Raw genomic sequence first — 57671 nt, 5'->3', positions numbered from 1 at the left:
CGACGTCTACGGGATGGGTTGGTTCCCCGACTTCCCCGACGCCGACAACTACCTGGCGCCGTTCCTCGACAAGGACAACTTCCTTGGCTCGCCGTACGTGAACAGCAAGATCAACAACAACCTGATCCCGGACTCCCGCCGCGAGGCCGACCGCCTCACCGCGTCCAAGAGCCTCACCGAGATCCAGAACATCGTGGCCGACGATGTCCCGATCATCCCGCTCTGGCAGGGCAAGCAGTACATCGCCGCGCGTGACGACATCACGGGCTCGGAGTGGGCGCTCAACTCCTCCTCCACCCTCCAGCTGTGGGAGCTGAGCCGCGGCGTCAGCGAGTGACCCAAGCATCCGACCCGGGGCTGTGAAGCCCCGGGCCCGACCCGGGACCCGACGGTCCCGGGTCTTTCGGCTTCGACGGCGCGGAACAGGCCCGTAGCCACGCCGCGGCACGTGCGGGCATCCACGCCGTGGCACATGCCCGCACGCACACCGCGGGACCGTCCGAGGTCCCGTCGGGCGCCGCACCTGACCGTCGCACGCGAAGGGCGCCCGTTCCCCAGGGGAACGGGCGCCCTTCGCGCTGCCTCGGACAGACCGGTACCGGCCGGCGCTACTGCGCCCCGGGACGCACCAGCCCGCTCTCGTACGCGTACACCGCGGCCTGCACCCGGTCGCGCAGCCCCAGCTTCGTCAGGACATGCCCCACATGCGTCTTGACCGTCGTCTCGCTGACGAACAGATCCGCCGCGATCTCCGCGTTCGACAGACCGCGCGCCACCAGCTTCAGCACCTCGACCTCACGGTCGGTCAGCGTGTGCAACGTGTCCGGAACCGGATCGTCCCCGGACGGCAGATGACCCGCGTACTTGTCCAGCAGACGACGCGTGATGCTCGGCGCGAGCATCGCCTCGCCCGCCGCGACCACCCGGATCGCCTGCACCAGCTCATTGGCCGGCGCGTCCTTGAGGAGGAAACCGCTGGCACCCGCCCGAAGCGCCTCCACCACGTACTCGTCGAGGTCGAACGTCGTCAGCACCAGAACCTTCGCCGGACCGTCCCGTCCCGGCCCGGTGATCTGCCGCGTCGCCTCCACACCGTCCATCCGCGGCATACGGATGTCCATCAGAACCACATCGGGCTGCAGGGCACGAACCTGATCGAGTGCCTGGAGACCGTCACCGGCCTCGCCGACGACCGCGAGATCCGGCTCCGCCTCCAGAATCATCCGGAAGCCGGTGCGCAGCAGCGGCTGGTCGTCGACCAGTAGGACGCGGATGGCCACGTAAGTCTCCTTCGCTAGTCCGGCCCCATTCTGCCCTGCTACCCGGTGCCCGACCCGGGCGCCCTGACCGGGAGCGGATACACCGGGGGAGTACCACCGAATTCCGGACACACCGCCTGGTGATCACACCAGCCGCAGAGCTTCGTGGGACGCGGCCGCCACTCACCCGTCTCCGTCGCCTCCCGGATCGCGTCCCACAGTGCGAGCAGCTTGCGCTCGACCCGCTCCAGATCCCCGATCTCGGGGTCGTACGTCAGCACGTCACCGCTGCCCAGATAGACCAGCTGCAGACGGCGCGGAACCACCCGCTTCAGCCGCCACACCACCAGCGCGTAGAACTTCATCTGGAACAGAGCACCCTCGGCGTACTCGGGCCGCGGCGCCTTCCCCGTCTTGTAGTCCACGATCCGGACCTCGCCCGACGGCGCCACATCGACCCGGTCGATGATCCCGCGCAACGTCAGCCCGGAATCCAGCCGCGCCTCCACGAACAGCTCCCGCTCGGCCGGCTCCAGCCGCGTCGGGTCCTCCAGCGTGAACCAGCGCTCCACCAGCCGCTCCGCCTCGGACAGCCAGCGCGCCAGCCGCTCGCCCTCAGGGTCGTCCGCGAACAGCTCCACGACCTCCGGCTTCGTCTCCCGCAACCGGTCCCACTGCGCGGGGATCAACGACTTGGCACGCGGTGCCGTCCGGTCCACGGCCGGCGCGTCGAACAGCCGCTCCAGGACCGCGTGCACCAGCGTCCCCCTGGTCGCCGCCTCACTCGGCTTCTCCGGCAGCTTGTCGATCACCCGGAACCGGTACAGCAACGGACACTGCATGAAGTCACTGGCACGCGAGGGCGACAGCGAGGCGGGCGCGCGCGCGACCACGGGAGCCGGACCGTCGGCGACGGCCCCGCCGGTCACGGCCGCTTCTTCGGGCACGGCGCCCTCGGTGCTGGTTTCCATGACAACAGACCATACGGCCCGCCACCGACAGCGAACCGGTCCCGGCGGGCACGACGGCACGCAAAACAGAAGGGGTGCCGGGGCGGAACGCACCGCGACGGCCGCATACCATCGACCCAGACCCTCCCGCTCCGCATGAACCGGGGGCGGGGGACGCTTCGAACGAGGGGACATCGTGGACGAGAGCGGCGGGAGCGGGCAGCCGCGGTCCGGCACCGGCGAGGCGACCGAGCGCCACGGGAGGCCCCCGGCCTCCACCGGTCCGGCCTCCGGCGCGCACCCCGGACCGGCAGGGCCCGAGACCACCGGGCCGGACCCCACGGCCCCCGATCACGACTCCCGGACCCGGACGCAGTCCGGCACGGACACCGGCACCCGGGCCGCGAGCGAGCCCCCCGCACGGTCCGATGACACCCCCCGGCCGGGCGACGAAGCCCCCGACCAGCCCGAGACCGGCCCCCACGACAGCACCACGGATCGCGGCCGGCCCGGACCCGAGGCGACCCCCGCATCCGCGCCCGAGACCGCGGCCCACCCCGAACCGGCCCGCGACCCCCTCGCGAAGGCACCCGCCTCCACCGAGCGCACCGAGGAGATCGCGGCCCACGGCGAACCCTCCCAGCCCTCCGAACCCTCCGAGCCGGCCTACGGCCGGGTCCAGGGCCAGGACCACGACGGACTCACCGGCGCCCGTCGCACCGGCACCACCAAAGGACGCCCCCCGCGCCGGCCCAAGGAACCCGGCGGCGGACTCCTCATGGGCCGGCCCTTCGGCGTACCCGTGTACGTCGCACCCAGCTGGTTCCTCGTAGCCGCCCTGATCACCTGGGTCTTCGGCGGCCAGCTCGACCGCGTCCTGCCCGAACTCGGCGCAGCCCGCTACCTCGTCTCCCTCTTCTTCGCCGTCGCCTTCTACGCCTCCGTACTCGTCCACGAACTCGCCCACACCGTCGCCGCCCTCCGCTTCGAACTCCCGGTCCGCCGCATCCAGCTCCAGTTCTTCGGCGGCGTCTCCGAAATCGAGAAGGAAGCCGAGACCCCCGGCCGCGAGTTCGTCCTCGCCTTCGTCGGCCCCCTCCTCTCCCTCGTCCTGTCCGGCCTCTTCTACCTCGCCACGCTGCCCGTCGAGCCCGGCACCGTCCCCGGCGTCCTGCTCGCCGGCCTGATGATCTCCAACCTCATCGTCGCCGCCTTCAACCTCCTCCCCGGCCTCCCCCTCGACGGCGGACGCATGCTCCGCGCCGTCGTCTGGAAGATCACCGGCAGAGCCATGAGCGGCACCGTCGCCGCCGCATGGGTCGGCCGCGCCCTCGCCGTCTCCGTACTCATCGGACTGCCCCTCCTCACCCAGTCCGGGACACTCGGCGCAGCCCCCGAGAACGTCGGCAGCATGGACACCATCACCGACGCCCTCCTCGCCGCCATCCTCGCGGCCATCATCTGGACCGGCGCCGGCAACAGCCTCCGCACGGCCCGCCTGCGCGAACACCTGCCGGAACTGCGTGCCCGCTCCCTCACCCGCCGCGCCGTCCCCGTCGAGACCGCCACCCCCCTCTCCGAGGCACTGCGCCGAGCCAACGACGTCGGCGCCCGCGCACTCGTCGTCGTCGACGCCGACGGCGAACCCCTCTCCCTGGTCCGCGAAGCCGCCATCGTCGGCGTCCCCGAACACCGCCGCCCCTGGGTCGCCGTCAGCGGCCTCGCCCAGGACCTCACCGACGGCATGCGGATCTCCGCCGAACTCGCCGGAGAGGACCTCCTCGACGTCCTGCGCGCCAGCCCCGCCACCGAATACCTCGTCGTCGAGGACTCCGGCGAGATCTACGGCGTCCTGTCCGCCGCCGACGTCGAACGCGCCTTCGTCAAAGCCATGGCCCGCCCCTCCTGACCGTGGTCGGCGGCCCCGCCGGGGACCGGTAGGCTGTTCACATGTCCGAACCGACCGGTGCCGCCCGCAGGCGCGGGCCCTTCAAGGTCGGGGACCAGGTTCAGCTGACCGACCCCAAGGGCCGCCACTACACGTTCACGCTCGAGGCCGGGAAGAACTTCCACACCCACAAGGGTTCCTTCCCCCACGACGAGCTGATCGGCGCTCCCGAGGGCAGCGTTGTCCGCACCACGGGAAACGTCGCCTATCTCGCGCTGCGCCCCCTGCTCCCCGACTACGTCCTGTCCATGCCCCGCGGTGCCGCCGTGGTCTACCCCAAGGACGCGGGGCAGATCCTGGCCTTCGCCGACATCTTCCCCGGCGCCCGCGTCGTGGAAGCGGGAGTCGGCTCCGGCTCGCTGAGCAGCTTCCTGCTGCGCGCCATCGGCGACCAGGGCATGCTGCACTCCTACGAGCGCCGCGAGGACTTCGCCGAGATCGCCCAGCAGAACGTGGAGCGCTACTTCGGCGGACCCCACCCCGCCTGGCAGCTCACCGTCGGCGACCTCCAGGACAACCTGAGCGACACCGACGTCGACCGGGTCATCCTCGACATGCTCGCTCCCTGGGAGTGCCTGGAGGCCGTCTCCAAGGCACTCGTCCCCGGCGGCATCCTCTGCTGCTACGTGGCGACGACCACCCAGCTCGCCCGGACCGTCGAATCCATCCGCGAGATCGGCTGCTTCAACGAGCCGACCGCCTGGGAATCGATGATCCGCAACTGGCACATCGAGGGCCTGGCCGTCCGCCCGGACCACCGCATGATCGGCCACACCGGCTTCCTGCTGACCGCCCGCCGCCTCGCGGACGGCGTCGAGCCGCCCATGCGCCGCCGCCGCCCCGCCAAGGGCGCGTACGGCGAGGACTACTCCGGTCCCAACGCCGACGGCGGCGCCGCCCGCTGACGGACCCAACGCATCACGCCTGTGGCCGAGTTCCCGGAACCCTCCGGGAACTCGGCCACAGCGCTTCCGCGTTGACACACCGGCTGACCCGCCACCAGAAACCGGTGGACGGCCCCGGGAAGCCGAGGCGACCAGCCTCCCGAGCCCGGCCGACGGACCGTTCACAAGGCCGTTCGCCAGGCAGCCGACGGGCCGTGAAGTCCACGGGCAAGGTCGGCCAAGAGGCAACCAGGTGCGCCGGGCGAAACCCCGGCGGTCTGCCGGCGGGCCGGGGGGCGGGGTGCCCGCGGAGCACGCCGACAGGCCTTCTGGAGTGCCTCCCGGAATGCCCACGGCACGTACCTGCCGCAGGGCCGCGGTGGAGCGACGCCGGAGCTCCTCCGGCACTGTCTCCGGCCGGGCATCGGGCCTGAGGCAGCGCCGCCGGCCCGCAGTCGCCGCCGGCCCGCAGCCCGTGAGCGGCCGACGCCGCCCCCGCCCGACGGGCAGCCCCGTACCCGCCCCTCACGCACGCGTCCCCGGACCGCATCGCACCCGAGCCCCGACCGGCCCTCCATGCCCCTGACCGCAGCGCCACGGTCCGCCGGGACCCGGCGGACAGCGCGCCCCTCCGGACCCCTCCCGGCGTCTCGGCCGGAGCCGTGCAGAGGCCCCGCCGAAGACCGCGCCGGAACGCCTCACAAGTCCGGACCCCGCCGTTCCACCAGCCTGTGACGTGTGGCACCATGCGGGACACCCACCCCACCGGCACAGCCCTCGCGGGAGAAACCCCAAGTGCAGCAATCCGTTGTCCCGGAACTGGCACACACACAGACCAGCCCCATCCAGTGGGTCGCCACGGCCACCGCCATCGCCGGAGTCGTGGCGCTGTCCTCCCTCGCCCAGCCCGACCCGGCGAGGGCGGCCCAGCCCGGCGCAGGACCCAGCACGGCGACGGCACCGGCGGCAGCCCCCGACCCGACCGGCGTCGACTTCCCGATCGTCTGCGGACCCGTCAAGGTCCTCGTCGAGAAGAAGGCCTCCGGAGACCTGGACGGCGACGGCCGCCCGGAGACCGTGGCCGTCGTCCGCTGCGACGCCGGCTCGGGCACCCCGCCCAGCGGCGTCTACGTCCTCACCCAGGCCGAGGGAGCACAGCGGCCCCGGGTCGTCGCGACCCTGATCGACCCCAAGGACCGCCTCAGCGTCACGGACTTCGCGGTCAGCGACGGAGACGTCACCGCCACACTGCTCGGCTACTCCTCGGCCGACGTACCGAGTTGCTGCCCCGACCTGAGGCAGAACGCCAAGTGGCAGTGGAAGAACGGCGCGTTCATCCGCTCGACACCGTCCGAAGCACGCGGTGCCTGAACGCGCCCCCGGCGCAAGACCCGAACAAAAGACAACACCCTCCGCGACGCGGAGGGTGCGAGGAACCGGTCACGCGATGACGCGGGGTGCCCTGACGGTCACTCCGCGTCGGGACCGAAGATCTCGACCTTGTCCGAAACGCGACGGACATGGATGCAGTCCCCCGGACACTCCTTCGCCGAGTCCGCCACATCGCGCAGAAGCGGCAGGGGCACGGGCGTTGTGGCCCCCACGGCCTGCAGAAGCTCGTCCTCGGCGCTCTTCACATAGGCCAGGCCGTCAATGTCCAGCTCAAAGACCTCGGGCGCGTACTGGACACAGATCCCGTCGCCGGTACAGAGATCCTGGTCGATCCAGACCTCAAGCGCCTCGCCGTCGACTCCGGCCTCCTGCTGCACGGTCATTTCTCCTGCCGTTTTCTGCGTCGAGCGGACCGAAGACTGGGGAATCGGGCCAGCTCTGACGGGTGTTGAACACTTCGACCCTACCTCCGTCCGCTTCCCAAGCATGTTCGGTGGGTATTCCCCTGGCGTGAGGGAGAGCGCAAGGGTGAAGATCGGACACACCCCGACAGTCTTTGTGATCTAGGGGTTTCAATCGACACCCACCCAGGTAGGGTCTGGAAGCGTCCAGCTCCCCTTGGAGGAGGTGAGGACCGTGGCAGCCCACGACGACGACATGAACCGCGGCATCCGCCCGGGAAGAGGGTCCGATGACCCCGCCGGGCAGATTGCCTACCTTGAGCAGGAGATCGCCGTCCTGCGACGCAAGCTCGCCGACTCTCCGCGACACACGAGGATTCTCGAAGAGCGGATCGTCGAGTTGCAGACCAACCTGGCAGGCGTGTCCGCACAGAACGAACGACTGGCGAACACACTCCGTGAGGCCCGCGACCAGATCGTGGCCCTCAAGGAGGAGGTCGACCGGCTCGCACAGCCGCCGGCCGGCTTCGGTGTCTTCCTCACGGCGAACGAGGACGGCACGGCCGACATCTTCACCGGGGGCCGCAAGCTCCGGGTGAACGTCAGCCCCAGCGTCGAGCTCGACGAGCTCAGGCGCGGCCAGGAAGTGATGCTCAACGAAGCCCTCAACGTGGTCGAGGCCATGGAGTACGAGAGCGTCGGCGAGATCGTCACCCTCAAGGAGATCCTGGAGGACGGCGAGCGCGCCCTCGTGCAGGGGCACACCGACGAGGAACGGGTGGTCCGGCTCGCCGAGCCGCTCCTGGACGTCAATATCCGTCCCGGGGACGCCCTGCTCCTCGAACCCCGTTCCGGCTACGTCTACGAGATCGTTCCCAAGAGCGAGGTCGAGGAACTCGTCCTCGAAGAGGTCCCGGACATCGGCTACGAGCAGATCGGCGGTCTGGGCGGCCAGATCGAGATGATCCGCGACGCGGTCGAGCTCCCGTACCTCTACCCCGACCTCTTCAAGGAGCACGAACTGCGGCCGCCCAAGGGCGTCCTGCTGTACGGGCCCCCCGGATGCGGAAAGACGCTCATCGCCAAGGCCGTGGCCAATTCGCTGGCCAAGAAGGTCGCCGAAGTGACCGGACAGGCCACCGGCAAGAGCTTCTTCCTCAACATCAAGGGCCCCGAGCTCCTGAACAAGTACGTCGGTGAGACCGAGCGGCAGATCCGGCTCATCTTCCAGCGTGCCCGGGAGAAGGCCAGCGAGGGCACACCCGTCATCGTCTTCTTCGACGAGATGGAGTCCCTCTTCCGCACCCGTGGATCAGGCGTCAGCTCGGACGTGGAGAACACCATCGTCCCGCAGCTCCTCGCCGAGATCGACGGCGTGGAGGGCCTGCAGAACGTGGTGGTGATCGGTGCCTCGAACCGTGAGGACATGATCGACCCCGCCATCCTGCGGCCCGGCCGGCTCGACGTGAAGATCAAGATCGAGCGCCCGGACGCCGAGGCGGCGAAGGACATCTTCCAGAAGTACCTCACCGAGCGTCTCCCGCTGCACCCCGAGGACGTGGGAGAGCACGGCGGCGACAGGGCGGCCACCGTCCACGGCATGATCCAGACAGCCGTGGAGCAGATGTACGCCGAATCGGAGGAGAACCGCTTCCTGGAGGTCACCTACGCCAACGGTGACAAGGAAGTCCTCTACTTCAAGGACTTCAATTCCGGCGCCATGATCGAGAACATCGTCGGCCGCGCCAAGAAGATGGCCATCAAGGACTTCTTGGAGCACAGCCAGAAGGGCCTCCGGGTCTCCCACCTCCTCCAGGCATGCGTGGACGAGTTCAAGGAGAACGAGGACCTGCCCAACACCACCAACCCGGACGACTGGGCCAGGATCTCCGGAAAGAAGGGCGAACGGATCGTCTATATCCGTACGCTCATCACCGGAAAGCAGGGCGCGGACACCGGACGCTCCATCGACACGGTGGCCAACACCGGTCAATACCTGTAAAAGACAGGGCGGCTGCGGGTGCCCTCGACGGGTATCCGCAGCCGACTGTTTTTCAGGACAAGGCCGGAGCACAGCAATGACGCAAATGATCTCCCCACCAGCGCAGTGGCGTTCTAGGCTCTTTCGTACCGCCGAGTCGCGCAGTGCGGGGACGGGCACCGCACACGCACCGGAGCGCCAGCGGTACTTGAGCAGCGCCCCCGACCGAGGGCGCCGCCGGGCAAGGAGGGCCGCATGACCGTACGGCGAGTAATGGGCATCGAGACGGAGTACGGGATCTCCGTCCCCGGTCACCCCAACGCCAATGCCATGCTCACCTCGTCCCAGATCGTCAACGCCTACGCGGCGGCGATGCACCGGGCGCGCCGCGCCCGCTGGGACTTCGAGGAGGAGAACCCGCTACGGGACGCGCGAGGCTTCGACCTCGCCCGGGAGGCCGCCGACACCAGCCAGCTCACCGACGAGGACATCGGCCTCGCCAATGTCATCCTCACCAACGGTGCACGGCTGTACGTCGACCACGCCCACCCGGAATACAGCTCCCCCGAAGTCACCAACCCGCGGGACGCGGTCCTGTGGGACAAGGCCGGCGAGCGCATCATGGCCGAGGCCGCGGAGCGCGCCGCCCAGCTTCCCGGCGCCCAGCCGATCCACCTCTACAAGAACAACACCGACAACAAGGGCGCCTCCTACGGCACGCACGAGAACTACCTGATGAAGCGGGAGACCCCCTTCTCGGACATCGTGCGGCACCTCACGCCGTTCTTCGTCTCACGCCAGGTCGTCACCGGAGCGGGCCGCGTCGGCATCGGCCAGGACGGACACGAGCACGGCTTCCAGCTCAGCCAGCGCGCCGACTACTTCGAGGTCGAGGTCGGCCTGGAGACGACCCTCAAGCGCCCCATCATCAACACCCGCGACGAACCGCACGCCGACGCCGAGAAGTACCGCCGGCTGCACGTGATCATCGGAGACGCCAACCTCTCCGAGATCTCGACCTACCTCAAGCTGGGCACGACGGCACTCGTCCTCTCCATGATCGAGGACGGCTTCATCGCCGTCGACCTGGCCGTCGACCAGCCCGTACGCACCCTCCACCAGGTCTCCCACGACCCGACCCTCAAGCGCCTGGTCACGCTCCGCAGCGGCCGCACGCTCACCGCCGTGCAACTGCAGATGGAGTACTTCGAGCTGTCGCGCAAATACGTGGAGGAGCGGTTCGGGGCGGACGCCGACGAACAGACCAAGGACGTCCTCCTGCGCTGGGAGGACACTCTGAACCGCCTGGAGAACGACCCGATGAGCCTCGCCGGAGAGCTCGACTGGGTCGCCAAGCGGGAGCTCATGGAGGGCTACCGGCGCCGCGACGACCTCGACTGGGACGCCGCCCGGCTGCACCTGGTCGACCTCCAGTACGCCGACGTACGGGCCGAGAAGGGCCTCTACAACCGTCTGGCGGCCCGGGGCAAGATCAAGCGCCTGCTGGACGAGAGCGAGGTCGAGCGGGCCCGCACGACACCGCCGGAGGACACCCGCGCCTACTTCCGCGGACGCTGCCTGGAACAGTACGCGGACGACGTTGCGGCGGCCTCCTGGGACTCGGTGATCTTCGACCTGCCCGGCCGGGACTCGCTCCAACGCGTCCCAACCCTGGAGCCGCTTCGCGGAACGCGTAATCACGTCAAGGCGCTCCTGGACCGCTGCCGTACGGCCGAGGACCTGGTCAGGGTGCTGTCGGGCAACTGAGCTTCCCCCGGGACGGCACCGGCCGGACAGGGTGGAATACCCGGCGTTACGGGAATCATCGAGATGGTCCCCGTACGTTGTGGCAACTGCGGGGCCGATGTCGGACCCTGCTTGTAGGGTCTGATCAAGAACGTCGAACCGAGCGGGGTGAGGGTTATGGCGACCAAGGACACCGGCGGCGGACAGCAGAAGGCGACGCGTTCCACCGAGGAGGCCGAGGAGCAGACACAGGACGCGCAAGCGACCGACGACCTCAAGGAACGCCAGGAAAAGCTGAGCGACGACGTCGACTCGGTTCTTGACGAAATTGACGATGTACTCGAAGAGAACGCCGAGGATTTCGTGAGGTCCTTCGTTCAGAAGGGCGGGCAGTAAAGCCACTTTTTCCATCGAATCGAAGGTTCGAGCCGAACGTGGCTGAAGAAGTGGAAGCGCGAAGCTGCTCGCGGTGTAAGCAGAACAAACCGCGGGCGGCCTTCGCGAGCAACAGGTCGATGCCCGACGGTCTCCAGGCGTACTGCCGGGAATGCTCCGCGGAGTACTACCGGCAGCGCCAGGAGGCCAAGGGCAGAACGGTACGGGTCAAGGTGCCTGTGCCGCGGGGCCACAAGCGCTGCCCGCAGTGCCAGGTCGTGAAGCCGCACTCCGCGTGGGAGCGCAACAAGTCCTCCTCGGACGGCTGGGCGAGCTACTGCCGTGAGTGCCGTGCGGAGCGGAACCGAATCAGCTATTTCCAGCGCAAGTACGGCCTCACACCAGCCGAGTTGGACGCGATGGTCGCGGAGCAGCGGGGAATCTGCTGTATCTGCCTAACCGCCCCTGCCGAACATGTGGATCACTGTCACCAGACGGGTAGGGTCCGAGGCGTACTGTGCTTCAGCTGCAACGCTGCACTGGGGCAGTTCAAGGATCGGCCCGACGTCATGAGACGGGCTGCGACATACCTGGAAGGAAACGCGTGGAAGCCAACACTCGTAGCACCGGGCGTCTACCGGCTGCCTTCCTGACGCCCGGGTCGTCGTCCTTCATGGACTTCCTGTCCGAGCACCAGCCGGAGATGCTCCCGGGCAAGCGGCAACTGCCGCCCGTCCAGGGTGTGATCGAGGCCCCGCACGGCACGACGATCGTCGCCGTCACGTTCCCCGGCGGAGTCGTGCTCGCCGGTGACCGGCGGGCCACGATGGGGAACGTCATCGCCCAGCGCGACATCGAGAAGGTCTTCCCGGCCGACGAGTACTCGGCGGTGGGCATCGCCGGCACGGCGGGCCTGGCCGTGGAGATGGTGAAGCTGTTCCAGCTGGAGCTGGAGCACTTCGAGAAGGTGGAGGGCGCGCAGCTCTCCCTGGAGGGCAAGGCGAACCGCCTGTCCACGATGATCCGTTCCAACCTCGGCATGGCCATGCAGGGTCTCGCCGTGGTCCCCCTGTTCGCGGGCTTCGACGTGGACCGCGGCAAGGGCCGCATCTTCTCCTACGACGTCACCGGCGGCCGCTCCGAGGAGCACGGCTACGCGGCCACGGGCTCCGGCTCGCTCTTCGCGCGCGGTGCCATGAAGAAGCTCTACGCCAGGGATCTGACGGAGGACCAGGCGACGACGCTGGTCATCCAGGCCCTGTACGACGCGGCCGACGACGACTCGGCGACCGGTGGTCCCGATGTCGCGCGCCGGATCTACCCGATCGTCACCGTGATCACCGAGAGCGGCTTCCGCCGGCTCACCGACGAGGAGTCCTCCGAGATCGCCCGCGCGATCCTGGAGCGGCGCCTGGAGCAGCCCGACGGCCCGCGCGCCGCGCTGCTCTGAGTCCGGCCTCTTTTCCCAGGTGATCCAGTGACTTCGACAGAAAGGGACGGATAGCCGGTGTCGACGCCGTTCTATGTCTCACCCCAGCAGGCGATGGCCGACCGGGCGGAGTACGCCCGCAAGGGCATCGCCCGTGGCCGCAGCCTGGTCGTGCTGCAGTACGCCGACGGCATCGTGTTCGTCGGCGAGAACCCGTCCCGCGCGCTGCACAAGTTCAGCGAGATCTACGACCGGATCGGCTTCGCGGCCGCCGGTAAGTACAACGAGTACGAGAACCTGCGGATCGGCGGTGTGCGTTACGCCGATCTGCGCGGCTACACGTACGACCGTGCCGATGTGACCGCTCGTGGTCTGGCCAATGTGTACGCCCAGACGCTGGGCACGATCTTCTCGTCGGCGGCGGAGAAGCCGTACGAGGTGGAGCTGGTGGTCGCCGAGGTCGGGGAGACGCCCGACGGTGACCAGATCTACCGGTTGCCGCACGACGGTTCGATCGTGGACGAGCACGGCTCGGTCGCTGTCGGCGGTAACGCCGAGCAGATCAGTACGTATCTGGATACGCAGCACCAGGACGGCATGTCGCTGGCCGGGGCGCTGAAGCTGGCTGTTCAGTCGCTGTCCCGGGAGCCGAACGGTGGCGAGCGGGAGATTCCGGCGGAGCGGCTGGAGGTCGCGGTGCTGGACCGGACGCGGCCGCAGCAGCGGAAGTTCAAGCGGATCGTGGGCCGTCAGCTGGACAGGTTGCTGGAGGCCGGGGGCGCGGAGACGGCGACGGAGGCCGAGGACGCCGACGACGACGAGTGAGGTCGTGGTCGGACCTCGTGTCCGTCCGGGTGTTCGTACGGAAGGGGCCGCCCCGGTGCAGACCGGTGCGGCCCCTTCCGTGTGCGGTGGGAGGCGGGGCTGTCCCGGACAGGTCCTACGCGCCAGGAGGGGCCGTGGAGCCCCGTACGACGAGTTCGACGGGGATGTCCTCCTGTGGGGGCGTGCGGCCGTCGAGGACGGCCAGGAGGGCTTTCATGCCCTGTTCGCCGAATCGTTCGGCGTCCAGGCGGACCGTGGTGAGTTCGGGGTCGAGGGCGCGGGCCAGGGCGAGGTCGTCGAGTCCGGTGACGGAGATGTCGTCGGGGATGCGCAGGCCGAGGCGGCGGGCGGCTTTGTAGGCGCCCGCGGCGAGTTTGTCGTCGTCGCAGACGATCGCGGTGGGGCGGGGTCCGGGGGTGGAGAGTGCGGTCTGGGCGGCGGCCAGGGCGTCTTCGAAGGAGATGGGGGCGCGGGCGACCCGCAGGCTGGTCCCGGGGACTTCGACGAGGCAGGAGGCCAGTTCGCGGGCGCGGACCTCGAAGGTCCAGGAGGGGATGTCGGCCGCGAGGTGCAGGAAGCGGCGGTGGCCGAGTGCCAGGAGGTGGTCGGTGACCTGGCGTACGCCGTCGGCGATGTCGAGGTTGACGGTGGCGGCGCCCTGGCTGCCGGCGGGGTCGCTGTCGAGCATGACGAGGGGGAGCTGGTCGCCGCGGATCGCGGTGAGGGCGTCGGCCGCCATGGAGGAGGCGATGACGCCGTCGAGGGCGGCCTGGGCGGAGCCGAAGGGGTCGCGGGCGGGGCCGATGCCTTCGGGGGAGGGGTAGAGGACGACGCCGAAGCCGTGCTGGGCGGCTACGCGGGCGGCGCCGGTGTAGACGCCCGCGAAGAATTCGGTGGTGAGGGCGGGGACGACCAGCAGGACGGTGCGGGTGCGGCCGAGGCGGAGGTTGCGGGCGGCCAGGTTGGGGCGGTAGCCGAGTTCCTGGGCCGCGTCGCGGACGCGGTCGGCGGTCGCGGCGGAGACGCGGCCGCGCCACTTGTCGCCCAGGACGAGGGAGACGGCTGCCTGGGAGACCCCGGCGGCCTCGGCGACGTCCCGGCTGGTGGGGCGCGTGCTACCTCTTGCCACCGTGGGCCTGCTCCTTCGTCTGGACTCCCGGTCAGCGCACATGGTACGTATTGAGGGAGGCGTTATACGTAACACTTGGACGTCACGCGCTACCGGAAGGGCATGCCATGGCCGCGGGATACCTGGAGATCCTCAGGGCGAGGCATGCCGCCAGGCTGCTCGCGGGGACGCTGGTGGGGCGGCTGCCGAACGCCACGGCGGCCATCGCCGTCGTGCTGTTCGTGCGGGCCGGGGGCGGTACGTACAGCCTGGCGGGCGCGCTCGCGGCGGTGTACGGGGTGGCCAACGCGGTCGGGCAGCCACTGCTCGGCCGGCTGGTGGACCTGTACGGCCAGCCCCGGGTGCAACTGCCCGCCGCGGTCGTCTCGGCGCTCGGCATGGGCGTCTTCGCCCTGGCCGGAACGGAGCCGGTGGGGCTCGCCTGCGCCGCGATGGCCGTGGCCGGCCTCTTCACGCCGCCTCTGGAGGGCGGCCTGCGGGCGCTGTGGCCCTCCGTGCTGGGCGAGGAGGAGCAGGTGCACACCGCGTACGCGATGGACGCGGTGGCGCAGGAAGTCATGTTCACCGTCGGGCCCTTGCTGGTGACGCTGTGCGTGTCGCTCTGGTCCGCGCAGGCCGCTCTGCTGATCCTGGCCGTCATCGGTGTCCTGGGTGCCCTCTCCGTGGTCGTCTCGGAGCCCTCGCGCACGTGGCGTTCGGCTCCGCGCGAGGCGCACTGGCTGGGCGCTCTGCGTTCGCCGGGGCTGCTGGCCCTGCTCGGGGCGTTCCTGTTCATCGGGATCGCGCTCGGTTCGATCACGGTGGCGGCGGTGCCGTACGCCGACGCGCACGGCGGGGACGTGGTGTACGGCTGGCTGATGGCGGGCATCGGGCTCGGGGCGCTGCTGGGCGGTGTGGTCTACGGCGCGCGTCGCTGGGGCGGGGCGCCGGAGCGGCGACTGCGGGTGCTGGTGGCCCTTCTGGCGGTGTGTTACGTCCCGCTGGTGCTGGTGCCGGGTCCGGTGGCCATGACGGGGCTTGCGACGCTTGCGGGGGTGTTCCTCGCGCCGAGCATCGCGTGTGCCTTCGTGCTGGTGGACCGGCACGCGCCCACCGGTACGGTCACCGAGGCTTTTTCCTGGCTCGTGACGACCTTCACCGTGGGTGCTTCGGTGGGAACGGGTGTCGCGGGGCCGGTCGTGGAGTGGGGCGGGGCGGGGCGGGGCTTCGCCGTTCCGGGGGTCGCGGGAGCTGCCGCGCTGGTGGTTCTGCTGGCCACGGGCCGGGTCCTCGCAGGTACCGGGAGGGGCGAGGTTGTTGCGGTCTCATCGGAAAATGATCCAAACCGAGCCGTCGAACCCCGTTTCAGCTCAGGGGATCGGGCGTAATGTTCAGTCATGGACCGCCGCATTTTCGGGCTGGAGAACGAGTACGGCGTCACGTGTACGTTCAGGGGACAGCGTCGGCTGTCTCCCGACGAGGTGGCGCGGTACCTCTTCCGCCGTGTCGTGTCATGGGGCCGCAGCAGCAATGTCTTTCTGCGGAACGGTGCCCGCCTTTATCTCGACGTGGGATCACATCCGGAATACGCGACACCCGAATGTGACAACGTGACGGAGCTCGTCACCCACGACAAGGCCGGCGAGCGCATTCTCGAAGGTCTCCTGGTAGACGCCGAACGACGCCTGCACGAGGAAGGGATCGCGGGCGACGTCTATCTGTTCAAGAACAACACCGACTCGGCAGGAAACTCCTACGGGTGCCACGAGAACTATCTGGTGGCCCGGCACGGGGAGTTCTCCCGGCTCGCGGACATTCTCATTCCGTTCCTGGTCACGAGGCAGTTGCTGTGCGGTGCGGGCAAGGTGCTGCAGACTCCGCGCGGTGCCGTGTACTGCGTCAGCCAGCGGGCGGAGCACATCTGGGAGGGCGTCAGCTCGGCGACGACCCGGTCCCGGCCCATCATCAACACGCGTGACGAGCCGCACGCGGACGCCGAGCGCTATCGCCGTCTGCATGTGATCGTCGGCGACTCGAACATGTCCGAGACGACGATGCTCCTCAAGGTCGGTGCCACGGACCTCGTGCTGCGCATGATCGAGGCGGGCACCGTCATGCGCGACCTGACTCTGGAGAACCCCATCCGGGCGATCCGTGAGGTCAGTCATGACATCACGGGCCGCCGGAAGGTGCGCCTGGCCAGTGGCCGTGAGGCCTCCGCGCTGGAGGTGCAGCGCGAGTACTACGAGAAGGCCGTGGACTTCTGTGAGCGCCGCGGTATCCGCACCGGGACCGTCGAACAGGTCCTCGAACTGTGGGGCCGTGTGCTCGACTCGATCGAGGCCGAGGACCTCGACCGGATCGGTACCGAGATCGACTGGGTGATGAAGTACCAGCTCATCGAGCGGTACCGGGCGAAGCACAACATGACCATGTCGCACCCCCGGGTCGCGCAGATAGACCTCGCCTACCACGACATCCACCGCCGTCGTGGCCTGTACTACCTGCTGGAGAGGAAGGGGCAAGCCGCGCGGATCTGCAACGACTTGAAGATCTTCGAGGGCAAGTCGGTGCCGCCGCAGACCACTCGGGCGCGTCTGCGCGGTGACTTCATCCGGCGGGCCCAGGAGCAGCGGCGGGACTTCACCGTCGACTGGGTGCACCTGAAGCTCAACGATCAGGCGCAGCGCACGGTGTTGTGCAAGGACCCGTTCCGTTCGGTGGACGACAGGGTGGAGAAGCTGATCGCCGGAATGTGAGCCGGGAGTTTCGTGGGTGACGCGGAACGCAACGCGGGGCGCCGTACGTTTTCCGTACGGCGCCCTGCTCACGTCGTAGAGTTGCGCGCACGCCATCCACCAAGATCGACCGATACGAGGCCCCCACCGTGCGCCGACGCTCACTCCTTCTCTCCGTACCCGCTGGACTGGTCACACTCGCCGGATGCGGTGACGACGGCAAGTCAGACACGGCGAAGTCCAGCAACAGCCCGTCGCCCTCGGCTTCCGCGGCGGCGTCCGCGCCGCCCCCGCCGAAGATCGTCGACGGTCCGCTGCCGGCGATCACGGCCGGTACGAAGTTCGGTGAGAAGCCGACCGTGGCCAAGGGCACGGGGGAGCCGTCGAAGGATCTCGCGGTCCGGACGGTGATCGCGGGCAACGGCAAGACGGTCGCGGAGAACGACTACATCCAGGCCAACTACCTGGGTCAGATCTGGGCCACGGCGAAGGTCTTCGACAACTCCTACGACCGGGGGGCGCCGCTGGTCATCCAGCTGGCGCAGGGCAGCATCATCGACGGCTGGCGTTATGGTCTGGTCGGCAAGAAGACCGGCAGCCGCGTCGAGATGGCGGTGCCGCCGACCTGGGGTTATGGCTCGGAGGGCAACGCGCAGGCGGGTATCAAGGGCACGGACACGCTGGTGTTCGTGGTGGACATCGTGGACACGTTCAACTCCAAGAGTTCCGCCAAGGGCAAGAACGTGCCGCAGGATGACGCCTCGCTGCCGACGGTCGGCACGAACACGGACGGCGCCGCTCCCAAGATCACGGTGCCGAAGAAGGCCGCTCCCACGAAGCTCGTGGCGAACTACGTGATCGAGGGCGACGGCGACGAGCTCAAGGCCGACAGCAGCGTCCTGGTGCAGTACGAGGGTGTGCTGTGGGACGGCGGCAAGGAGTTCGACTCGACGTACAAGCGGGGCCAGCTGACGCAGTTCTCGCTGCAGCAGGTCGTCAAGGGCTGGGCGCAGGGGCTGACCGGCAAGAAGGTGGGCAGCCGTGTCCTCATCGTGATTCCGCCGGCTCTGGGCTACGGCGACAACCCGCCGGCGGGCAGCGGTATCAAGAAGGACTCCACCCTGGTCTTCTCGGTCGACATCCTGGCGACGTTCTGACCCCTCCGGGGATGTAAGACTGTCCATGTTGTCCTTACGTACACAAAGCAGGAGCAAAGACGTGAGCATCGAGAAGCCCGAGATCGATTTCCCCGAGGGCCAGCCGCCGGCGGACCTTGAGATCAAGGACATCTGGGAGGGCGACGGCCCCGAGGCCAAGTCGGGTCAGAACGTCACGGTGCACTACGTGGGTGTGGCGTTCAGCACGGGCGAGGAGTTCGACGCGAGCTGGAACCGGGGCGAGCCGTTCCGCTTCCCGCTCGGTGGCGGCCGTGTCATCAAGGGCTGGGACAAGGGTGTGCAGGGCATGAAGGTCGGCGGCCGTCGCCGGCTGACGATCCCCGCCCACCTCGCCTACGGCGACCAGAGCCCGACCCCGGCGATCAAGCCCGGTGAGACGCTGATCTTCGTGGTCGACCTGATCGCGGTCTGATCCAGGCGGACCGGATCCGATCTGGATCCGATCATCTGGGGCCCATGTCCGTCCGGGCATGGGCCCTCGGCTTTTGCCGCGACACTCCGGAGCGGTACGGTCATCGGTCGGAAGCACCATAGGAAGGGCGTCGATGGCCATTGCCAAGGCCGAGCGGCTGATGAACCTCGCACTGTGTCTGCTCGGGACGCGGCGGCCGCTCAGCAAGCGGGAACTCCGCGGGTCCATCGAGGCCTACCTCGAAGCCGGATCGGATGACGCCTTCAACCGGATGTTCGAGCGGGACAAGGACGATCTGCGCGAACTCGGCCTGGTCATCGAGACGGTGGAGAACCTCGACGGCGACGTCGGCTACCTCGCCCGCCGCGACAGCAACCGCCTGCCGCCGATCACCCTCGACGCCGAGGAGGCCGCCGCCCTCGGTCTGGCCGCCAAGGTCTGGCAGCAGGCACGGCTGGCCGGGGCCGCGAGCGGCGCGCTCCAGAAGCTGCGCGCCGCGGGTCTGCCCGAGGACGTGGACCCGTACGGATCCCACGGCGCCCTCGAACCGCACATCCCCGTCCACGAGGCGGCCTTCGAGCCCCTGATGCTCGCCTGCCGCGACCGTCGCCCGGTCGTCTTCGACTACCGCAAGGGCAACGCGGCGCAGCCCGGGACCCGGCATGTCGAGCCCTGGGCCCTGGAGTGCTGGCGCGGCCACTGGTATCTCGCGGGCTGGGACCGGGACCGCGGCGCCGAGCGCGTCTTCAGGCTCTCCCGGATCACCGGCAAGGTCCGCGCGCGTGCGGGCCGCTACACCGCCGAGGTCCCCGACGTCGTGACTGTGCGCGAGACGGTGGCCGGCTGGGCGGGGGAGATCACCGACCGTTCGGCGCTGATCCGGCTGCGTTCCGGCGCCGGCTACCCGCTGCGTTCCAAGGCCGCCTCCGTACGGGAACTGGGCGACGGCTGGGACGAGTTGGAGATTCCGTACGGGCACGGTCTGGACGCCTGGCTCGTCGAGTTCGGGCCGGACGTGGTGGTCGTGGAGCCCGCCGAACTGCGGGCCGATGTGGTCGACCGGCTGCGCGCCGTGGCCAAGGGCTGAGGGGAAAGTAAGAAAGTGGCAGGAAAACCGGCCAGGCCCACGAACGCGATCGACCAGACCCGGCGGATGCTCTCGCTGGTGACGTATCTGCGCGAGCGCCCCGGCGCCCGGGTCGGTGATGTCGCCCGCGCCTTCGGAATCACCGAGGACGAGCTGATCTCCGACCTCGACGTGCTGCCGCTGTGCGGGACCAGTTTCCGCGGCGGGGATCTGCTCGACATCGACACCGACGGCGACCGGATCTGGTGGCACAACCCGGACGACGTCGCCGAGCCGCTGCGTATCGCCGCCGACGAGGCGACCGCGCTGCTGGTGGCCGCCCGCGCGGTGTCCACCCTGCCCGGCCTGCGCGAGGGCGACCGGCAGGCGCTGCTGCGGGCCACCGCCAAGGTGGAGGCCGCCTCGGGCGAGGCGGCGGGTGCCAGTTCCCGGCTGTCGGTGACCTTCGAGTCCGAGGGCGGCGTCTTCGCCGACGTGGACCGGGCGATCTCCGAGCGGCGCCGGCTGTGGATCCGCTACTACTCGCCCTCGCGGGACGAGCTGAGCGAACGCGAGATCGACCCGATCCGCCTGGTCAGCGTCGGGCACACCTATGTGGAGGCCTGGTGCCGCCGCTCCGAGGCGCGCCGGACCTTCCGGCTCGACCGGGTCGCCGAGATCCGCATCCTGGACGAGCCGTCCGCGCCGCCGGAGATCGAGCTGCGGGACCTGTCCGAGGGGCTGGTCCAGCCCGCGGCCGAGGATCCGGAGGTGGTCGTGGAGGTGGGTCCCGGCGGGCGCTGGGTCGCCGAGTACTACCCGCACGACAGCGCGGATGAGCTGCCGGACGGCGGGCTGCGTATCACCTTGCGGACCCCCGATCCCACGTCGCTGCGGCGGCTGGCCCTGCGTCTCGGCGGTGACGGCCGGATCGTCTCGCCGCAGGCTCTCGCGGACAGCGCCCGCAGCGCGGCCCGTGAGGCGCTCGCCGCCTACGACGGGCCGGACGGGCTCGGGGCGGTCCCGGACAGGCCGTACGAGGGGCGGGAGCAGGGGCTTTGAGGACGTCGTCGTCTGGTGCGCAGGGAAGGCCGGGGAGCCCGGAGAAGCCGGGTTCCGTGCGGCGGGCGGGGGCGCCGGGGCGCGCCGGGTCTGCCACGGGTACGGCGGGACGGGCCGGGTCGGCCCCGGGCGCGCCGGAGATGTCGGTGGGGACGGCCTTCGCCGGGATGCGCCGGGTGGTCGAGGTGATGTTCAAGGCCGCCTGCCCCGACTGCCGGGCCGGCTTCGAGCTCACGCCCGGTGCCCTGCGCCTGGCCATCGGCGCCAGCAGCCGCACGACGTTCTACTCGTTCACCTGCCCCGCCTGCGGGTCCGCCGTCCGCAAGCCCGCCGGAGAACGCATCGTCGAGCTCCTCACCGGGGGCGGGGTCCGCACGCTGCGGCTGCACTCCACTCTCTAGTGGGGTACTAGGGTCGTCGTCATGTTCTGGCCGATGTTTGCGATCGCCGCGGGTTTCCTGGGAATCACGGTTCTCGGGGTTCTCGCCGTCCGTGTCTTCCTGGAAGCGGAGCGTCTGGGCCGCCAGGTCGCCGATTCCGCCCGCCGTATCAGCTCAGCCTCCGAAGACCTGGAAAGAGCCGCGGTCGGGGCGGCACGCTCCATGGACGCGGTATGAGTCGTTCCATGGATGCGCAATGAGTCACGACAGCCTGTCGACTTGTTACGGCGGCCAGGTACGCTCAGGGGCGCAGCCCGGAGAATGAGGCGCGGGCCGCGAACTGGGAGTACGCACAGGGATTGCCCCGCGTTTACCCCTGAGCGTTACGATCGCTGACAGCACGATGATCGGACACACGTCCGATCGATCGGCCGGCACCCCGACCATGCAGCCTCGGTGAGAAGGTAAAGACTTATGTTCGGAAGGCTCGGAGCTCCCGAGATCATTCTCATCCTCGTCGTCATCATCCTGCTGTTCGGCGCGAAGAAGCTTCCGGACATGGCGCGCTCCCTCGGCAAGTCCGCCCGGATCCTCAAGAGCGAGGCGAAGGCGATGAAGGACGAGGGCAGCACCCCGGCCCCGGCCGGCCCGCCCAGCACCGACGAGCAGACCCCCGCTCAGCGCACCATCCAGGCCGCTCCCGGCGACGTGACCAGCTCGCGCCCGGTCAACGAGCCGACGGACACGACCCAGCGCTGACGCAGGGCCGGTGACATCCGGCCCGCCGCATGAGATGAGGATGTGGGTTGCTCAAGTCTGCCCGCAACACGGAGAGGGATCCCGAAGGGCGCATGCCTCTCGCGGACCATCTTCGCGAGCTCCGCAACCGGCTCGCGAAGGCGGTGCTGGCCATCGTCCTGGTGACGATCGTCGCGGCCTTCTACTACAACGACATCATCGACTTCTTCACGAAGCCGGTCCTGGACTCCGTCGGGTGTCCGGAGACCTTCGCCGAGCTGGCGAAGCAGCCCAAAGAACATCAGTGCGCGCAGATCACCATCAACGGTCTGCTCGCCCCGTTCACCCTGGCGCTGAAGGTCTCCCTGATGGCGGGCGTCGTGCTCGCCTCGCCGGTCTGGCTCTACCAGCTCTGGGCGTTCGTCGCACCGGGTCTGCACAAGAGCGAGAAGAAGTACGCGTACGCGTTCGTCGCATCGGGTGTTCCGCTGTTCTTCGGCGGTGCCTTCTTCGCCTACAAGGTGCTGCCCACCACGGCGAAGGTACTGATGGAGTTCACGCCGAACGGCGTCAACAACCTGCTGCCGCTGGACGACCTGCTCGACCTGGTCACGCGCATGGTGGTGGTCTTCGGCCTCTCCTTCGAGCTGCCGCTGCTCCTGGTGATGCTCAACCTCACGGGCATCCTCACCGGCCGGCGCATGCTCAGCTGGTGGCGCGGCATGATCATCGGCATCACGGTCTTCGCGGCGCTCGCCACCCCGAGCACCGACCCGCCGACCATGCTGGCGCTCGCCGGGCCGATCTGGATCCTGTACTTCGCCGCGACCGCGTTCTCGCTGCTCAACGACCGGCGCAAGCGCCGGCGCGATGAGTCCGGGCCGGCCGACGACGAGGCCTCCGACCTCGACCTCACGCCCGAGGACATCGGCGGCGTCGAGAACGTGACGACCGCCCCGACTCTTCCGGAGCAGACCAGTACGGACCGGGTCAACGGTTATGACGACGTGACCTGACGGAGTCCGTGACCTCGTAGGGTCAGCCTGTGACCAGCGAGATCACCCTCTTCGTCAACCCCACCGCGGGCCGCGGCCGGGGCGCCCGAGCGGCGCTGCCGGCCGCTTCCGCTTTGCGTGCCGCGGGATTCTCCGTCGAGACGGTCCAGGGCGAGGACCCGGTGGACGCCCTCGCGCGGGCGCGCGAGGCGGTCGCTTCCGGCACCGGTGCCCTCGTCGCGGTCGGCGGTGACGGCATGGCGAACCTGGCCCTCCAGGCCGTCGCCGGGACCCGTACCCCCTTCGGTCTGGTGGCCGCCGGGACGGGCAACGACTTCGCGCGCGCCCTCGGCCTGCCCGTGGGCGACCCCGCGGCGGCGGGACGGATGATCGCCGAGGCGCTGCGGGGCGAGCGGCTGCGCGAGGTCGACCTGGGCCGGGTGAACGGCACCTGGTTCGGCACCGTCCTCGCCTCCGGGTTCGACTCCCGGGTCAACGACCGCGGGAACCGGATGCGCCTGCCCGTCGGCCGTTTCAAGTACGACGTCGCCATGGTCGCCGAACTGGCCGCCTTCCGGCCCGTCGGGTACCGCATCACGCTGGACGGCGGCGAGACGCTGGAGACCGAGGCGACGCTGGTCGCCGTCGGCAACGGCTCGTCGTACGGCGGCGGCATGAGGATCTGTCCGGGTGCGAGCCTCGGCGACGGACTGTTCGACATCACGGTGGTCGGGGACTGCTCCCGCTCGACCCTGCTCAAGATCTTCCCGCGGGTCTACCGGGGTACCCACGTCAGCCATCCCGTGGTGAGCGTGCACCGGGCGGCGCGGGTCGAGCTCCTCGCCGAGGGCGTCACCGGGTACGCGGACGGCGAGCCGCTGGGCCCGCTGCCGCTCACCGCGGAGTGCATACGGGCCGCTGTGCGCGTCGCACTTCCCTGAGCTGCGGGGATCCGGGGTTTCACAGCCGCTGATACGGATAATGATCGTCCTTGTGTCAGTGCCTCCCGGTAGTCTCGAAAGCACGATGACAGAGGACCTCTCACCGGCCGAGCGGTACGCGGCAGCACGCAGGCGCGCTGCCGAGCAGGCCACCGCGCTCGCCTCCTTCCGCGAGATGTACGAATTCGGCCTCGACCCCTTCCAGATCGAGGCCTGCCAGGCGCTCGAAGCGGGCAAGGGTGTGCTGGTGGCGGCGCCCACCGGTTCGGGTAAGACGATCGTCGGCGAGTTCGCCGTCCATCTCGCCCTCCAGCAGGGCAAGAAGTGCTTCTACACCACGCCGATCAAGGCGCTCTCCAACCAGAAGTACGCCGACCTGTGCCGCCGGTACGGCGCGGACAAGGTCGGTCTGCTCACCGGCGACAACAGCGTCAACTCCGAGGCTCCGGTGGTCGTCATGACCACCGAGGTCCTGCGGAACATGCTGTACGCGGGCTCGCAGACCCTCCTCGGTCTCGGCCATGTGGTGATGGACGAGGTGCACTACCTCTCCGACCGCTTCCGCGGCGCCGTCTGGGAGGAAGTGATCATCCATCTCCCCGAGTCGGTGACCCTGGTGTCGCTGTCGGCGACCGTGTCGAACGCGGAGGAGTTCGGCGACTGGCTGGACACCGTGCGCGGCGACACCCAGGTGATCGTCTCCGAACACCGGCCCGTCCCGCTGTTCCAGCACGTGCTGGCCGGACGGCGGATGTACGACCTCTTCGAGGAGGGCGAGGGCCAGCGCAAGGCCGTCAACCCCGACCTCACGCGGATGGCGCGCATGGAGGCGAGCCGTCCGTCGTACCAGGACCGCAAACGGGGCCGCGCCATGCGCGAGGCCGACCGGGAGCGGGAGCGCAGACAGCGCTCGCGGATCTGGACGCCCGGCCGGCCCGAGGTCATCGAGCGGCTCGACAACGAAGGACTGCTGCCCGCCATCACGTTCATCTTCAGCCGCGCGGCCTGTGAGGCCGCCGTGCAGCAGTGCCTGTACGCCGGTCTGCGGCTGAACGACGACGCGGCGCGGGCGCGCGTGCGTGAACTCGTCGAGGAGCGCACCGCCTCCATCCCGGACGAGGATCTGCACGTCCTCGGCTACTTCGAATGGCTGGAGGGTCTGGAGCGCGGCATCGCGGCCCACCACGCGGGCATGCTGCCCACGTTCAAGGAGGTCGTCGAGGAGCTCTTCGTCCGTGGCCTCGTCAAGGCGGTCTTCGCGACGGAGACCCTCGCGCTGGGCATCAACATGCCTGCCCGTTCGGTGGTGCTGGAGAAGCTCGTCAAGTGGAACGGCGAGCAGCACGCCGACATCACGCCCGGCGAGTACACCCAGCTGACCGGCCGTGCCGGCCGCCGCGGCATCGACGTCGAGGGCCACGCGGTCGTGCTGTGGCAGCGCGGCTTCAGTCCCGAGCATCTCGCGGGACTCGCGGGCACCCGCACCTATCCGCTGCGCTCCAGCTTCAAGCCGTCGTACAACATGGCGGTGAACCTGGTCGAGCAGTTCGGCCGGCACCGCTCGCGCGAGCTGCTGGAGACGTCGTTCGCGCAGTTCCAGGCCGACAAGTCGGTCGTCGGGATCTCCCGGCAGGTACAGCGCAACGAGGAGGGTCTCGAGGGCTACAAGGAGTCGATGACCTGCCATCTCGGGGACTTCGACGCCTACATGGGGCTGCGGCGCGAACTGAATGACCGCGAGACCGAGTTGGCCAAGCAGGGGATGTCGCAGCGCCGTGCCGAGGCGGCCGTCGCCCTGGAGAGGCTGAAGCCGGGTGACGTGATCCATGTGCCGACCGGCAAGTACGCGGGACTGGCGCTGGTGCTGGACCCCGGGCTGCCCGCCGGCCGCTCGAACGGCCACCGGGGTTTCGAGCAGCACGACGGGCCGCGCCCGCTGGTGCTGACCGCCGAGCGCCAGGTCAAGCGGCTGGCCTCGATGGACTTCCCGGTGCCTGTCGAGGCGCTCGACCGGATGCGGATCCCCAAGTCGTTCAACCCGCGTTCGCCGCAGTCCCGTCGGGACCTCGCCTCCGCCCTGCGCACCAAGGCCGGGCACATCGTCCCGGACCGGCACCGCAAGAAGCGCTCCGAGGCCGCCGACGACCGTGAGATCGCCCGGCTGCGCACGGCGATCCGCGCGCACCCCTGCCACGGGTGCAACGACCGTGAGGACCACGCCCGTTGGGCCGAGCGGTATCACCGGCTGCAGCGTGACACCTCGCAACTGGAGCGCCGGATCGAGGGCCGGACGAACACCATCGCCCGTACCTTCGACCGGATCGTCGCCCTGCTCACCGAGCTGGACTATCTGCGCGGCGACGAGGTCACCGAGCACGGCAAGCGGCTCGCCCGCCTGTACGGCGAACTCGACCTGCTGGCCAGCGAATGTCTGCGCGCCGGAGTCTGGGACGGGCTCGCCCCCGCGGAACTGGCCGCCTGCGTCTCGGCGTTGGTGTACGAGTCCCGGGCCGCCGACGACGCCATGGCGCCGAAGGTGCCGTCCGGCAAGGCCAAGGCAGCGCTCGGCGAGATGGTGCGCATCTGGGGCCGTCTCGACGGGGTGGAGGAGGACTTCGGGATCAGCCAGACCGAGGGGGTCGGCCAGCGCGAGCCGGACCTCGGCTTCGCCTGGGCCGCCCACGAGTGGGCCTCGGGCAAGGGCCTGGACGAGGTGCTGCGCGAGGCCGAGATGCCCGCCGGTGACTTCGTGCGCTGGTGCAAGCAGGTCATCGACGTCCTCGGCCAGATCGCGGCCGCCGCGCCCGTCTCGGGCGGCGAGAGGTCGACGGTCGCCAAGAACGCCCGCAAGGCGGTCGAAGCCCTGCTGCGCGGAGTGGTGGCCTACTCGTCGGTGGGCTGACGAGCCGCGGGCCGGCGCTCGCGCAGCGATCCGGGCGCCGGAGCCGGCCTGGCCGGTGGTGTGCCGTCCTCCCGTCGGGGGAGGGGCACGCCACCGGCCACGCCTGTCTCAGGGGCTCCGGCGGGCACCCGGCGCCCGCCCGGCCAGGTCGGGGCAGGTGCCTTCCTGCCGGTCCGCTCTCGGCGGGTGCCGTGAGCGGTTCACGCGGCTTGCGTGGCCCGGTCGGGTCACCGGTCCCGTTCGCGGCCGAGATACCCGCGCCAGCCGCCGTAGGACGTGATGTCGGGCGCTTCGGCCAGTGCGCCGGGTTCGCACAGGAAGCCGGTCACATGGGTGCCGTCGGCCAGTTCCACGCTGCCCAGCGTCATCGGGCGGGGGAGCGCGGCCAGCAGCCGGCCCAGGCCGTCCGCGGGCAGGCTCCACACCTCGGCCTCGACAGCGGCGCCGCCCGCGCCGACATGGACGAGACCCGGCTTCGGCGGACTGGTCGCCAGGGCGTGCAGCCGGTAGGCGGCGGCGGTGGTCGTCGTACGTTCGAGGCGGGCGCCCAGGGAGAGCAGCTGGGCGTTGAGCGGCTGGCCGGACAGATGCGCCCCCAGCACGGCGAGGCGGGTCTCCGGTTCCAGGAGGCGGGCGATCCGTGCGAGCCGCTCATCGGTGAACGCACGTCCGATCAGCATCACGCCGAAAGGACCTCCCGCGGGTGTCCGCCCGGCCGGCACGGCGACCGCCGCCAGGTCGAACAGGTTCGTGGAGTTGGTGAAGCGGCCCAGGCGGGCGTTGGCGCCCAGCGGGTCGGCGGCGACCTCGGCGAGCGTGGGATGGCCGGGCGCGGTGGGCAGGAGCAGCGCGTCGGCGTCGGCCAGTTCCGCGAGGGCCCGCGTGCGCAGGGAGGCCAGGCGCTCCTGGTCCGCGTAGAGCTGGTGGGCCGGGATGTCCCGCGCGCGGGTGATGATCCCCGCGACGGTCGGGTCGAGCCCGGCACCCCCCTCGGAGGTCAGCTTGTCGACAAAGCTCCCCACCGCGGTGTAGCGCTCGGCGACGAAGGCGCCCTCGTAGAGCATCGCGGCGGCCTCGGTGAACGGGGTGAGGTCGAGGGTGCGTACCTCCGCCCCCGCGGTGATGAGCCGGTGCACCGCCGCCTCGTAGGCCTGCGCCCAGCCCTCGTCCAGTTCGCCGAGCTGCGCCGTCGGCGGGACGGCGACGCGCCAGGGGCCGGGCGCGCGCTGTGCCAGGGGCGGCAGCTCGCGCCCGGAGGGCGACGTCAGATGGGCGAGGGCCTGTTCGGCCTCCGGGAGGGTGCGGGCGAACACGGTCACGCAGTCCAGGGAGGCGCAGGCCGGGACGACGCCGGTCGTCGGCACCAGGCCGCGGGTCGGTTTCAGGCCGACGATGCCGTTGAACGCGGCGGGTACGCGGCCGGAGCCGGCGGTGTCGGTGCCAAGGGCCAGGTCGACGATGCCCAGGGCCACCGCCACGGCCGATCCCGAGCTGGAGCCGCCGCTGATCCTTTCCGGGTCCAGGGCGCCCCGGACGGCGCCGTGCGGCGAGCGGGTGCCGACCAGGCCGGTGGCGAACTGGTCCAGGTTCGTGGTGCCGAGCACGACGGCTCCGGCCGCGCGGAGGCGGGCGACCGCCGGGGCGTCGGCCTCCGGTGTGTAGGCGTAGGCGGGGCAGCCGGCGGTGGTGGGCAGGCCCGCCACGTCGATGTTGCCCTTCACGGCCAGGAGCCTGCCGGCGAGCGGGAGGCGCTCTCCGGCGGCTACCCGCTCGTCGACGGCACGGGCCTCGCGCTCGGCCTCCGCCCGGGGGCGCAGGTCGATCCAGATCTCGGGGCGGTCCACGGCCTCGATGCGGGCGTACGCCAAGCGGACTCGGGTGAGGGCGGACATCGGAACTCCTTGTGCTGGGAGGACGCCCCCGCCGACGGTCCGGCGGCCGTGGCGCGCACCCTGGGCCGCTCTCGGATCTCTGCCCCGGCGGACCGGGGCTCGACGGCGGACCTGAGAGGTGCGGACGGCGGAGGGGGTGGGGTTCGGACCGGGCGGACGGCTGCGGGCAGGGCGCGGAAGGGCGGGTCCGGCCCAGGGTGGACGGTGTCGGCCGGCGGAGCGGGTGGAGCGGGTGGTGAGGGCGGTGCGGGACGGGGCTCGTGCACGGGCGGATACGGGGCCGGGCCGGTGGATACGGGGTCGGGCGGGTGGTGGGGTGTCAGGACGCCGGCGGTTCCAGGGGGGCGAGTACCAGCAGTGGCGTGCCCGCCTCCACCTGGTCGCCCGGTCGGGCGAGGATCTGCCGGACCACGCCGTCGGCCGGGGCGGGGACACGTGACTCCATCTTCATCGCCTCCAGGGCGAGCAACGGCTGCCCCGCCGTGACCTGTTCGCCCGGAGCCACGTTCAGCTGCCACACCGACGCGGCGAACTCGGCCTCGATCAGCCGGCCGCCCTCCGGGACGCTCACCTCGGCGGCCGGAGCCGGCGGGGCCTGGGCCGCCGCCGCGCGGGTGAACTCGCCCGCCGCCTCCCAGGCGTCCCGTTCGGCGGAGAACGCGCCGCCCTGCCGGCCCCGGAACTCCGCGATCGACTCGGCGTTCTCGGCGAGGAAGGTCTCGTACGCGGCGAGCGAGAAGGTGCCCTCCTCCACACGCGGTACGAAGCGGCCGGAGATGATGTCGGCCCGCAGCTCCAGGAGTTCGTCCGCCTCCACCGGGTACCACTTGATCCGGTCGAAGAAGCGCAGCAGCCAGGGCGAGCCCGGCTCGAACGCGCCGCGCTGCTGCCACCCGGACCACACCTGGGTCGTACGGCCGACGAACTGGTAGCCGCCGGGGCCCTCCATGCCGTAGACGCAGAGGTAGGCGCCGCCGATCCCGACCGAGTTCTCGGCGGTCCAGGTGCGGGCGGGGTTGTACTTGGTGGTGACCAGCCGGTGGCGCGGGTCGAGCGGGGTGGCGACCGGCGCGCCCAGGTAGACGTCGCCCAGGCCGAGGACCAGGTACTCGGCGTCGAAGACGGTGCGGTAGACGTCGTCCACCGAGTCCAGGCCGTTGACCCGGCGGATGAACTCGATGTTCCAGGGGCACCAGGGAGCGTCGTCGCGGACGCCGGCCATGTAGCGGGCGATGGCCTCGCGGGTGGCCGGGTCGTCCCAGGACAGCGGGAGATGGACGGTGCGGGAGGGGACGACGAGCTGGTCGCTCGGGGGGAGGGCCCGGACGGTTCGCCGTACGGTGTCCAGGAGTTCGCGCTGGGGGAGCCGGCGCGGGTCCGCCTGGATCTGGAGCGAGCGGATGCCCGGCGTCAGGTCGGTGACGCCGTCGAGATCCGCGGCCGCCACCGCTTCCATCAGCGCGTGGACCCGCATCCGCAGGGCGAGGTCCAGTTGCATGGGACCGAACTCGACCAGCAGGTTGTCGTCGCCGCTGCGGCGGTACGTCACGTCGCCGTCCCGGGCGAGCACCCCGCCGTCGGCGATCGCGGGCCGCGCCGAACCGTCGTCGGCGAGCGGTGCGAAGCGCACGGTGTCGCCGGGGCGGAGCTGGCCGAGCTTCCAGCGTTCCGTGCTGACGACGGTCGCCGGGCACACGAAGCCGCCGAGGGAGGGGCCGTCCGGACCGAGGAGCACCGGCATGTCGCCGGTGTAGTCGACGGCCCCGACCGAATAGGGGGTGTCGTGGATGTTGGACGGGTGCAGTCCGGCCTCGCCGCCGTCGGTGCGGGCCCAGCGGGGCTTGGGACCGATGAGCCGTACGCCGGTGCGGGCCGAGTTGAAGTGGACCTTCCAGTCGGCGGCGTAGAAGTCGTGGATGTCGTCCTCGGTGAAGAACTCCGGTGCGGCGTGCGGTCCTTCGAGGGCGCCGATCCGCCACTCGGCGGTGAGGCCGGGCCGTTCGGCGGGTGGCACGGGTGCCCCGGCTTCGGTGACCGTTCCGCCGTGCAGGACGTCACCGGTCCGCAGGGTCCGGCCCCCGTGGCCGCCGAACCGGCCGAGCGTGAAGGTGGAGGCGCTGCCGAGGAAGGCGGGCACGTCCAGGCCGCCGCCCGCGAACAGGACGTACGTACGCAGGCCGTGCCCGGCGGGCGCGCCGACCTCCAGCACCGCCCCGGCCGGGACGGTCACCGGCTCCCACTGGGCGACGGCGGCCCCGTCCACGGTGACCGGCGCGGGCGCGCCCGTGACGCACACCGTCGTGGCGTGGGTGAACCTCAACGCCGGTCCCTGCAGGGTGCATTCGAGGCCCGGTGCGCCCTCGGGGTTGCCCAGCGCGCGGTTGCCGAGCCGGAAGGAGAGGTCGTCCATGGGGCCGCACGGCGGTACCCCGACCTGCCAGTGGCCGGTGCGTCCGGGCCAGTCCTGCACGGTGGTGAGCGTGCCGCCGGACACGACCTCGACGCGTGGGGTGGGATCGTTCACGCCGGCCAGCGTGGCCGTGGAGTGCGCCGCGCGCCGGAACGACGGTTCGGCGAGCGCGGCCCGCACCAGACCCAGGTTCGTCTCGATCCCGTCCACCCGGGTCCCGGCCAGTGCCTCGTCGAGGCGGTCCAGGGCCTCGGCCCGGTCCGCCCCGTACGCGATGACCTTCGCGAGCATCGGGTCGTACGACGTGGTCACCTCGGTGCCCGTCTCGACCCAGCCGTCCACGCGGACCCCGGCGGGGAACTCGACCCGCGTCAACAGGCCCGCGCTGGGCCGGTGTTCGCGCGAGGGATCCTCGGCGTAGACCCGTGCCTCGACGGCGTGACCCCGCGGTGCCCCCGGGTCCCGTACGACACCGGACTCGCCCTGGGCCAGGCGCAGCATCCAGGCGACGAGGTCGACGCCGTAGATCTCCTCGGTGACCGGGTGTTCCACCTGGAGGCGGGTGTTGACCTCCAGGAAGTACGCCTCCTCGCGGGCGGCGTCGTAGACGAACTCGACGGTCCCGGCCGAGCGGTAGCCGACCGAGGCGCACAACTCGCGTGCGGCTGAGGTGAGTTCGGCGCGTACGCGGGAGGGCAGGCCGGGGGCGGGCGCCTCCTCCAGGACCTTCTGGTTGCGGCGCTGGAGCGAGCAGTCGCGGTCGCCGAAGGTGACGACACGGCCCCGGCCGTCGCCGAAGACCTGCACCTCGACATGGCGGGCGTGTTCGACCAGTCGCTCCAGGAAGACCCCGGCCGAGGAGAAGGAGGCCGCCGCGACGCGCTGCACCCGGTCCCAGGCCTCGGTCAGTTCACCGGCGGACCGACATGCCGACATGCCGATGCCACCGCCACCGCCGGTGGCCTTGAGCATGACGGGGTAACCGATGCGGCCGGCCGCGTCCAGCGCCTCGGGAAGGCCGGGGAGCAGTCCCGTGCCCGGAGCCAGCGGCACCCCGGCCGCCTCGGCCGCCGCCCGCGCGGTGTGCTTGGCGCCGAACAGCTCCAGCTGCTCCGGCGTCGGTCCGACGAACACGATCCCGGCGTCCTCGCAGCGCCGCGCGAACGCCGCGTCCTCGGACAGGAAGCCGTATCCGGGGTGGACGGCCCCGGCCCCGGTGTCCTTGGCGGCCTTCAGGACCAGGTCGCCGTCGAGGTAGGACTCCTTCGCGGGGGCGGGGCCGAGCCGTACGGCCTGGTCGGCGAGGCGGACGTGGGGCGCCGCGCGGTCGGCGTCGGAGTACACGGCGACGGTGCGCAGGCCCAGTTCACGGGCCGTGCGGATGATCCGGACGGCGATCTCGCCGCGGTTGGCGACCAGGAGGGTGTCGAAGCTCATGCGGAGGCCCCGATCGTCATCGCGACCGCGGTCGGCTCGAAGCCGTTGCACGGGTTGTTGATCTGGGGGCAGTTGGAGACCAGCACGATCACATCGCGTTCGGCGCGCAGGGTCAGCCGCAGTCCGGGGGCGGAGATGCCGTCGACGATGCCGAGAGTGCCGTCCTTCTCGACGGGCACGTTCATGTACCAGTTGATGTTGGACACGAGATCGCGCTTGCCGAGGCCGTAACGGGCGCCCTCGGCGAGGAAGTTGTCGACGCAGGCGTGCTGGGACCAGGTGTGGTGCCCGTAGCGCAGGGTGTTCGACTCCTTGGAGCAGGCGCCGCCGACCGTGTCGTGCCGGCCGACCTCGTCCTCGACGACGGTCATCAGCGGCGTGTGCTCGTTCGACATCAGCACGCTGCCCGTGGTCAGGAAGATGTTGCCCTGGGCCTGGATCGTGTCGGGGGCGCTGTAGCGGACGGCGGTGTCCACGGCGTCGTACACCAGGAAGTCGACGGCCTGGTTGCCGTGCAGGTCGGTGACGGTGAGCGTCTGGCCGGCGCGGACGACGGCGGACCAGGCGGCCCGGGCCGGTACGGTGACGTGCGTCATGCGAGCCCCCTCGTGGCAAGGAATTCGGCGGTGTTGAGGAAGGCGCGGCGGCCCTCGGGTGTGGCTTCCCACAGCGGGTCGCCCGCCGCGGTCGCCCGTGCGCGCCAGGCCAGCACCTCCAGCGGGGTGCTCGTGTAGTCGGGGCGCGGGTCGGCCGGGTGCGGCACGTTCGCGATCAGCACGGTGACGTCCTGTTCGGCGCGCAGGGTGACGGCGGCGCCGGGTCCGGCCGAGCCGGTGAAGGCCGGTGATCCGTCGTCGCGTATCTCCACGCCCTGGAAGAAGGAGAGCGAGGGCGGCAGATCGCGAGGACCGAGCCCGTTCTTCGCGGCGGCCAGTTTGAACAGCTCGCGGCCGGCCGGGGACGCGGACTGCGGGCTTCCGTCCCCGTAGCGCTCGGTGTTGCGTACGAGCGTGGAGGTTCCGCACAGGGCGTCGTGCCGGCCGGAGGTGTCGCCGACCACCGAGGCGAGCACCCGGCCCTGGTCGGACAGGAGCAACTGCCCCTGGCCCAGATAGGCGTTCCACTGGACCTTGACGGTGTCGGCGACGTTCAGGCGCTCCCACGGCCGGTCGGCGACGTACAGCAGGAGGTGGGCGCAGGCGTCGCCGGTGAGGTCGGTCAGGCGCAGTTCCGTGCCGCGGGCCAGCACCTTGTGCGTGTAGTTGCCGCCCGCCACGGTCTCGGCCCAGACGAGAGGGCCCGCCTCGCGCGGCGGGGCCGGCCAGTCGTCCGCGGGGACCACGGGCATGGCCTCGGCGCGGGTTCCCTGCTGGGCGCGGGCGTGATCGCGTGCTCCGTGGGTGGTCGCTGTCGCCATCGCGGGTCCTCCGGCTCCTCGGTCATTTCTGTCGCGCGACAGAAATTAGGGGCGGGGTGGGTCACGACCGTGTCCCGCGTGTTGCCGCGCGGTTACCGGTCCCTCACGTGGGGCGCGCCGCCGGTGAGGGGCCCCGCGCGCCGCGGACCGGTGTCCGCGGAGCGCGCCGGGGCGCCCTGTCGGGGCCTGCCGGGTGTGCGAGGATCGAACGCATGGGAACGGGTGGCGGACGGCGGGTCGGCAGGCCCCGGGCCGCGCAGCGGCCGGACAGCGGGCTGGCGCCGCGCGCCGAACTGCTGGACGCCGCGGCCGAGTTGTTCACGACGCGGGGATACGCGGCCACCACCACCCGTGCCGTCGCCGAGCGGGCGGGCATGCGTCAGGCGTCCATGTACCACTACGTCACCGGCAAGGAGGAGTTGCTCGCCGAGCTCCTGGAGTCCACGGTGACCCCCTCCCTGGCGTACGCCCGTGAACTCCTCGCCGACGACGCGGCGCCCGCGGAGGGCCGGCTGTGGGAGCTGTGCCGCACCGACGTGGAGGTGCTCTGCGGGGGGCCGCACAACCTCGGCGGTCTCTATCTGCTGCCCGAGGTGCGCACCGAACGCTTCGCCGGCTTCCACGCAGTGCGGGCCGAACTCAAGGACACCTACCGCCAGTTGCTGGCGGCCACGGCGGCCGGTGGCGCGCTCGCCAAGAGTGAGCTCGATCTGCGGACGGATCTGCTGTTCGGGCTGATCGAGGGTGTCATCCTCGTGCACCGCTCCGATCCGCAGCGCCCGGTGTCGGCGTTCGCCGAGGCCACGGCGGACGCGGCGCTGCGCATCGCCGGGGTCTGACGCCTCCGCACCGCTTCACCCGCGCTGTTCGTATGCCCGTACGTCATCACGCAGAGTGTGCGGATGGGGGCGCAGCGTGCAAATGGGGCTGAGGGTACTCCAGTCTTATGGGCGGTTTCAGGTGCTTGCTGAATATGACACAGCGTTGATCCGGTCGGACTAAGCTCGCCCGCAGCGCACCGAGTTGGGATGTATTCGTGCGCTTGTTCCCCAAAGTTCCGAAGATCGGGTTTGACCCGTGCCGATCTGTTCCGTTTCCCCCGGATACCTCCCCCACCCCCAGCCGACTTGTCTCAGAGGGTCTACATGGTGAGTGTTCAATCGCCTCCCGGTGACAGTGAACTTCCCTACGCGCGCGTGCTGTTGCTGCCGGCCGTACTCATGGCGGTGGCGACCGGCGCCGCCGTCGCCGCAGTGACGGAGCAGGCCAAGGGCGCGGTGGCCCTGTGCGGCGGTTTCGCCACGCTGCTGGTCATCGCGATCGGCGGCGAAGCCGTACGCCGCGGTCGCGTGGCCCGTGAACTGCGGGCCGACTTCGCGCGCCGCGCCGCCTCCCTGGAACAGCGCGCCGCCGCGCACGACCAGGAGATCGTGCGCTTCACCCGGGAGGTCCTGCCGTACGCGATCGACCGGCTGCACGACGGCGACTCCCCCTCGGAGGTCGTTCGCACCCTGGGCCGCGACAACCCGGACTACCACGAGATCGCCAAGTCCCAGAAGGACCTGCTCAAGACGCTGCTCAAGATCATCGACGCCGAGGAGTCGATGCGCGACGCGGCACAGCGCTCCTTCGTCAACATCGCCCGGCGCGTCCAGGCCATCGTCCACCAGCAGAACAACGAACTCCGCGAGATGGAGGAGGACCACGGGCGCAACCCCGAGGTCTTCGACGACCTGCTGCGCATCGACCACGGCACCGCGCTGATCGGCCGGCTCGCCGACTCCATCGCCGTGCTCGGCGGCGGCCGTCCCGGACGCCAATGGCCCGAACCCGTACCGCTGTTCAGCGTCCTGCGCGGCGCGATGTCCCGCATCCTGGAGTACCGGCGCATCGAGCTGCACAACATCGTCGACATCGCCGTCAACGGCGTCTCCGTCGAACCGCTCATCCACGCCCTCGCCGAGCTCCTGGACAACGCCACCCGGTACTCACCGCCCCACACCAAGGTGCACGTCACCGCGATCGAGGTGCAGACCGGCATCGCCATCGAGATCGAGGACGGCGGCGTCAGCCTCAGCGACGAGGCCCGCGGCAAGATCGAGGAACTGCTCCGGCTGGCCGCGGCGGGTGTCGACCCGAACATCATGGGCCAGGCGCCCCGGCTCGGCATGGCCGTCGTCGGACGACTCGCGCAGATGTACAGCATGCAGATCTCGCTGCGGCAGTCCGCGTACGGCGGCGTCCGCGCCGTCCTCGTAGCGCCGCGTGGCATGCTCACCACCGACTTCGCCCCCGGTCTCGCGCACGGCATCGGGGCCACCTCCGTGGCCGGCATCGACAACGGCGGGGTCGAGGGCCCCGCGCGCAAGCCCAAGAAGCGCAAGCCCACCACCGGTCCCCGCATCCCCTCGTCGAGCGGCGACCCCCGCGAGGACGACGTCCCGGTCGTCACGGAATGGACGCCGGGCGGCCTCCCGCAGCGCCGCAGCCGGATGAAGGTCCCGCTCAGCCGGCGGTACGCCGAGGCGCGCGCCGAGCAGGAGGCCGCCGAGGCCGCCGCCTCGTGGACACCCGACCCCGGTCCGCAGGAGAAGGAGCCCGAACCCGGGCTGTGGGTCGAGGCGTTCATGAACGGGCTCAAAGGCGACCCGGACCCGACCGCGTTCAGCACGGACAACCAGCCGGCCCCTGCCGAGGCCGACGACGAAGGGGACCGCAAGTGATCCAGCAGCGAGCCAACTTCGACTGGATGCTCAAGGAACTCGCCGACGGAGTGCCGGGCATCCAGCAGATCGTGGTGCTCTCCGCCGACGGACTGCGCATCGCCCGCTACGGCGGCGACCCGGACGCGGCCGACCGGGTCGCGGCCGCCTGCGCGGGCCTGCAGAGCCTGGCGGGAGCCGTCGCGGGCGAGATCCCCAAGAGCGACGGCCGGATGCGGATGGTCATCATCGAGATCAACGGCGGCTACTTCTACCTGATGTCGGCGGGGCCCAACGCCTACCTCGCCGTGCTCGCCAACCAGACCGCGGAACCCGGCCTGATGAGCAACCGCATGCGCGACCTCGTCGTGCGGATCGGCGCCCATCTCACCAGTCCGCCGCGCCGCAACGGGCAGACCGTATGACTCCTCCGCAACGCCGTAGGCGCCAACCCAGGGAGCGGCCCCCGGAACCTCCCGCGCCGCCCGCCCCTCTCGCGGGCCCGCGCGGCCCCGAGGGGGAGCAGGGCCAGGGCAAACCGAAGAACCCGGAGCGCCTGTACGTGCTCACGGGCGGCGGTGAGGGCGGCGACCGGGCCGAGGTCGACCTGGTCACCCTGGTCGTCGCCCGTGCCCTCCCGCCGCCGCCCGCCACCCAGCCGGAGCAGTCGGCACTGCTGAGGCTGTGCAGGACCCCTCTGTCCGTGGCTGAGATCTCGGCCTATCTCAATCTGCCGTTCAGCGTGGTGACCGTCCTGCTCACCGAGCTGCTGGCGGCCGAACTGGTCCAGGCGCGCGCCCCGATCGTCCGTCAGGCGCTCCCCGACCGTTCCCTCCTCGAAGCGGTGATGCATGGACTTCAAAAGCTCTGACACCATCACGGGCCCTCGCGCCGAGGACCACCTCCCGCACACGGCGCAGGCCGCGGTGAAGATCGTGATCGTGGGCGGCTTCGGAGTCGGCAAGACGACCATGGTGGGTTCCGTCAGCGAGATCAAGCCGCTGACGACCGAGGAGACCATGACGCAGGCCGGCATCGGAGTCGACGACAACTACGGGTCCGAGACCAAGACCGCCACCACGGTGGCCATGGACTTCGGCCGGATCTCGATCACCGACCAGCTGGTGCTCTATCTGTTCGGCACACCGGGCCAGGAGCGCTTCTGGTTCCTGTGGAACGGCCTGTTCGAGGGAGCGCTCGGCGCGGTCGTCCTGATCGACACCCGCCGACTGGAAGTCAGTTTCGATGTGATCGGACGCCTGGAGGAGCGCGGTGTTCCGTTCGTCGTCGCGGTCAACGACTTCCCCGACGCGCCCCGGTATCCGGTCGAGGACCTGCGGGCCGCGCTCGACCTCGCCGAGGAGATCCCGATCGTGCGGTGCGACGCCCGCCGCAGGGCGTCGAGCCGGGACACCTTGATGACCCTCATGCGGTTCCTGCATTCCCTGGCGATGACCTCGGCGCACAGCTGAACGCCGTACCGTGAGGACGGCATCCGTACGCCAACTGCCCATCCACAGAACGTATTTGAGCTTCGGAGCGATCACTGTGACGACCGAATCCCATTCCCCCGCCGGTACGGAAGAACCCGCGTTCGGCCCCCCGCCGGGCTGCCCGGCCCACGGCATCGGCCCCGGCGACCCTCCGGGCGGACTGCGTCGCCTGTACGGGCCCGAGGCCGAGGATCTGGGCGCGCTGTACGAGAAGCTGCGAGCCGAACACGGCGCCGTCGCACCCGTGTTGCTGCACAACGACGTACCCATTTGGGTGGTCCTCGGCCATGCCGAGAACCTGCACATGGTCAGCACTCCCGCGCACTACGCCCGCGACAGCCGGCTGTGGACCGCCGTCCGGGACGGCACGGCGGGAGCCGACCATCCGCTCGCCCCCCATATCGCCTGGCAGCCCATCTGCTCCCACGCCGAGGGCGACGAGCACCTCAGACTGCGCGGCGCCGTCACCGGCGCCATGTCGACCATCGACTTCCGCAGCCTGCGGCGCTACATCAACCGCGCCACACAGCGCCTGGTCAACGCGTTCTGCCCGCTCGGCAAGGCCGATCTGGTCGGACAGTTCGCCGAGCATCTGCCGATGTCCGTGCTCTGCGAGATCATCGGCATGCCCGAGGACTACAACGACCGCATGGTGCACGCCACCCGTGACCTGCTCAAGGGCACCGACACCGCCATCGCCAGCAACGAGTACGTCATGAGCGTGCTGACCCAGCACACCCTGCGGCGCCGCGCCGAGCCCGAGGACGACTTCACCAGCCACCTCATCAACCACCCGGCCCGGCTCACCGACGACGAGGTGGCCCAGCACCTGCGGCTCGTCCTGCTCGCCGCCTACGAGGCCACCGCCAACCTCATCGCCAACGTGCTGCGCATGCTGCTCACCGACCCGCGTTTCCGTGCCCAGCTCAACGGCGGCCAGATGACCGTGCCCGAGGCGGTCGAGCAGTCCCTGTGGAACGAGCCGCCGTTCAGCGCCGTCCTCGGCTACTTCGCCAAGCAGGAGACGGAGCTGGGCGGTCAGCGCATCCGCAAGGGCGACGGACTGCTGTTCGGGATCGCGCCCGGCAACGTCGACCCCCGGATCCGTCCCGACCTGGCCGCGAGCATGCAGGGCAACCGCTCCCACCTCGCCTTCGGCGGCGGCCCCCACGAGTGCCCGGGACAGGACATCGGCCGTGCCATCGCCGATGTCGGCGTCGACGCCCTGCTGTTGCGGCTGCCGGACGTCGAACTCGACTGCGACGAGAGCGACCTGCGCTGGCGGAGCACCATGTCCTCGCGCCACCTCGTCGATCTGCCCGTACGCTTCGAGCCCAAGCCGACGCAGGAGGTCACGCAGCGGCCGTCCGTGCGCGCGCTGCCTCCCCAGCGGTCCCACTGGCAGGTCACCACCGACAGCACGGCACCGGCCGCACCCGCACCGCAGCCGACGGCCCCCGAGCCCGTCCCGGCCACGCCGCCCGCCGGCCGGCTCGGCGCCTGGCAGCGCCTCCTGCGCTGGTGGCGCGGCTACTGATCCCCGGCGCACGCGCCCGCGGCACGGGCTAGCGAACCCCGGCGCCCCGGGCCGACCAGGCGTCGTACGAGGTCCACGCCTCCAGCGTCCGTCCGCTGGCGAACCGGTGGGCCCGGCCGGTGACCGGATCGGTGAACTCCAGCTTCCGCGCGAGCAGTTGCAGCGGACGCCGGAAGTCACCGGCCGGCACGGGTCCGGTCACCACCGGGTACAGCGGGTCGCCGAGGATCGGCACGCCCAACGCGCTCATGTGGACCCGGAGCTGATGGGTCTGCCCGGTGCGAGGGGCCAGCCGGTAGCGCCCCAGCCCGTCCCGGTGCTCGACCAGGTCGATCCCGCTGACCGCGTTCGGCTCGCCCGCCACCTCCCGAGCGGCCATCACCCCGCGTTCCTTCAGGATGCGGCTGCTGACCGTGCGCGGCAGAGCGAGACCGGAGTCGTACGGCGCCACGGCCTCGTACTCCTTGCCGATCAGCCGGTCGCGGAACAGCGACTGGTACGCGCCGCGCTCCCCGGGCCGTACGGTGAACAGCACGAGCCCCGCCGTCAGCCGGTCGAGGCGGTGCGCCGCGCCCAGCTCCGGCAGGTCCAGCTCCCGTCGCAGCCGGGCCAGAGCCGTCTCGGCGACGTGGCTGCCGCGCGGCGTCGTCGCCAGGAAGTGCGGCTTGTCGGCGACGACGATGTGCTCGTCCCGGTACACCACGTCGAGCGGGAACGGCACCGGCTCCTCGTGGGGCAGCTCCCGGTGGAACCACAGGAACATCCCCGGCGCGTAGGCGGCTTCGGCGGTCAGCGGCCGTCCGTCCGCGCGGACGATCAGGCCCTCGCCGATCATCGTGTCGATGACTCCGTCGCCCGCCGCGAGCCGCTCCACCAGGTACGCCCGCGCCGTGGCCCAGCTCCCCTCCCGCGGCAGTCTGATCCGCACGGGGTCGACCCCGTGGCGCTGCGGGAGGGGAGAGGGCGGGATCCTGGGCTTGCGTCTCACCCGGTCAAGCGTACGAGGCCGGAACCACCTCGGGAGACCCCGCCGCCGTCGCCCGCGCCCGGTACGCCCGGTACCCCGCTCCCGCGACCAGGGTCACGGCGAGGAACAGCACGGTGAACCACTGGAAGTACCAGTGCCCGCCCGCCGGGTCGTACACCTCGGCACGCGGCCAGGCCAGGTTGACCGTCATGAAGAGGCCGTAGACCAGCGCGAGGGCGTTGACGGGGACACCCCAGCGGCCGAGGGAGAAGAGCGGGGCACCCGTCTCGTCGGCGCCTTCCGCGGTGAGCTGCCCGCGCAGACGGCGCACCAGCAGCGGCCCGGTGACCATCGCGTACGCGAGGTACAGCATCACGATGCAGGTGGTGCCGATCGCGAGGAACGCGTCCGGGGAGACGAAGTTCAGGAGCAGCAGGGCGGCGGCGAGGACGCCGACGACCAGGGCGGGGGCACTCGGCATGCCGGTGCGCGGGTCGACCTTCGCGAGACGCCCGGAGAAGGGGAGCTGGTTGTCGCGGGCCATCGAGAAGAGCATGCGGCAGGCGGCCGTCTGGATCGCCAGGGTGGCCACCGCGATGGCGACCACCACATCGGCGAGCAGGGCCCGGCCGACCCCGTCGCCGAGGCTGCTGGTCAGGACGTAGCTGAGTCCGTCGACGCCGAGCCTGCCGTCGGTCAGGCTCGGGGCGGCGAGCAGTCCACCGAGCACGATCAGTCCGCCGAGCAGGCCCGCCGCGCCGAGCGCGGTGAGGATCGTGCGGGGCGCGGTCCGCTTCGGGTGGTGGGTCTCCTCGCTCATCTCTCCGGCGCTGTCGAAGCCGATCATGACGTACGCGGCCATGAACGAGCCCACCATCAGCACCCCGAACAGTCCGGTGCCGCCCCCGCCGGTGTGGAAGGTGATGCCGGGGGAGCGCTCGGAGTGGGTGAACAGCAGCACGATGATCAGGACGGCGCCGATGATCTCGGCGGTGACGCCGATCCGGTTGACCGCCGACATCACCCGGTTGTCGAGGACGTTCACCAGCGTCGTCAGGACGAGCAGGACGACGCCCAGGACGGCCGCGTTGGCGGCGCCGTCGGGGCTGGTCGGGGCCGGATCGTCGCCGATGAGCTGGAATCCCGGCCAGATCGCGGGCAGGACCATCTGAAGGGCGAGCGCCGCCGCCGCGACCACCACGATCTGCCCGATCACCATGATCCAGCCGGCGAACCAGCCGAACGAGGGGTTCGACAGACGCGAGGACCACTGGTAGATCGCGCCCGAGATCGGGTAGCGCGCGGCGAGTTCGGCGAAGCAGGCGGCGACGGCGAGCTGGCCCGCGAACACGACCGGCCAGGTCCAGAAGAAGACCGGGCCGCCGAAGGCGTACCCGAAGGCGAAGAACTGGAAGACCGTGGTGAGCACGGAGATGAAGGAGAACCCGGCGGCGAACGAGGCGTACCGGCCGAGGCTGCGGTGCAGCTCCTGGCGGTAGCCGAACTCGGTCAGGGAGCGGTCGTCCGGGGAGTCGGGCGGATCGGGGCGTACGTCGGAGGGAGCGGTGGTGGTCACGGCGGCACCTGCCTTCGGCGCGGAGGATGAGCGGGATTCCTGTCGGGTGACAGAAATTAGGGAGACCCTGTTTCACCCGCGTGACGCGGCCGTATCGGCGGCGGGCCCAATTCCTCACGGCCTGCCGACCGTTGTCCCGGGAGCCGGGCCGGATCCGGCACATCGCCGGCTTCGACGAGCTCAACCGGGCTGTGGTCGCGGGCCGTTCGGCGATGTCCGAACCCCCCGACCGGGGTGAGGTGCTCAGCCGGACGGGCGCGCCGCTCGCGCTTGCGCTCCTGCTGGAGGTGGCGGCGGTCCGGCCGTCGATCCGTACGTTCCGGTCGTACGGGCGCTCGCTCCGGCCCGTCGGGTGCTCGCTCCGGCCCGTCGGGCGGTCGTCCCGGCCCGGCCCGGCCCGTCGGGCGGTCGGCTGCCGGACGAACGGCACCCGCACGAAACGTCAGGAGGCGGACCCGCATCACGCGGATCCGCCTCCTGACGTTCGGTGCGGGGGTGGCTGACGAAGCCGGTCAACCTCCTGACCGGGTACGGGAAGTGTCCGGCGTCAGGCCGGTACCTCCTGCTCCGCCTCCACCTGGGCGTTCCAGTCACGTTTCGCGGCCTGCCAGCCGTCCTCGTTGTGGCCGAGGCGCCAGTAGCCGGAGATGGACAGGTCCTCGCGCGGGATCTGGAGCTCGACCCGCAGCAGCCCTCGCAGCTCCTTCACGAAGCCCGCCTCGCCGTGCACGAACGCGTGCAGCCGGCCCTCCGGGAACTCCAGGGCCCGTACGGCCTCTACCAGGGCCGTGCCGACAGGCCGGTCGCCGCGGTGCAGCCAGACGACCTCCGCGTCGGAGTCGATCTTCTGCTCCTCCTCGGGCCCGGAGACCTCGACGAAGGCGCGGACCGTGGCGCCGTCCGGCAGCGACTCCAGCGCGGCGGCGATCGCGGGCAGCGCGCTCTCGTCACCGGCGAGCAGGTGCCAGTCGGCGCTCGTGTCGGGCGCGTACGCGCCACCGGGGCCCATGAACCGGACGACCTCGCCCGGCTGTACCCGCAGGGCCCACGGTCCGGCGAGTCCCTCGTCCCCGTGCACCACGAAGTCCAGGGTCAGCTCGCGCGTCCCGGGGTCCCAGGCGCGCACCGTGTACGTGCGTGTCACCGGCCACTGCTCGCGCGGGAACTCCTCGCGGATGCGCTCCAGGTCGAAGGGCTCGGGGTAGGTGACACCCGCGGGGCCGAACAGCAGCTTCACATAGTGGTCGGTTCTGCCGCCCGTGGCGAAGTCGGCGAGAGTGTCACCGCCCAGCACCACCCGTTGCATGTGAGGGGTCAGCCGCTCGGTCCGCACGACCTTCGCGGAGTGGGGCTTCCGGGGCTTGCGTTCCGGGCGCTCTGCCATGACTGCCTCCTGATTCACCTGCTTAGGCTTACCTAAGCTAGCACCTCTGTCTGTGCAATATCCACGGATGAACCGGTAGCAGTCATGTCAGAACGGTTCAGCTGTACCTGCACTGTCGTGATCGGCTAGACCCGCAGTGTCGTGAGCAGACGGTGCAGCGAGCCGCCCAGTCCCCAGCGCGCGGCCAGTTCGTCCAGCGCGGCCGGACGGCGCGGCGCGTGCGGCAGCGCCGTGTCCACCTCGGGAAGCGGCACGTCCCCGGCGACCTTGACGACGGTCGGCGCCACGGCGATGTACGGCCGTGACTCGTCGAGCCGCTTGCGCTGCGAGGGCGTCAGCCTGGCCTCCGGGTCGTCGACCGCGGCCATGATGCCGGCCAGGTCACCGAATTCGGCGAGCAGTTTGGCCGCCGTCTTCTCGCCGATGCCGGGCACTCCGGGCAGCCCGTCGCTCGGGTCGCCGCGCAGCAGTGCCAGATCCGCGTACCCCGGGCCGTCGACGCCGTACTTCTCGCGCAGCCAGGCCTCGTCGGTGAGCTGGAGCGTGCCGACACCCTTGAGCGGATACAGCACGCGCACCCCCCGCGCGTCGTCGACGAGCTGATACAGGTCGCGGTCGCCGGTGACGATGTCGACCGGACCGGTGGCGCGACCGGTGAACGTGCCGATCACGTCGTCCGCCTCGTACCCCTCGACGCCCACGCGCGCGATGCCCAGCGCGTCCAGGACCTCCTCGATGACGGGCACCTGCGGGGAGAGCGTGTCCGGCACCTCCTCCTGGTCCGGGCCGGTCTCCGTCTCCACCGCGACCCGGTGCGCCTTGTACGACGGGATCAGGTCGACCCGCCACTGCGGACGCCAGTCCGCGTCCATGCAGGCCACCAGATCGTCCGGACGGTGGTCCTTGACCAGGCGGTCGATGAACTCCAGCAGTCCGCGCACGGCGTTCACCGGTGTGCCGTCCGGGGCCTTCACGGATTCCGGCACGCCGAAATAGGCGCGGAAATACAGCGAGGCGGTGTCGAGGAGCATGAGTCGTCGCGTCGGAAGTGTCACCTTCCGCATCATGCCGTACGCCACTGACAGTGACCTGGACCACTCCCGTGTTCGCTCCGGGTGGGCGGCGGCAGCGCGGCCACTGGACGAACGCGGTTGTGCATTCAACCGTCAATGGCAGCCGGGGGCACGGAAATCATCCCTCCAGCGTGTTCCCCTGCCCCGACGGGAGGCACCTGTGTCATCCAGGCTTGAGTCCGGACGAGCCGTCCACGCCTCGTCGCGTTCCCCGGGCCCGCGGACTTCCCCGGGGCGGCCGCCGGTCCGCACGCGCGGGCGGAGCCGCCGGTGGTCGCGTACTGGCGTACGGGAAGGATCCGGACAACCGTGCCGAGGTCCGCGACCGCACCCCGCCGACGCGATCCGGGCCACGACGCCGGCCGCGCGTCCGTCGAACCGGCCGTTCCCCGGCGCCGTTCCGGGGGTTCGCCGCACATCAGCTCCGTGCGCGCGGTCCCGGCCGAACCCGACCGCCACCACGCGCCCCCGGTCGGCGCCCCGACAGGCAACTGCGCGCCGGGGCAAGGCAGTTCAGGTCATGATCGCGTCGGCGAAGGGTCCGGGCAGGGTGTCCCGCCCCCGTGATCGGCCCTTTTGCCCCGTGCGAAGGGGCGGCGGCGCCAGGCGCGCGACGGCTCGCGCGGTGGCGCGAAGTGTAACCCTCACACTCCCTCGAAGTGACAGCGATGTGACGGGTCCATGAAACGGTTTGCCGAACATGCGTAGGGTGCAAACAACTCAACAGAAGCGGCGGGCCGGAAATCCGCACGGTTCGCGGACCGACGACGCGAGGGAGGGAGCCGGAGCGATGGGCGACCACAAAGAACAGCCCCTTCGGGTGGGTGCGGCCGTACGGCGACGGCGCCGGGCACTGCGGCTCACCCTCGCCGTCGTGGCCGAACGCAGCGGCCTGTCGGTGCCCTTTCTCAGCCAGGTGGAGAACGAGCGGGCCCGGCCCAGCCGAAGTTCCCTGGAGCGGGTCGCCGACGCCCTCGGCACCACGGCCGTCGATCTGCTCGCCGCCGCCGACCCGGCGTGCAGTGTCGACGTCGTGCGCGCCGACGCCGGGGCCGAGTTCACTCCCGGAGCCCACACGCGCCCCCTGGTGCGCGGTCACCACCAGCTGCACGCCACCGAGTTCACCGGCGACCACGAGGAAGCCCGCGAACTCCAGCACCGCAACGACAAGTTGATGTACGTCGCCGACGGCGGTGTCGAGGTCGAGGCGGAGGGGCGTGCCCATCGGCTGGGACGGGGCGACACCCTCTACCTCACGGGCGGTGTGCGGCACCGCTGGCGTGCCACCGTGCCGGACACCCGGGTCGTCGTCGTGGAGGTCGCCGACCACATCGACGCGGTGGAGGACCGGCACACCTTCGGCAAGCGCTGAGCGGCGCGGACGACGGGGAGCCGGACCGGGCGGGCGCGGGCGGCCCGGGAGAGGATGGCGGGAGACAGGACGGCGCGGGAGAGGCGGACGGCGATGCGGGTGGTGTCCCTCGTGCCCTCGCTGACGGAGGCCGTGGCCGTGTCCGTGTCCGCCGTCCTGGTCGGCGCGACCGACTGGTGCAGCCACCCGGCGGACCTGGACGTCGTCCGGATCGGGGGAACCAAGAACCCCGACGTCGAGGCCGTCCTGCGGCTGGGGCCCGATCTCGTCGTCGCCAACGAGGAGGAGAACCGGGAGCCGGATCTGGCCGCCCTGCGGGATGCGGGGATCGAGGTGCTGGTCACCGAGGTGCGGGACGTGCCGGGGGCCTTTCGCGAGCTGGACCGGGTGCTCGCCGCCTGCGGCGCGCGCGGCCGTCCGCGCTGGCTGGACGCGGCGGAGGCCGCCTGGGCCGAGCCGGCCGCCCCGGACCGCCGCAGGACCGCGATCGTGCCGGTGTGGCGCCGGCCCTGGATGGTGCTGGGCCGCGACACCTTCGCCGGAGACGTGCTCGCCCGGCTGGGCGTCGACAACGTCTACGCGCGCCACGAGGAGCGCTACCCCCGCGTCCCGCTCACCGAGCTGACCGCGGCGGTCCCCGATCTCGTCGTGCTGCCCGACGAGCCGTACCGCTTCACTGCCGACGACGGGCCGGAATCCTTCGCGGAGACTCCCTGCGCCCTGGTCGACGGCCGCCTGCTGACCTGGTACGGACCGTCACTGGCCGAGGCGCCGGCGCGGCTCGGGGAAGCCCTGCGGGCAGCAGTGCCGTGACCACAGGCTCGGCCGCTGGAGCCGTCCGGGCCGCCGGACCGGGGTTCCCGACGGGGAGTTCCGGTCCGGCGGCGGGGTCCGTTCAGTCCTTGGGCCCCTCTGCCGCCAGCAGCTCCCGGAGTTCGTCCAGCGCCTCCCGGAGCCGGTCGGCGAACGTCCGCATCTGCGCGGCGACCGGCTCCGGCGTGCTCAGGTAGAGGTTGAACCGGTCGGGAAGCAGCACATAGGCCACACCGATGCACTGGCTGCTGGTCGACCCGAAGCCGAAGTACTGGATGTTGACGGACGGCGCGGAACTCGTGCTCAGGTAGTCGTCCCGCATGGTCAGCCAGCCCGGTGTCCGGTACAGCGCGGGCTGCTCGGTCACCCCGAGCTCGGCCCCCCGCCGGCGCTGGATCAGCTCCAGCTCCCACAGGTGCTGCTCCGGCACCTGCCCGGCCTGGCACGCCTTCGCGCGCGCCACATGGGCCTGGGTGGCCGCCCGGAACGCGGCGCGCCGGGCGTCCGCGTCCGCCGCCGGGTCCTCCATCGCCGCCACGAAAGCCAGCATCTCGGTGGTGACGACGCGCATCGCCTCGGTCCGCCCGTGCCGGTACTGCCGCGTGGCGATCGACTCGTACGTGGCGCCCAGGTGCCCCTTGGCGCGCTGGTGGGCGAGCTGGTAGGCGGCCTGGACGAACGCGTCCGGCGAGACCCCCAACGCCTTGGCCGCGCTGCTGCCGAAGTCCGCGAACGACAGCGTGCTGGTCGCGGTGTTCTCCCCGTACGCCGCGAACGCGTCGGCGGCGGAGCGCGCCTGGTCCCGCAGCGCGTCGTCCAGGGCGAACACGATCGGCTCCATTGCCGGCAGCCCCTGGGAGCGGGCTCCGGACTGCCGGGACTGCTCCTCGGCCGGAGTGTCGAGCAGGGCGTCGGTGAAGGTGAGGATCGTGGTCCCGTCCAGCTCGCAGTGCTCGACGTTGATGCCCGCCCGTCCGTCGGCGAAGACGACGAACGACACGGCCTTGTCGAACCAGCGGTTGCCGCGGTCGCCGTACAGCAGCTGGTCACAGGCGTCCTGGACGTCCGCGGGGGCGAAGTCCTCCAGAGCGACGCAGAACAGCGCGGTCTCGACATCGTCCAGGGCTTCGGCGTTGCGGGGGTGGCAGGCGAGAAGGGACTCCCGGGCGGCCGCCCACTCCGCGCGGGCCATGGTGGTGAGGTGGCCCACCGAGGTGTCCGCGCCGGCCGGGTCGGCCTTCATCACGGCGCGCAGCCCCGCCTCGATGTCGTCCAGGCTGTGCGGGACGCCGTCGGGACCCAGCACGTCCAGCCGGAACATGCCGCCCCGGAAGAACACCACGACGTGCCTCGCCCCGGACGGGCCCGGCCACTCCTCGGTGTGGGGGGCGCGGACGGTGTCCTGGGGCGCCCCCGGGATACGCGTGCTGGAGAACAGGAACTTGTTCTGCACCATCGACTGAGGTGCTCCGCGCTGCACCACCGGCGGAATCAGCCCCTGATCGAGCTGCCGCTTGTAGTTGAGGGCCCCGGCGACGAGCCCGGCCGCCCGTTCCACCTGTGCCTGGCCGGAGTCCTTGAACAGGAAGAAGAAGTTGGCGTTGAGGGCGATCCGGTCCCGGCGGCCCAGGTACCGGTACGGCCAGAAGTCGTCGAGCCAGCTGTGCACGCCCTCCGTGGCGTCGTACTCCTCCAGCGCGGCATGCAGCACCCGGCCCGGGCCGCCGGGCCGGAGGAAGGCGGCCACCTCCGCCTCGGTCGCCGACCGCTCGCCGGCGGTCAGCAGCGGCGTGCACCACGCGAGAAACCTCTCGCAGCTCGCGTCCAGCGTAGGCAGCGGCACGCGCGGGAGGCTGTCCTCCTGGGCGAAGGCCGGGTTGTCTGACGCGTCCTGACTGGTTGTCAACTCTGTTCTCGATTCGGATCGTCGGTACCTGTGCGCGGACCTGTGATGTCGTTGTGCGGCCGGGAAAGGTAGAGCTGTGCGTACAGCCAGCCTTCCGCCTCCAGGCCCCGTGGATCCACCCCCGCGGCCGACATGCTGTCGAGCACGAGCGCCTGCTCCTGCGGGGAGGCGAACCGTCGCTGTCTGAACACCTCGTCGACGCGGACGGTCCGGTAGCCCAGACTTGCCAGAGCGCGCTCGACGGGGTCGAAGGGGAACATCCGCAGCACGAAGTGCGCCATCCAGGGCCGGCGGACGCCCTGCGCCCGGACGACTCGCGTGAGCGTCCGCTCGGTGACATAGCCGACGCAGCCCGTAGAGATCACCAGGTCCGTACCCGAGAGCTCGGCGCGCTGTCGCGGTGTGGGCTCGTGCCGCTCCAGGTCGGCGTGCACCACGGCGTCGAGGAACCCGGCCTCGAGCGCGTAGGACAGCGCGCTGCCGGAGGTGTCGAGGCCCACGAAGCTGATGGCCTGCGGGGGTTGGCGTGAGCGGGCCAGCTCCCGGTCGCGGGCCAGCAGAGTCTCGCGGCTCTCACCCGCACGCTCCTCGTCGCCGTAGCGCGCGTACAGCTCGTCCATGGTCGCGTCGTACTTCAGCAGGGCCGCGTTGATCCCGTACGAGCAGCCGATGTCCAGCACCTTCGGTACCGCGACGTGCCGGGACTCCCGGTACTCCGTGATGAACTTGGCGAAGTAGGGCTTGGCCTGCTGGGGAACGCCGTAGTCGAGCGGGCGCAGCGCCCTGAAATAGGTTCGCGGGTCGGGCTGGTCGTAGATGTGGTCGAGTGAGACTTTTCCGGTCACGTCGAAACGCACAGGGCTTACTCCTCCGTGGATCGAGCAGGGGGAAGGAGGGGGAGAGAGGGGGGAGGGGGAAGGAGGGGAGACGGACTGCGGCGACTGCGCGTTCCCGCCGTCCGCTAGTCCAGGAGCCGGTCGCCGCGGACCGCCCTGCCCTCGGCCGCCAGATGCTCGGGCAGCACCCGGCCGAAGAGCTGCCGGGTCCGTTCCACGCTCCCGATGACGCCGGGGCGCTCGCTGTAGGCGAATATCGCGGAGTGGCGCGCGACCTCGCCGCGCACCGGGCTCACCCGGTGCAGCGAGTAGCGCCCTTTGAACAACTGCAGGTCACCCGGTTGGAGGGGAAGGCGCCGGGTCAACCGTTCGCCCCGGCCGTCCACCACGTCCCGGACGTCGTCGAAATTCTCGTCCCGCGCGGTCCGGATGTTCGGGCAGTACTCGAAGACGCCGCCGTCCTGCGCCTGCCGGGTCAGCATGCTCACGGTGAACTCGTTGGTGTCGAAGTGCCAGGGGTGCTCCATGCCCGGCGCGACGACGTTGAGCACCAGCCCGGAGAGCGGGTCCGCCAGCTCGTGCAGTTCCGGCAGTTCGAAGCAGCGGGCGATGAAGTGCCGGAACGTCAGGTCGGAGTAGAGCCGGCTGATGAGGGAGTCGGCGGGGATGCGGTCCCGCGCGACGAACGCGTTACCCCGCTCGAAGGTCCTCCGGCCGGGATGGTTCTCCGGCAGCGCCGAGTCCACCGCGATGTTGTAGACGTTCACCGTCTCGACGTCGTGGTGCGCCCGGGGGGCGATGGCCGAGCACTCCTGCCGCAGCACATCGCGCAGCGACGGGCGGACGAAGTCCGGCAGCACGGTGCAGCCGAGAGCCGACAGGTCGTGCCGGGCACGGGAGACCACGGCCTGTCCCCGGGGGCTCGCGAGTTCCGACAGGGGATAGCGGGCCGTGTCCACCAACTGATCAAGGGTCAGGGATTCCGAAGAACGCATTCGATCCTCTCCACATGCGGGGCCGCCCCTCTCGTCGGTTCCCTCGCCGGCCCGCGGTTCCACCTCTTGCGCACGCGCGGGACGAGCGACGCGCTCCGTGCGGTCGGCCGGACCTCACACGCGCCTCTTCAGTAACTCGGCTGACAGGAAGGGCACTTGAAGTTCCCACAGCGCCGCGGTGTTGTCTGTGACGCGTCGCACTGCCCCACTGTGAGCAGGTCCTGGTCACCGACGTCTACGTTCCACCCGGACCGGCGTGGTACGGCGCGACGGCATCCGCCCGGAACTCGGACGAGTATGCCGATGCCCCCGACGGGAAACCCTGCCCTCCGGATTCTCATCGTCCGAAGGGCAGGGCGTCGTCCAAGGCGTGGCAAGGCGGCCGCGGGAGGCTACGTCCGCGAAGGCGCCGCGAGCAGCTTGCCGCTGATCAGGCCGTGGGCCGTGCGGACGGCGGCCACCGACCAGGCGGTCACCAGCAGGACGTACAGGGCGACGGCGAGCACCTCGAAGGCGGCCAGTCCGGTGTGCCGGGCCAGGCCCTCCGCGCCGGTCACACAGGTGCCCACCGGGAAGGTGAACGCCCACCAGGTCATCGCGAAACCCATGCCCTCGCGGCGGGCCCGTACGACCATCGCGACGGCCAGCGCGAGCCACAGCAGCGCGAAGCCCAGCACGGGGACGCCGTAGAGCACGGCCAGGAGCGCGAAGCCCTGGTCGTAGGGGGCGGGCACCACTCCGGGCGCGGCGTCCGCGAACTTGCCCACCGCGGTCGTCGACTGGCCCAGCGGGCCGAGCACCAGGAACAGGGTCGGGGTGAGCGCGAGCGGCAGCGGACCCGCCGTGACGAGCCGGGCGAAGATGACCGGCAGCATCACGAAGGTGGCCAGCAGGCTGATCCCGAACATCGCGACGCAGGCGAGGAGCAGGGTCTCCCGGGGCTGGCCGGTCGGCAGATGCGGAACGAGGAGCGGGCCGACGGCCGCCGACACCATGGGGGCGACGATCGGCAGCAGCCACACGGGGGACGCCTGTCCGGGCTCTATGCGATGCCGGACGACCATGAGGTACGGGACGGCCACGGCGGCGACGAGTCCGATCAGCGTCCCGGCGGTGAACAGGACGGTGTCCACGGCGACGGCCGCCGGTGTCCCGATCCAGTCCCGGCCGACCAGGAGGGTGCCGCCGCCCACGGCGAGCAGGGCCATCGAGAGGCAGCCGTAGAAGGGGGCCATGGCCGGGTCGAGGAGATGGGCGCGGGCCTGGTCGCGGTGGTACGTCCAGTGCAGGGCGCGGGCGGCGAGCAGCGCCACCAGCAGGGTGAGCGAGAGGGCCCACACGAGGGTGCAGGCGGTGCGCAGGCCCGGCACGTCGACGGGGAGCCCGGCCCCCGCCGTGGCCACGATGGCGGTGCCCATCACGGAGGCGTACCAGTTCGGGCCGAGATGCCGGACAGCGGCGACGGCGCGGTTTCCCGGGACACGGGGGGTTCTCGTGTCGGGGAGGGTTCCCGCCTGATGGGCGGACAAGGGCTGGGCTGCGGTGACCATGACACCACCGTCGCGCCGCCGCGGGTTCCCCACCAGGGAGTGCGCGCCTATGACGGCATAAGCTGGCTTTATGAGCAGCAGCGCTGAGGATCGCCATGAGTAGCGGTGCTGAGGACCGGCCCGGCGCCGGGATCGCGCACCGGGTACCCGATCTGGGCGCACTGGAACTGCTGCTGGCGGTGGCGCGCCTCGGCAGTCTCGGGCGCGCCGCCCGTGAGGTGGGGATCACCCAGCCGGCGGCCAGCAGCCGTATCCGTTCCATGGAACGGCTGCTCGGGGTGGCGCTCGTCGACCGTTCGCCGCGCGGGTCCCGGCTCACCCGTGAGGGGGCGCTCGTCACGGACTGGGCCCGTCGGGTGGTGGACGCGGCCGAGGCGTTCGACGCGGGGGCGCAGGCGCTGCGGGACCGGCGCGACTCCCGGCTGCGGGTGGCCGCGAGCATGACCATCGCCGAGTACCTGCTGCCGGGCTGGCTGATCGCCCTGCGCGCCCAGCGTCCCGACACGGCCGTGTCCCTGCTCGCCGGGAACTCCGCCGGCGTCGCCGAGCGGCTCCTGACGGGGGAGGCGGACCTCGGGTTCGTCGAGGGGCTCTCGGTGCCGTCCGGTCTCGACGCCACCGTCATCGCGCACGACCGGCTGATCGTGGTGACGGCGCCCGGACACCCCTGGGCGCGTCGCCGGGCGCCCCTGGCGGCGGCGGAGCTGGCGGCCACGCCGCTCATCCTGCGCGAGGAGGGGTCGGGCACGCGTCAGGTCCTCGACTCCGCGCTCGGAGGGCTCGCGCGCCCGCTGATCGAGCTGTCGTCGACGACGGCGGTCAAGGCCTCCGCCGTCAGCGGCGCGGGACCCGCCGTGCTCAGCGAGCTGGCCCTGGGTGAGGAGCTGTCCGCCCACCGCCTGGTGGGCATCCCGCTCGCCGACGTGCAGCTCACCCGCGCCCTGCGGGCCGTCTGGCCGACGGGGCACCGGCCCACGGGCCCGGCCCGCGACCTGCTCTCGCTGACGCGGGGGGCGTAGCGGCGCAGGCTTTTTTCGCCCCCTCCGCCCCTGCCCGTCCCGTACCCGGAGGCTGCCGCCCCCGGACCCCCGCTCCGGCCTGAACGGCCTTGTCCTCAATCGCCGGACGTGCTGAGACTTTCCGGCGCCGGCGGGAAAGCCTGCGCCCCGCACCTCAATCGCCGGACGGGCTGAACTTCGACGCCGCCGTGACCAGGCCCCGCATCACCCGCAGGTCGTCTCCCATCTCCGGGTGCCACTGGACCCCCAGCACCCAGGCGGGGCCCGGGAGCTCGATCGCCTCCACGGTGCCGTCGGCCGCGTGCGCGCCGACCGTGAGACCGTCCCCGAGACGTTCCACCGCCTGATGGTGGTACGTCGGCACGGCGCACGGCTCCGGTACGAGACCGGCGTACCGCGTCCCCGGAACAGGGATCACCTCGTGGTCCCCGACGACGCCGGTGTCCTTCACATGCCCGTCGAGGTGCTGGACGAGCGTGCCGCCGAGGGACACGTTCAGGAGCTGGTGGCCCCGGCAGATGCCGAGCAGCGGGGTGCCGGAGTCCAGCGCGGCCCGGATCAGGGCGAGTTCCCAGGCGTCGCGCTCGGGGGCGGGCGGGCCCGTACGCGGTGAGCGCTCGGCACCGTACCGGGCGGGATCGACATCGGGGCCGCCCGCGACGACCACCGCGTCGAGCCGGGCGACGGTCTCGCGCGCCAGCGCCGGATCGTCCGGCGGCAGCATCACGGCGAGTCCGCCCGCCCGCTGCACGAGCCGCGGATAGCCGGCCGGCAGCAGCGCGGCCTCCAGCTCCCACACGCCCCAGCGTGCCCCGACCTCCAGATACGTACTCACACCGATCAGCGGCCTGCCCACGCGCTACTCCCTCGGATCCGGGTCACCACGGCGCCCATGAACGGCGACGCCAATGGAAAGATCTCATACCTTTACGGCGCGAGGGGCGCAACGCGGGACTCCACGCGGCGCCCCCTCTCGCGCCGGGACCCGCGCGTCCCGCTCACGCCAGGAATCCCCGCAGCAGGGCCGCCGTGCCCGCGCAGTGCTCCCGCATCATCTCCCGCGCGCCGTCCGCGTCCCCGTCGAGCACCGCCTCGACGATCGCGGTGTGCTGGCGCTGCGAGTGCTCCAGGTTGCGGACGAGCAGCGGGATGCAGTCGAGCAGGTCGTTGACCCCGGCGCGGACGGCCGCGTACCGCTCCGTGAGGGAAGGGGAGCCGCACAACTCCGCGAGGGTGAGGTGGAGCCTGGTGTCCAGGCGCCGGTAGTCGGCCAGCGGGGCGTCGTTCGTGCGCTCCAGCGCCTCGCGCAGGCGCCCGGCCTGCTCCGCGTCGAGCCCGTGTGCCGCGCACAGCCCGGCCGCGCCCACCTCCAGGACCTCACGGAAGCGCAGCACGTCCTCGATGTCGACCGCGGCCACCCGGCGGCGCAGCTCGTGCTCGCCCGGTGTGTCGGTGCGCGCCAGCACGAAGGTGCCGCCGTACCGGCCGCGCCGCGACTCGACCAGACCCTGGTCCTGGAGCACCTTCAGGACCTCGCGCAGCGTCACCCGGCTGATGCCGAGCCGCTCGGCCAGCTCCCGCTCCGAGGGCAGCCGGCCACCGCCCGGCACCAGGCCGAGCCGGACGATCTGGAGGATCTGCTCCAGTGCCTCCTCGAAGCCGTTGCCCGCCCGCACCGGCCGCAGGACCGGCGTCAGCCGGTCGTCCGTGCCGCGGTCGGGTTGCGCCCGCGTCATCAGGTCGCGCCCCCTTCCCAAGCAATGGTTCTCCGCAATACCTTATGGCCCTCGGCTGACCCAAGGAGGCTTTTCCGGTGGCAGACCGCACACCCCCGCTCTCCGTCGAAGAACTGCGCCGTCTGGTCGAGGCCGGTGACATCGACACGGTCGTCCTGGCCTTCCCCGACATGCAGGGGCGGCTCCAGGGCAAGCGGTTCGCCGCGGCCTTCTTCCTCGACGAGGTCCTGGAGCACGGCACGGAGGGCTGCAACTACCTCCTCGCCGTCGACACCGACATGAACACCGTCGACGGATACGCCATGTCCTCCTGGGACCGCGGCTACGGCGACTTCGCCATGCACCCCGATCCCGCCACCCTGCGGCGCGTTCCCTGGAACGCCGGCACCGCCCTGCTCATCGCCGACCTCGCCTGGAACGACGGCTCCCCGGTGGTCGCCGCGCCCCGCCAGATCCTGCGCCGCCAGCTCGAACGCCTCGCCGCGCTCGGCTACACAGCCCAGGTCGGCACCGAGCTGGAGTTCATCGTCTTCAAGGACACCTACGAGCAGGCCTGGGACACCGGCTACCGGGGACTCACCCCGGCCAACCAGTACAACATCGACTACTCGGTCCTCGGGACCGGACGCGTCGAGCCCCTGCTGCGCCGCATCCGCAACGAGATGCAGGCCGCGGGCCTGACCGTCGAGTCCGCCAAGGGGGAGTGCAACCCCGGCCAGCACGAGATCGCCTTCAAGTACGACGAGGCACTCGTCACCTGCGACCAGCACGCCGTCTACAAGACCGGCGCCAAGGAGATCGCCTCCCAGGCGGGCGTCTCCCTCACTTTCATGGCGAAGTACAACGAACGCGAGGGCAACTCCTGCCACATCCACCTCTCGCTCGCCGACGCCGACGGAGCCAACGTGATGGCCGGCTCCGCGCAGGACCCGGGCGGCATGTCGGAGGTCATGCGCCACTTCCTCGCCGGACAACTGGCCGCCCTGCGCGACTTCTCCCTCCTCTACGCGCCCAACATCAACTCGTACAAGCGGTTCCAGCCCGGCTCCTTCGCCCCGACCGCCGTCGCCTGGGGCCACGACAACCGCACCTGCGCGCTCCGCGTCGTCGGCCACGGCCGGTCGATGCGCTTCGAGAACCGGCTGCCCGGCGGCGACGTCAACCCGCATCTGGCCGTCGCCGGACTCGTGGCGGCCGGTCTGTACGGCATCGAGCGGAAGCTGGAGCTGCCCGAGGCGTGCTCGGGCAACGCCTACACCGCCGAGTACGCGCACGTCCCCACCACCCTGCGCGAGGCCGCCGGGCTCTGGGAGAACAGCCCGATCGCCCGGGCCGCCTTCGGCGACGAGGTGGTCGAGCACTACCGCAACATGGCGCGCGTCGAACTGGAGGCCTTCGACGCCGCGGTGACCGACTGGGAGCTGCGCCGCTCCTTCGAACGCCTGTGAGGACACCCTTGCCGCACCCGCACGCATCGCAGCCGCACGCATCGCACCCGGACGTGCCGCGCCCGTCGTACCCGTACACCTCGGCCCCGTACGACCACGAACTCCAGGTGCTCGACCCGGCCACCGAAGAGGTCGTCGCCACCGTCCCGGCCGCCACCGCCCAGGACGTGGCGGACGCCGTCGTCCGGGCCGGCCGGGCGCAGGCCGGCTGGGCCGCCCTCGCGCCCGCCGACCGGGCCAGGCTGCTGCGCCGCTTCGCGGCCGTCGTCGACGGCCACATCGAGGAACTGGCCCGCCTGGAGGTGCGCGAGGCCGGCCACACCCTGGGCAACGCCCGCTGGGAGGCGGGCAACGTCCGCGATCTGCTCGACTACGCCGCCGGGGGAGTGGAGCGGCTGACCGGCCGTCAGATCCCCGTCCCCGGCGGTCTCGACATCACCCTTCTCGAACCGCTCGGCGTCGTCGGCGTCATCGCGCCCTGGAACTTCCCGATGCCCATCGCCGCCTGGGGCACCGCACCCGCCCTCGCCGCGGGCAACGCAGTCATCCTCAAACCCGCCGAGACGACCCCGCTCACGGCACTGCGGCTGGCCGAACTCGCCCTGGAGGCAGGACTGCCGGAACACCTCTTCCAGGTGCTGCCGGGCGCGGGTCCCGTCGCGGGCGACGCGCTCGTCGGACACCCCGGCGTCGCGAAGATCGTCTTCACCGGGTCGACCGCCGTCGGCAAGCAGGTGCTGGCGAAGGGCTCCGCCCTCCTCAAGCGCGTCACCCTCGAACTCGGCGGCAAGAGCCCCAACATCGTCTTCGCCGACGCCGACATCGAGGCCGCCGCGGCCGCCGCCCCCATGTCCTTCCTCGACAACTCCGGCCAGGACTGCTGCGCCCGCACCCGCATCCTCGTCCAGCGTTCCGTCCACGACCGGTTCCTCGAACTCCTCGCCCCGGCCGTCGAGTCGATCGTCGTCGGCGACCCCTCCGACGAGCGGACCCAGATGGGCCCGCTGATCTCCGGGGCTCAGCTGGAACGCGTACGGTCCTACGTCGACGCCGACGCGCCCGGCATCCGGGGCAAGGCCCCCGAGGGCCCCGGCTTCTGGTTCGCGCCCACCGTCCTCACCGGCGTCGACCCCGGCGCGCGCGTGGCGGTCGAGGAGGTCTTCGGCCCCGTCGCCGTCGTGCTGCCCTTCGAGGACGAGGCCGACGCGATCCGGCTCGCCAACGCCACCGACTACGGCCTGTCCGGCTCCATCTGGACCCGCGACGTCGGCCGCGCCCTGCGCGTCTCCCAGGCCGTCCGGGCCGGCAACCTGTCCGTCAACTCCCACTCCAGCGTCCGCTACTGGACCCCCTTCGGCGGCTTCAAGCAGTCGGGAATCGGCCGCGAACTCGGCCCGG

General features: G+C 71.1%; 51 protein-coding genes (2 of these 51 running past the window's edge). 33 read left to right on the top strand and 18 right to left on the bottom strand.

The window, feature by feature from the left end; genetic code table 11:
* Window positions 1-337 carry the 3' portion of an ABC transporter substrate-binding protein gene (locus OG485_RS11075; protein ID WP_328667885.1) on the top strand. It extends 1268 nt beyond the left edge of the window, so 337 of the gene's 1605 nt are visible here — the last part of the coding sequence; its start codon lies off the left edge, out of view; the stop codon is at window positions 335-337.
* 271 nt (window positions 338-608) lie between these two features.
* Here the strand turns inward: OG485_RS11075 and OG485_RS11070 are convergent, their stop codons facing one another.
* Window positions 609-1280, bottom strand: coding sequence for a response regulator transcription factor (locus OG485_RS11070; protein ID WP_328667884.1), 672 nt, complete (start codon window positions 1278-1280; stop codon window positions 609-611).
* A 38-nt stretch (window positions 1281-1318) separates the two neighbouring features.
* On the bottom strand, window positions 1319-2230 hold the full coding sequence (locus tag OG485_RS11065) for a RecB family exonuclease (protein WP_328667883.1): 912 nt from the start codon (window positions 2228-2230) through the stop codon (window positions 1319-1321).
* A gap of 175 nt (window positions 2231-2405) precedes the next feature.
* On the opposite strand from OG485_RS11065, the gene OG485_RS11060 reads away from it, so the two are divergent.
* From OG485_RS11060 to OG485_RS11050, 3 genes are all read left to right on the top strand, one after another.
* Window positions 2406-4118: a site-2 protease family protein gene (locus OG485_RS11060; protein ID WP_328667882.1), complete on the top strand. Its 1713-nt coding sequence runs from the start codon at window positions 2406-2408 to the stop codon at window positions 4116-4118.
* A 41-nt stretch (window positions 4119-4159) separates the two neighbouring features.
* Window positions 4160-5062 carry a tRNA (adenine-N1)-methyltransferase gene (locus tag OG485_RS11055; RefSeq protein WP_266756841.1) on the top strand — a complete coding sequence of 301 codons (903 nt, stop codon included), beginning with the start codon at window positions 4160-4162 and terminating at the stop codon, window positions 5060-5062.
* Window positions 5063-5836: 774 nt separating this feature from the next.
* Complete coding sequence (locus OG485_RS11050) at window positions 5837-6412, top strand: hypothetical protein (RefSeq protein ID WP_328667881.1); 576 nt, start codon at window positions 5837-5839, stop codon at window positions 6410-6412.
* Between the two features lie 98 nt (window positions 6413-6510).
* Here OG485_RS11050 and OG485_RS11045 read toward each other — a convergent pair whose 3' ends face one another.
* Window positions 6511-6816 (bottom strand): ferredoxin, encoded by a 306-nt coding sequence (locus tag OG485_RS11045; RefSeq protein ID WP_326788766.1) that lies wholly within the window; start codon window positions 6814-6816, stop codon window positions 6511-6513.
* Between the two features lie 253 nt (window positions 6817-7069).
* On the opposite strand from OG485_RS11045, the gene arc reads away from it, so the two are divergent.
* The 6 genes from arc (at window position 7070) to prcA (ending at window position 13190) form a co-directional block, all read left to right on the top strand.
* Window positions 7070-8836 carry a proteasome ATPase gene (gene arc / locus OG485_RS11040; RefSeq protein WP_326788767.1) on the top strand — a complete coding sequence of 589 codons (1767 nt, stop codon included), beginning with the start codon at window positions 7070-7072 and terminating at the stop codon, window positions 8834-8836.
* Between the two features lie 234 nt (window positions 8837-9070).
* Window positions 9071-10582, top strand: coding sequence for a depupylase/deamidase Dop (gene dop, locus OG485_RS11035; protein WP_443048681.1), 1512 nt, complete (start codon window positions 9071-9073; stop codon window positions 10580-10582).
* 156 nt (window positions 10583-10738) lie between these two features.
* On the top strand, window positions 10739-10957 hold the full coding sequence (locus OG485_RS11030) for a ubiquitin-like protein Pup (protein ID WP_328667880.1): 219 nt from the start codon (window positions 10739-10741) through the stop codon (window positions 10955-10957).
* Between the two features lie 119 nt (window positions 10958-11076).
* Window positions 11077-11589 carry an endonuclease VII domain-containing protein gene (locus OG485_RS11025; protein ID WP_266765603.1) on the top strand — a complete coding sequence of 171 codons (513 nt, stop codon included), beginning with the start codon at window positions 11077-11079 and terminating at the stop codon, window positions 11587-11589.
* Entirely contained in the window at window positions 11541-12386 is an 846-nt protein-coding gene (gene prcB / locus OG485_RS11020) for a proteasome subunit beta (RefSeq protein ID WP_326788769.1), read from the top strand. The genes OG485_RS11025 and prcB overlap by 49 nt, the downstream gene beginning before the upstream one ends.
* Window positions 12387-12443: 57 nt before the next feature.
* Window positions 12444-13190, top strand: a complete 747-nt coding sequence (gene prcA / locus OG485_RS11015; protein ID WP_328667879.1) for a proteasome subunit alpha — start codon at window positions 12444-12446, stop codon at window positions 13188-13190.
* A 115-nt stretch (window positions 13191-13305) separates the two neighbouring features.
* Here the strand turns inward: prcA and OG485_RS11010 are convergent, their stop codons facing one another.
* Window positions 13306-14319: a LacI family DNA-binding transcriptional regulator gene (locus OG485_RS11010; protein WP_328667878.1), complete on the bottom strand. Its 1014-nt coding sequence runs from the start codon at window positions 14317-14319 to the stop codon at window positions 13306-13308.
* A gap of 107 nt (window positions 14320-14426) precedes the next feature.
* Here OG485_RS11010 and OG485_RS11005 point away from each other — a divergent pair, with 107 nt between their 5' ends.
* The 12 genes from OG485_RS11005 to OG485_RS10950 all read left to right on the top strand — a co-directional run bounded on the left by OG485_RS11005 (window position 14427) and on the right by OG485_RS10950 (window position 26710).
* Complete coding sequence (locus OG485_RS11005; protein ID WP_328667877.1) at window positions 14427-15686, top strand: MFS transporter; 1260 nt, start codon at window positions 14427-14429, stop codon at window positions 15684-15686.
* A 9-nt stretch (window positions 15687-15695) separates the two neighbouring features.
* On the top strand, window positions 15696-17057 hold the full coding sequence (gene pafA / locus OG485_RS11000) for a Pup--protein ligase (RefSeq protein WP_019066118.1): 1362 nt from the start codon (window positions 15696-15698) through the stop codon (window positions 17055-17057).
* A 128-nt stretch (window positions 17058-17185) separates the two neighbouring features.
* The gene (locus OG485_RS10995; protein WP_328667876.1) at window positions 17186-18193 is read left to right on the top strand and encodes an FKBP-type peptidyl-prolyl cis-trans isomerase; all 1008 of its coding nucleotides are present in this window, start codon (window positions 17186-17188) and stop codon (window positions 18191-18193) included.
* Window positions 18194-18254: 61 nt separating this feature from the next.
* The gene (locus OG485_RS10990) at window positions 18255-18626 is read left to right on the top strand and encodes an FKBP-type peptidyl-prolyl cis-trans isomerase (protein ID WP_328667875.1); all 372 of its coding nucleotides are present in this window, start codon (window positions 18255-18257) and stop codon (window positions 18624-18626) included.
* 133 nt (window positions 18627-18759) lie between these two features.
* Entirely contained in the window at window positions 18760-19713 is a 954-nt protein-coding gene (locus tag OG485_RS10985) for a helix-turn-helix transcriptional regulator (protein WP_328667874.1), read from the top strand.
* A gap of 15 nt (window positions 19714-19728) precedes the next feature.
* A complete protein-coding gene (locus tag OG485_RS10980) occupies window positions 19729-20754 on the top strand; it encodes a helix-turn-helix transcriptional regulator (protein WP_328454264.1) in 1026 nt (341 codons plus the stop codon).
* A 140-nt stretch (window positions 20755-20894) separates the two neighbouring features.
* The gene (locus OG485_RS10975) at window positions 20895-21155 is read left to right on the top strand and encodes a hypothetical protein (protein ID WP_103553753.1); all 261 of its coding nucleotides are present in this window, start codon (window positions 20895-20897) and stop codon (window positions 21153-21155) included.
* 21 nt (window positions 21156-21176) lie between these two features.
* Entirely contained in the window at window positions 21177-21371 is a 195-nt protein-coding gene (locus tag OG485_RS10970) for a hypothetical protein (protein WP_326788777.1), read from the top strand.
* Window positions 21372-21608: 237 nt separating this feature from the next.
* Complete coding sequence (tatA, locus tag OG485_RS10965; RefSeq protein ID WP_328667873.1) at window positions 21609-21893, top strand: Sec-independent protein translocase subunit TatA; 285 nt, start codon at window positions 21609-21611, stop codon at window positions 21891-21893.
* A gap of 47 nt (window positions 21894-21940) precedes the next feature.
* Complete coding sequence (gene tatC / locus OG485_RS10960) at window positions 21941-22888, top strand: twin-arginine translocase subunit TatC (RefSeq protein ID WP_328667872.1); 948 nt, start codon at window positions 21941-21943, stop codon at window positions 22886-22888.
* A 29-nt stretch (window positions 22889-22917) separates the two neighbouring features.
* A complete protein-coding gene (locus OG485_RS10955) occupies window positions 22918-23808 on the top strand; it encodes a diacylglycerol kinase (RefSeq protein WP_328667871.1) in 891 nt (296 codons plus the stop codon).
* 40 nt (window positions 23809-23848) lie between these two features.
* Complete coding sequence (locus tag OG485_RS10950) at window positions 23849-26710, top strand: DEAD/DEAH box helicase (protein WP_328667870.1); 2862 nt, start codon at window positions 23849-23851, stop codon at window positions 26708-26710.
* 227 nt (window positions 26711-26937) lie between these two features.
* Here the strand turns inward: OG485_RS10950 and atzF are convergent, their stop codons facing one another.
* The 4 genes from atzF to OG485_RS10930 all read right to left on the bottom strand — a co-directional run bounded on the left by atzF (window position 26938) and on the right by OG485_RS10930 (window position 33866).
* Window positions 26938-28602: an allophanate hydrolase gene (gene atzF, locus OG485_RS10945; protein ID WP_328667869.1), complete on the bottom strand. Its 1665-nt coding sequence runs from the start codon at window positions 28600-28602 to the stop codon at window positions 26938-26940.
* Between the two features lie 319 nt (window positions 28603-28921).
* Window positions 28922-32449 (bottom strand): 5-oxoprolinase/urea amidolyase family protein, encoded by a 3528-nt coding sequence (locus tag OG485_RS10940; RefSeq protein ID WP_328667868.1) that lies wholly within the window; start codon window positions 32447-32449, stop codon window positions 28922-28924.
* Window positions 32446-33045 (bottom strand): urea amidolyase associated protein UAAP2, encoded by a 600-nt coding sequence (locus OG485_RS10935; protein ID WP_328667867.1) that lies wholly within the window; start codon window positions 33043-33045, stop codon window positions 32446-32448. The genes OG485_RS10940 and OG485_RS10935 overlap by 4 nt, the downstream gene beginning before the upstream one ends.
* Window positions 33042-33866, bottom strand: a complete 825-nt coding sequence (locus tag OG485_RS10930) for an urea amidolyase associated protein UAAP1 (protein WP_328667866.1) — start codon at window positions 33864-33866, stop codon at window positions 33042-33044. The genes OG485_RS10935 and OG485_RS10930 overlap by 4 nt, the downstream gene beginning before the upstream one ends.
* Window positions 33867-34078: 212 nt before the next feature.
* On the opposite strand from OG485_RS10930, the gene OG485_RS10925 reads away from it, so the two are divergent.
* From OG485_RS10925 to OG485_RS10900, 6 genes are all read left to right on the top strand, one after another.
* On the top strand, window positions 34079-34705 hold the full coding sequence (locus OG485_RS10925; RefSeq protein WP_328667865.1) for a TetR/AcrR family transcriptional regulator: 627 nt from the start codon (window positions 34079-34081) through the stop codon (window positions 34703-34705).
* 306 nt (window positions 34706-35011) lie between these two features.
* Window positions 35012-36589 carry a sensor histidine kinase gene (locus OG485_RS10920; protein WP_328667864.1) on the top strand — a complete coding sequence of 526 codons (1578 nt, stop codon included), beginning with the start codon at window positions 35012-35014 and terminating at the stop codon, window positions 36587-36589.
* A complete protein-coding gene (locus OG485_RS10915) occupies window positions 36586-36993 on the top strand; it encodes a roadblock/LC7 domain-containing protein (RefSeq protein ID WP_326788791.1) in 408 nt (135 codons plus the stop codon). Before OG485_RS10920 ends, OG485_RS10915 begins: the two co-directional genes overlap by 4 nt.
* Window positions 36990-37439 carry a DUF742 domain-containing protein gene (locus tag OG485_RS10910; RefSeq protein ID WP_328667863.1) on the top strand — a complete coding sequence of 150 codons (450 nt, stop codon included), beginning with the start codon at window positions 36990-36992 and terminating at the stop codon, window positions 37437-37439. The genes OG485_RS10915 and OG485_RS10910 overlap by 4 nt, the downstream gene beginning before the upstream one ends.
* Window positions 37420-38040, top strand: coding sequence for a GTP-binding protein (locus OG485_RS10905; RefSeq protein ID WP_328454290.1), 621 nt, complete (start codon window positions 37420-37422; stop codon window positions 38038-38040). Before OG485_RS10910 ends, OG485_RS10905 begins: the two co-directional genes overlap by 20 nt.
* Window positions 38041-38116: 76 nt before the next feature.
* Entirely contained in the window at window positions 38117-39598 is a 1482-nt protein-coding gene (locus tag OG485_RS10900) for a cytochrome P450 (protein WP_328667862.1), read from the top strand.
* A 28-nt stretch (window positions 39599-39626) separates the two neighbouring features.
* On the opposite strand, the gene OG485_RS10895 is transcribed toward OG485_RS10900, so the two are convergent.
* From OG485_RS10895 to OG485_RS10880, 4 genes are all read right to left on the bottom strand, one after another.
* Entirely contained in the window at window positions 39627-40586 is a 960-nt protein-coding gene (locus OG485_RS10895; protein ID WP_328667861.1) for an RluA family pseudouridine synthase, read from the bottom strand.
* Window positions 40587-40590: 4 nt separating this feature from the next.
* The gene (locus OG485_RS10890) at window positions 40591-42141 is read right to left on the bottom strand and encodes an amino acid permease (RefSeq protein ID WP_328667860.1); all 1551 of its coding nucleotides are present in this window, start codon (window positions 42139-42141) and stop codon (window positions 40591-40593) included.
* Window positions 42142-42688: 547 nt separating this feature from the next.
* On the bottom strand, window positions 42689-43525 hold the full coding sequence (locus tag OG485_RS10885) for a siderophore-interacting protein (protein ID WP_328667859.1): 837 nt from the start codon (window positions 43523-43525) through the stop codon (window positions 42689-42691).
* 125 nt (window positions 43526-43650) lie between these two features.
* Complete coding sequence (locus OG485_RS10880) at window positions 43651-44589, bottom strand: 5'-3' exonuclease (RefSeq protein ID WP_328674305.1); 939 nt, start codon at window positions 44587-44589, stop codon at window positions 43651-43653.
* A 799-nt stretch (window positions 44590-45388) separates the two neighbouring features.
* Here OG485_RS10880 and OG485_RS10875 point away from each other — a divergent pair.
* Window positions 45389-45970: a helix-turn-helix domain-containing protein gene (locus OG485_RS10875; protein WP_326788800.1), complete on the top strand. Its 582-nt coding sequence runs from the start codon at window positions 45389-45391 to the stop codon at window positions 45968-45970.
* A gap of 93 nt (window positions 45971-46063) precedes the next feature.
* Window positions 46064-46783, top strand: coding sequence for a helical backbone metal receptor (locus OG485_RS10870; RefSeq protein WP_328667858.1), 720 nt, complete (start codon window positions 46064-46066; stop codon window positions 46781-46783).
* A gap of 82 nt (window positions 46784-46865) precedes the next feature.
* Here OG485_RS10870 and OG485_RS10865 read toward each other — a convergent pair whose 3' ends face one another.
* From OG485_RS10865 to OG485_RS10850, 4 genes are all read right to left on the bottom strand, one after another.
* A complete protein-coding gene (locus OG485_RS10865) occupies window positions 46866-48626 on the bottom strand; it encodes a choline/carnitine O-acyltransferase (protein ID WP_328667857.1) in 1761 nt (586 codons plus the stop codon).
* A gap of 59 nt (window positions 48627-48685) precedes the next feature.
* Window positions 48686-49546: a class I SAM-dependent methyltransferase gene (locus OG485_RS10860; protein WP_328667856.1), complete on the bottom strand. Its 861-nt coding sequence runs from the start codon at window positions 49544-49546 to the stop codon at window positions 48686-48688.
* A gap of 104 nt (window positions 49547-49650) precedes the next feature.
* Window positions 49651-50520 carry a HalD/BesD family halogenase gene (locus tag OG485_RS10855; RefSeq protein ID WP_328667855.1) on the bottom strand — a complete coding sequence of 290 codons (870 nt, stop codon included), beginning with the start codon at window positions 50518-50520 and terminating at the stop codon, window positions 49651-49653.
* A gap of 392 nt (window positions 50521-50912) precedes the next feature.
* Window positions 50913-52070, bottom strand: a complete 1158-nt coding sequence (locus OG485_RS10850) for a TDT family transporter (protein ID WP_328667854.1) — start codon at window positions 52068-52070, stop codon at window positions 50913-50915.
* 95 nt (window positions 52071-52165) lie between these two features.
* Here OG485_RS10850 and OG485_RS10845 point away from each other — a divergent pair, with 95 nt between their 5' ends.
* Entirely contained in the window at window positions 52166-53089 is a 924-nt protein-coding gene (locus OG485_RS10845; RefSeq protein ID WP_328667853.1) for a LysR family transcriptional regulator, read from the top strand.
* Window positions 53090-53243: 154 nt separating this feature from the next.
* Here the strand turns inward: OG485_RS10845 and OG485_RS10840 are convergent, their stop codons facing one another.
* A complete protein-coding gene (locus OG485_RS10840) occupies window positions 53244-53945 on the bottom strand; it encodes a gamma-glutamyl-gamma-aminobutyrate hydrolase family protein (RefSeq protein ID WP_328667852.1) in 702 nt (233 codons plus the stop codon).
* Between the two features lie 142 nt (window positions 53946-54087).
* Window positions 54088-54825 (bottom strand): FadR/GntR family transcriptional regulator, encoded by a 738-nt coding sequence (locus tag OG485_RS10835; protein ID WP_326788808.1) that lies wholly within the window; start codon window positions 54823-54825, stop codon window positions 54088-54090.
* A gap of 77 nt (window positions 54826-54902) precedes the next feature.
* Here OG485_RS10835 and OG485_RS10830 point away from each other — a divergent pair, with 77 nt between their 5' ends.
* A complete protein-coding gene (locus OG485_RS10830; RefSeq protein WP_328667851.1) occupies window positions 54903-56273 on the top strand; it encodes a glutamine synthetase family protein in 1371 nt (456 codons plus the stop codon).
* 53 nt (window positions 56274-56326) lie between these two features.
* Window positions 56327-57671: the 5' portion of an aldehyde dehydrogenase family protein gene (locus OG485_RS10825; RefSeq protein WP_328667850.1), read on the top strand. The gene runs 65 nt beyond the window's last position; only the first 1345 of its 1410 coding nucleotides appear in the window; the start codon lies at window positions 56327-56329; the stop codon falls past the right edge of the window.

The organism is Streptomyces sp. NBC_00328, assembly GCF_036139655.1.
In the GTDB taxonomy this organism is placed as follows: Bacteria; Actinomycetota; Actinomycetes; order Streptomycetales; family Streptomycetaceae; genus Streptomyces.
This window is presented reverse-complemented; position numbering and strand designations above follow the sequence as displayed.

What these genes read in the sequence shown, in the direction of transcription:
- OG485_RS11065 (WP_328667883.1), bottom strand. Translation starts at nt 2,230, where the DNA reads ATGGAAACCAGCACCGAGGGCGCCGTGCCCGAAGAAGCGGCCGTGACC.
- OG485_RS11055 (WP_266756841.1), top strand. Translation starts at nt 4,160, where the DNA reads ATGTCCGAACCGACCGGTGCCGCCCGCAGGCGCGGGCCCTTCAAGGTC.
- OG485_RS11045 (WP_326788766.1), bottom strand. Translation starts at nt 6,816, where the DNA reads ATGACCGTGCAGCAGGAGGCCGGAGTCGACGGCGAGGCGCTTGAGGTC.
- dop (WP_443048681.1), top strand. Translation starts at nt 9,071, where the DNA reads ATGACCGTACGGCGAGTAATGGGCATCGAGACGGAGTACGGGATCTCC.
- OG485_RS11030 (WP_328667880.1), top strand. Translation starts at nt 10,739, where the DNA reads ATGGCGACCAAGGACACCGGCGGCGGACAGCAGAAGGCGACGCGTTCC.
- OG485_RS11025 (WP_266765603.1), top strand. Translation starts at nt 11,077, where the DNA reads ATGCCCGACGGTCTCCAGGCGTACTGCCGGGAATGCTCCGCGGAGTAC.
- OG485_RS11005 (WP_328667877.1), top strand. Translation starts at nt 14,427, where the DNA reads ATGGCCGCGGGATACCTGGAGATCCTCAGGGCGAGGCATGCCGCCAGG.
- pafA (WP_019066118.1), top strand. Translation starts at nt 15,696, where the DNA reads ATGGACCGCCGCATTTTCGGGCTGGAGAACGAGTACGGCGTCACGTGT.
- OG485_RS10985 (WP_328667874.1), top strand. Translation starts at nt 18,760, where the DNA reads ATGGCCATTGCCAAGGCCGAGCGGCTGATGAACCTCGCACTGTGTCTG.
- OG485_RS10975 (WP_103553753.1), top strand. Translation starts at nt 20,895, where the DNA reads ATGTCGGTGGGGACGGCCTTCGCCGGGATGCGCCGGGTGGTCGAGGTG.
- OG485_RS10970 (WP_326788777.1), top strand. Translation starts at nt 21,177, where the DNA reads ATGTTCTGGCCGATGTTTGCGATCGCCGCGGGTTTCCTGGGAATCACG.
- tatA (WP_328667873.1), top strand. Translation starts at nt 21,609, where the DNA reads ATGTTCGGAAGGCTCGGAGCTCCCGAGATCATTCTCATCCTCGTCGTC.
- OG485_RS10950 (WP_328667870.1), top strand. Translation starts at nt 23,849, where the DNA reads ATGATCGTCCTTGTGTCAGTGCCTCCCGGTAGTCTCGAAAGCACGATG.
- atzF (WP_328667869.1), bottom strand. Translation starts at nt 28,602, where the DNA reads ATGTCCGCCCTCACCCGAGTCCGCTTGGCGTACGCCCGCATCGAGGCC.
- OG485_RS10940 (WP_328667868.1), bottom strand. Translation starts at nt 32,449, where the DNA reads ATGAGCTTCGACACCCTCCTGGTCGCCAACCGCGGCGAGATCGCCGTC.
- OG485_RS10935 (WP_328667867.1), bottom strand. Translation starts at nt 33,045, where the DNA reads ATGACGCACGTCACCGTACCGGCCCGGGCCGCCTGGTCCGCCGTCGTC.
- OG485_RS10930 (WP_328667866.1), bottom strand. Translation starts at nt 33,866, where the DNA reads ATGGCGACAGCGACCACCCACGGAGCACGCGATCACGCCCGCGCCCAG.
- OG485_RS10925 (WP_328667865.1), top strand. Translation starts at nt 34,079, where the DNA reads ATGGGAACGGGTGGCGGACGGCGGGTCGGCAGGCCCCGGGCCGCGCAG.
- OG485_RS10920 (WP_328667864.1), top strand. Translation starts at nt 35,012, where the DNA reads ATGGTGAGTGTTCAATCGCCTCCCGGTGACAGTGAACTTCCCTACGCG.
- OG485_RS10910 (WP_328667863.1), top strand. Translation starts at nt 36,990, where the DNA reads ATGACTCCTCCGCAACGCCGTAGGCGCCAACCCAGGGAGCGGCCCCCG.
- OG485_RS10905 (WP_328454290.1), top strand. Translation starts at nt 37,420, where the DNA reads ATGGACTTCAAAAGCTCTGACACCATCACGGGCCCTCGCGCCGAGGAC.
- OG485_RS10885 (WP_328667859.1), bottom strand. Translation starts at nt 43,525, where the DNA reads ATGGCAGAGCGCCCGGAACGCAAGCCCCGGAAGCCCCACTCCGCGAAG.
- OG485_RS10880 (WP_328674305.1), bottom strand. Translation starts at nt 44,589, where the DNA reads ATGCGGAAGGTGACACTTCCGACGCGACGACTCATGCTCCTCGACACC.
- OG485_RS10875 (WP_326788800.1), top strand. Translation starts at nt 45,389, where the DNA reads ATGGGCGACCACAAAGAACAGCCCCTTCGGGTGGGTGCGGCCGTACGG.
- OG485_RS10870 (WP_328667858.1), top strand. Translation starts at nt 46,064, where the DNA reads ATGCGGGTGGTGTCCCTCGTGCCCTCGCTGACGGAGGCCGTGGCCGTG.
- OG485_RS10855 (WP_328667855.1), bottom strand. Translation starts at nt 50,520, where the DNA reads ATGCGTTCTTCGGAATCCCTGACCCTTGATCAGTTGGTGGACACGGCC.
- OG485_RS10850 (WP_328667854.1), bottom strand. Translation starts at nt 52,070, where the DNA reads ATGGTCACCGCAGCCCAGCCCTTGTCCGCCCATCAGGCGGGAACCCTC.
- OG485_RS10845 (WP_328667853.1), top strand. Translation starts at nt 52,166, where the DNA reads ATGAGTAGCGGTGCTGAGGACCGGCCCGGCGCCGGGATCGCGCACCGG.
- OG485_RS10835 (WP_326788808.1), bottom strand. Translation starts at nt 54,825, where the DNA reads ATGACGCGGGCGCAACCCGACCGCGGCACGGACGACCGGCTGACGCCG.